65 protein-coding genes (1 of these 65 cut by a window edge) are annotated in these 54502 nt (G+C 47.5%); 17 read left to right on the top strand and 48 right to left on the bottom strand.

The window, feature by feature from the left end; all coding sequences use genetic code 11:
* The 15 genes from Q0393_RS01445 to Q0393_RS01375 all read right to left on the bottom strand — a co-directional run.
* Nucleotides 1-21, bottom strand: partial view of a hypothetical protein gene (locus tag Q0393_RS01445; protein ID WP_298977333.1) — the 5' portion only. 414 nt of this gene lie to the left of the window's left edge; 21 of the gene's 435 nt are visible here — the first part of the coding sequence; the start codon lies at nucleotides 19-21; its stop codon lies off the left edge, out of view.
* A complete protein-coding gene (gene lysA / locus Q0393_RS01440) occupies nucleotides 18-1331 on the bottom strand; it encodes a diaminopimelate decarboxylase (protein ID WP_298977331.1) in 1314 nt (437 codons plus the stop codon). The genes Q0393_RS01445 and lysA overlap by 4 nt, the downstream gene beginning before the upstream one ends.
* A 45-nt stretch (nucleotides 1332-1376) precedes the next feature.
* Nucleotides 1377-2423: an LptF/LptG family permease gene (locus Q0393_RS01435; protein WP_298977330.1), complete on the bottom strand. Its 1047-nt coding sequence runs from the start codon at nucleotides 2421-2423 to the stop codon at nucleotides 1377-1379.
* On the bottom strand, nucleotides 2420-2977 hold the full coding sequence (pth, locus tag Q0393_RS01430) for an aminoacyl-tRNA hydrolase (RefSeq protein WP_297903761.1): 558 nt from the start codon (nucleotides 2975-2977) through the stop codon (nucleotides 2420-2422). The genes Q0393_RS01435 and pth overlap by 4 nt, the downstream gene beginning before the upstream one ends.
* Nucleotides 2978-2985: 8 nt before the next feature.
* Nucleotides 2986-3522, bottom strand: coding sequence for a 50S ribosomal protein L25/general stress protein Ctc (locus Q0393_RS01425; protein ID WP_298977328.1), 537 nt, complete (start codon nucleotides 3520-3522; stop codon nucleotides 2986-2988).
* A 146-nt stretch (nucleotides 3523-3668) separates the two neighbouring features.
* Entirely contained in the window at nucleotides 3669-4226 is a 558-nt protein-coding gene (locus Q0393_RS01420) for a PD-(D/E)XK nuclease family protein (protein ID WP_298977326.1), read from the bottom strand.
* A 51-nt stretch (nucleotides 4227-4277) separates the two neighbouring features.
* Complete coding sequence (locus tag Q0393_RS01415; protein ID WP_298977325.1) at nucleotides 4278-4874, bottom strand: hypothetical protein; 597 nt, start codon at nucleotides 4872-4874, stop codon at nucleotides 4278-4280.
* Between the two features lies 1 nt (nucleotide 4875).
* Complete coding sequence (locus tag Q0393_RS01410) at nucleotides 4876-5457, bottom strand: hypothetical protein (RefSeq protein ID WP_298977323.1); 582 nt, start codon at nucleotides 5455-5457, stop codon at nucleotides 4876-4878.
* 531 nt (nucleotides 5458-5988) lie between these two features.
* Nucleotides 5989-7206 carry a type IV pilus twitching motility protein PilT gene (locus tag Q0393_RS01405; RefSeq protein ID WP_005869553.1) on the bottom strand — a complete coding sequence of 406 codons (1218 nt, stop codon included), beginning with the start codon at nucleotides 7204-7206 and terminating at the stop codon, nucleotides 5989-5991.
* A complete protein-coding gene (locus Q0393_RS01400; protein WP_298977322.1) occupies nucleotides 7206-8213 on the bottom strand; it encodes a transaldolase in 1008 nt (335 codons plus the stop codon). The genes Q0393_RS01405 and Q0393_RS01400 overlap by 1 nt, the downstream gene beginning before the upstream one ends.
* Entirely contained in the window at nucleotides 8206-8829 is a 624-nt protein-coding gene (serB, locus tag Q0393_RS01395; protein ID WP_298977320.1) for a phosphoserine phosphatase SerB, read from the bottom strand. The genes Q0393_RS01400 and serB overlap by 8 nt, the downstream gene beginning before the upstream one ends.
* 31 nt (nucleotides 8830-8860) lie before the next feature.
* Nucleotides 8861-9595 carry a metallophosphoesterase gene (locus Q0393_RS01390; RefSeq protein ID WP_298977318.1) on the bottom strand — a complete coding sequence of 245 codons (735 nt, stop codon included), beginning with the start codon at nucleotides 9593-9595 and terminating at the stop codon, nucleotides 8861-8863.
* 42 nt (nucleotides 9596-9637) lie between these two features.
* On the bottom strand, nucleotides 9638-10645 hold the full coding sequence (gene argC, locus Q0393_RS01385) for an N-acetyl-gamma-glutamyl-phosphate reductase (RefSeq protein ID WP_298977316.1): 1008 nt from the start codon (nucleotides 10643-10645) through the stop codon (nucleotides 9638-9640).
* Between the two features lies 1 nt (nucleotide 10646).
* Nucleotides 10647-11138, bottom strand: a complete 492-nt coding sequence (gene greA, locus Q0393_RS01380; RefSeq protein ID WP_298977314.1) for a transcription elongation factor GreA — start codon at nucleotides 11136-11138, stop codon at nucleotides 10647-10649.
* A 48-nt stretch (nucleotides 11139-11186) separates the two neighbouring features.
* Nucleotides 11187-12356, bottom strand: a complete 1170-nt coding sequence (locus Q0393_RS01375) for a lipid-A-disaccharide synthase (protein ID WP_298977312.1) — start codon at nucleotides 12354-12356, stop codon at nucleotides 11187-11189.
* A 68-nt stretch (nucleotides 12357-12424) separates the two neighbouring features.
* Here Q0393_RS01375 and Q0393_RS01370 point away from each other — a divergent pair, with 68 nt between their 5' ends.
* The 9 genes from Q0393_RS01370 to Q0393_RS01330 all read left to right on the top strand — a co-directional run bounded on the left by Q0393_RS01370 (nucleotide 12425) and on the right by Q0393_RS01330 (nucleotide 19771).
* Complete coding sequence (locus tag Q0393_RS01370) at nucleotides 12425-12925, top strand: hypothetical protein (RefSeq protein WP_298977310.1); 501 nt, start codon at nucleotides 12425-12427, stop codon at nucleotides 12923-12925.
* A gap of 358 nt (nucleotides 12926-13283) precedes the next feature.
* Nucleotides 13284-14063 carry a 5'/3'-nucleotidase SurE gene (gene surE, locus Q0393_RS01365; protein ID WP_298977309.1) on the top strand — a complete coding sequence of 260 codons (780 nt, stop codon included), beginning with the start codon at nucleotides 13284-13286 and terminating at the stop codon, nucleotides 14061-14063.
* The gene (locus Q0393_RS01360) at nucleotides 14056-14724 is read left to right on the top strand and encodes a ThiF family adenylyltransferase (protein ID WP_298977308.1); all 669 of its coding nucleotides are present in this window, start codon (nucleotides 14056-14058) and stop codon (nucleotides 14722-14724) included. Before surE ends, Q0393_RS01360 begins: the two co-directional genes overlap by 8 nt.
* Before the next feature lie 678 nt (nucleotides 14725-15402).
* Nucleotides 15403-15900 carry a nitroreductase family protein gene (locus Q0393_RS01355; protein WP_297950773.1) on the top strand — a complete coding sequence of 166 codons (498 nt, stop codon included), beginning with the start codon at nucleotides 15403-15405 and terminating at the stop codon, nucleotides 15898-15900.
* 2 nt (nucleotides 15901-15902) lie between these two features.
* A complete protein-coding gene (modD, locus tag Q0393_RS01350) occupies nucleotides 15903-16754 on the top strand; it encodes a ModD protein (protein ID WP_298977306.1) in 852 nt (283 codons plus the stop codon).
* Nucleotides 16755-16869: 115 nt separating this feature from the next.
* On the top strand, nucleotides 16870-17571 hold the full coding sequence (modA, locus tag Q0393_RS01345) for a molybdate ABC transporter substrate-binding protein (protein WP_298977304.1): 702 nt from the start codon (nucleotides 16870-16872) through the stop codon (nucleotides 17569-17571).
* Nucleotides 17568-18236 (top strand): molybdenum ABC transporter permease, encoded by a 669-nt coding sequence (locus Q0393_RS01340; protein ID WP_298977303.1) that lies wholly within the window; start codon nucleotides 17568-17570, stop codon nucleotides 18234-18236. The genes modA and Q0393_RS01340 overlap by 4 nt, the downstream gene beginning before the upstream one ends.
* 66 nt (nucleotides 18237-18302) lie before the next feature.
* Entirely contained in the window at nucleotides 18303-18848 is a 546-nt protein-coding gene (locus tag Q0393_RS01335) for a superoxide dismutase family protein (protein WP_297905600.1), read from the top strand.
* A 389-nt stretch (nucleotides 18849-19237) separates the two neighbouring features.
* Nucleotides 19238-19771 carry a DUF1104 domain-containing protein gene (locus Q0393_RS01330; protein ID WP_298977301.1) on the top strand — a complete coding sequence of 178 codons (534 nt, stop codon included), beginning with the start codon at nucleotides 19238-19240 and terminating at the stop codon, nucleotides 19769-19771.
* A gap of 15 nt (nucleotides 19772-19786) precedes the next feature.
* Here Q0393_RS01330 and Q0393_RS01325 read toward each other — a convergent pair whose 3' ends face one another.
* Entirely contained in the window at nucleotides 19787-19987 is a 201-nt protein-coding gene (locus tag Q0393_RS01325; protein WP_298977299.1) for a hypothetical protein, read from the bottom strand.
* Nucleotides 19988-20149: 162 nt separating this feature from the next.
* Here Q0393_RS01325 and Q0393_RS01320 point away from each other — a divergent pair, with 162 nt between their 5' ends.
* From Q0393_RS01320 to Q0393_RS01305, 4 genes are all read left to right on the top strand, one after another.
* Complete coding sequence (locus Q0393_RS01320; RefSeq protein WP_298977298.1) at nucleotides 20150-20812, top strand: response regulator transcription factor; 663 nt, start codon at nucleotides 20150-20152, stop codon at nucleotides 20810-20812.
* Nucleotides 20813-20830: 18 nt separating this feature from the next.
* Nucleotides 20831-21928, top strand: a complete 1098-nt coding sequence (locus tag Q0393_RS01315; RefSeq protein ID WP_298977382.1) for a HAMP domain-containing sensor histidine kinase — start codon at nucleotides 20831-20833, stop codon at nucleotides 21926-21928.
* 212 nt (nucleotides 21929-22140) lie between these two features.
* Nucleotides 22141-22305, top strand: coding sequence for a hypothetical protein (locus Q0393_RS01310; protein ID WP_298977297.1), 165 nt, complete (start codon nucleotides 22141-22143; stop codon nucleotides 22303-22305).
* Between the two features lie 23 nt (nucleotides 22306-22328).
* Nucleotides 22329-22481 carry a hypothetical protein gene (locus tag Q0393_RS01305; protein ID WP_298977295.1) on the top strand — a complete coding sequence of 51 codons (153 nt, stop codon included), beginning with the start codon at nucleotides 22329-22331 and terminating at the stop codon, nucleotides 22479-22481.
* A gap of 398 nt (nucleotides 22482-22879) precedes the next feature.
* Here Q0393_RS01305 and Q0393_RS01300 read toward each other — a convergent pair whose 3' ends face one another.
* The 7 genes from Q0393_RS01300 to Q0393_RS01270 all read right to left on the bottom strand — a co-directional run bounded on the left by Q0393_RS01300 (nucleotide 22880) and on the right by Q0393_RS01270 (nucleotide 30902).
* A complete protein-coding gene (locus Q0393_RS01300) occupies nucleotides 22880-23476 on the bottom strand; it encodes a metallophosphoesterase (protein WP_298977293.1) in 597 nt (198 codons plus the stop codon).
* An 83-nt stretch (nucleotides 23477-23559) separates the two neighbouring features.
* Nucleotides 23560-25053 (bottom strand): RNA ligase, encoded by a 1494-nt coding sequence (locus Q0393_RS01295; RefSeq protein ID WP_298977292.1) that lies wholly within the window; start codon nucleotides 25051-25053, stop codon nucleotides 23560-23562.
* Nucleotides 25054-25264: 211 nt separating this feature from the next.
* Nucleotides 25265-26305 (bottom strand): isoaspartyl peptidase/L-asparaginase family protein, encoded by a 1041-nt coding sequence (locus Q0393_RS01290; protein WP_298083271.1) that lies wholly within the window; start codon nucleotides 26303-26305, stop codon nucleotides 25265-25267.
* A gap of 412 nt (nucleotides 26306-26717) precedes the next feature.
* Nucleotides 26718-27155 (bottom strand): DUF417 family protein, encoded by a 438-nt coding sequence (locus tag Q0393_RS01285; protein ID WP_298977291.1) that lies wholly within the window; start codon nucleotides 27153-27155, stop codon nucleotides 26718-26720.
* A gap of 188 nt (nucleotides 27156-27343) precedes the next feature.
* Nucleotides 27344-28600: a thiamine-phosphate kinase gene (locus tag Q0393_RS01280; protein ID WP_298977288.1), complete on the bottom strand. Its 1257-nt coding sequence runs from the start codon at nucleotides 28598-28600 to the stop codon at nucleotides 27344-27346.
* Between the two features lie 661 nt (nucleotides 28601-29261).
* A complete protein-coding gene (locus Q0393_RS01275) occupies nucleotides 29262-30626 on the bottom strand; it encodes a hypothetical protein (protein WP_298977286.1) in 1365 nt (454 codons plus the stop codon).
* A gap of 105 nt (nucleotides 30627-30731) precedes the next feature.
* Entirely contained in the window at nucleotides 30732-30902 is a 171-nt protein-coding gene (locus tag Q0393_RS01270) for a hypothetical protein (protein WP_298977285.1), read from the bottom strand.
* Nucleotides 30903-31074: 172 nt separating this feature from the next.
* On the opposite strand from Q0393_RS01270, the gene Q0393_RS01265 reads away from it, so the two are divergent.
* Genes Q0393_RS01265 through Q0393_RS01255 form a run of 3 tightly spaced genes read left to right on the top strand, consistent with a single transcriptional unit; the run spans nucleotide 31075 to nucleotide 32362 of the window.
* Complete coding sequence (locus Q0393_RS01265) at nucleotides 31075-31545, top strand: hypothetical protein (RefSeq protein WP_298977283.1); 471 nt, start codon at nucleotides 31075-31077, stop codon at nucleotides 31543-31545.
* Nucleotides 31546-31554: 9 nt separating this feature from the next.
* A complete protein-coding gene (locus tag Q0393_RS01260; protein ID WP_298977281.1) occupies nucleotides 31555-31968 on the top strand; it encodes a hypothetical protein in 414 nt (137 codons plus the stop codon).
* Nucleotides 31969-31978: 10 nt separating this feature from the next.
* Nucleotides 31979-32362 (top strand): hypothetical protein, encoded by a 384-nt coding sequence (locus tag Q0393_RS01255; protein WP_298977279.1) that lies wholly within the window; start codon nucleotides 31979-31981, stop codon nucleotides 32360-32362.
* Between the two features lie 54 nt (nucleotides 32363-32416).
* Here Q0393_RS01255 and Q0393_RS01250 read toward each other — a convergent pair whose 3' ends face one another.
* The 22 genes from Q0393_RS01250 to Q0393_RS01145 all read right to left on the bottom strand — a co-directional run bounded on the left by Q0393_RS01250 (nucleotide 32417) and on the right by Q0393_RS01145 (nucleotide 50997).
* On the bottom strand, nucleotides 32417-33883 hold the full coding sequence (locus tag Q0393_RS01250) for an aldehyde dehydrogenase family protein (RefSeq protein ID WP_298977278.1): 1467 nt from the start codon (nucleotides 33881-33883) through the stop codon (nucleotides 32417-32419).
* Between the two features lie 945 nt (nucleotides 33884-34828).
* A complete protein-coding gene (locus tag Q0393_RS01245; protein ID WP_298977276.1) occupies nucleotides 34829-35578 on the bottom strand; it encodes an ATP-binding protein in 750 nt (249 codons plus the stop codon).
* Entirely contained in the window at nucleotides 35575-36273 is a 699-nt protein-coding gene (locus Q0393_RS01240) for a 5'-methylthioadenosine/adenosylhomocysteine nucleosidase (RefSeq protein WP_298977275.1), read from the bottom strand. Before Q0393_RS01240 ends, Q0393_RS01245 begins: the two co-directional genes overlap by 4 nt.
* Entirely contained in the window at nucleotides 36270-37214 is a 945-nt protein-coding gene (locus Q0393_RS01235; protein WP_298977274.1) for an ACP S-malonyltransferase, read from the bottom strand. Before Q0393_RS01235 ends, Q0393_RS01240 begins: the two co-directional genes overlap by 4 nt.
* A gap of 8 nt (nucleotides 37215-37222) precedes the next feature.
* Nucleotides 37223-37873 (bottom strand): peptidylprolyl isomerase, encoded by a 651-nt coding sequence (locus Q0393_RS01230; RefSeq protein ID WP_298977272.1) that lies wholly within the window; start codon nucleotides 37871-37873, stop codon nucleotides 37223-37225.
* 49 nt (nucleotides 37874-37922) lie between these two features.
* Nucleotides 37923-38741, bottom strand: coding sequence for a tetratricopeptide repeat protein (locus Q0393_RS01225; protein ID WP_298977271.1), 819 nt, complete (start codon nucleotides 38739-38741; stop codon nucleotides 37923-37925).
* 1 nt (nucleotide 38742) lies between these two features.
* Nucleotides 38743-39216: an OmpA family protein gene (locus Q0393_RS01220; protein ID WP_177389412.1), complete on the bottom strand. Its 474-nt coding sequence runs from the start codon at nucleotides 39214-39216 to the stop codon at nucleotides 38743-38745.
* 55 nt (nucleotides 39217-39271) lie between these two features.
* Nucleotides 39272-40519, bottom strand: a complete 1248-nt coding sequence (tolB, locus tag Q0393_RS01215) for a Tol-Pal system protein TolB (RefSeq protein ID WP_298977270.1) — start codon at nucleotides 40517-40519, stop codon at nucleotides 39272-39274.
* 15 nt (nucleotides 40520-40534) lie between these two features.
* Complete coding sequence (locus tag Q0393_RS01210; RefSeq protein ID WP_298977268.1) at nucleotides 40535-40930, bottom strand: TonB C-terminal domain-containing protein; 396 nt, start codon at nucleotides 40928-40930, stop codon at nucleotides 40535-40537.
* A 19-nt stretch (nucleotides 40931-40949) separates the two neighbouring features.
* Nucleotides 40950-41930 carry a TonB C-terminal domain-containing protein gene (locus Q0393_RS01205; protein WP_298977266.1) on the bottom strand — a complete coding sequence of 327 codons (981 nt, stop codon included), beginning with the start codon at nucleotides 41928-41930 and terminating at the stop codon, nucleotides 40950-40952.
* Nucleotides 41923-42321, bottom strand: coding sequence for a biopolymer transporter ExbD (locus Q0393_RS01200; RefSeq protein ID WP_005869629.1), 399 nt, complete (start codon nucleotides 42319-42321; stop codon nucleotides 41923-41925). The genes Q0393_RS01205 and Q0393_RS01200 overlap by 8 nt, the downstream gene beginning before the upstream one ends.
* Nucleotides 42321-42896, bottom strand: a complete 576-nt coding sequence (locus Q0393_RS01195; protein WP_291938301.1) for a MotA/TolQ/ExbB proton channel family protein — start codon at nucleotides 42894-42896, stop codon at nucleotides 42321-42323. Before Q0393_RS01195 ends, Q0393_RS01200 begins: the two co-directional genes overlap by 1 nt.
* A gap of 2 nt (nucleotides 42897-42898) precedes the next feature.
* The gene (gene atpC / locus Q0393_RS01190) at nucleotides 42899-43303 is read right to left on the bottom strand and encodes an ATP synthase F1 subunit epsilon (protein WP_291938303.1); all 405 of its coding nucleotides are present in this window, start codon (nucleotides 43301-43303) and stop codon (nucleotides 42899-42901) included.
* Nucleotides 43304-43313: 10 nt separating this feature from the next.
* Nucleotides 43314-44711 carry a F0F1 ATP synthase subunit beta gene (atpD, locus tag Q0393_RS01185; RefSeq protein WP_298957103.1) on the bottom strand — a complete coding sequence of 466 codons (1398 nt, stop codon included), beginning with the start codon at nucleotides 44709-44711 and terminating at the stop codon, nucleotides 43314-43316.
* Nucleotides 44712-44722: 11 nt separating this feature from the next.
* On the bottom strand, nucleotides 44723-45631 hold the full coding sequence (atpG, locus tag Q0393_RS01180) for an ATP synthase F1 subunit gamma (protein WP_298043744.1): 909 nt from the start codon (nucleotides 45629-45631) through the stop codon (nucleotides 44723-44725).
* Between the two features lie 12 nt (nucleotides 45632-45643).
* A complete protein-coding gene (gene atpA / locus Q0393_RS01175) occupies nucleotides 45644-47158 on the bottom strand; it encodes a F0F1 ATP synthase subunit alpha (protein WP_005869639.1) in 1515 nt (504 codons plus the stop codon).
* 11 nt (nucleotides 47159-47169) lie between these two features.
* Nucleotides 47170-47700 (bottom strand): F0F1 ATP synthase subunit delta, encoded by a 531-nt coding sequence (locus Q0393_RS01170; protein ID WP_298977264.1) that lies wholly within the window; start codon nucleotides 47698-47700, stop codon nucleotides 47170-47172.
* Complete coding sequence (locus Q0393_RS01165) at nucleotides 47700-48215, bottom strand: F0F1 ATP synthase subunit B (RefSeq protein WP_298977262.1); 516 nt, start codon at nucleotides 48213-48215, stop codon at nucleotides 47700-47702. Before Q0393_RS01165 ends, Q0393_RS01170 begins: the two co-directional genes overlap by 1 nt.
* Before the next feature lie 10 nt (nucleotides 48216-48225).
* Complete coding sequence (locus Q0393_RS01160; protein WP_298977261.1) at nucleotides 48226-48648, bottom strand: F0F1 ATP synthase subunit B'; 423 nt, start codon at nucleotides 48646-48648, stop codon at nucleotides 48226-48228.
* Between the two features lie 74 nt (nucleotides 48649-48722).
* Nucleotides 48723-49586, bottom strand: coding sequence for a ParB/RepB/Spo0J family partition protein (locus tag Q0393_RS01155; protein ID WP_298977259.1), 864 nt, complete (start codon nucleotides 49584-49586; stop codon nucleotides 48723-48725).
* Nucleotides 49574-50365, bottom strand: coding sequence for an AAA family ATPase (locus tag Q0393_RS01150; protein WP_177389424.1), 792 nt, complete (start codon nucleotides 50363-50365; stop codon nucleotides 49574-49576). The genes Q0393_RS01155 and Q0393_RS01150 overlap by 13 nt, the downstream gene beginning before the upstream one ends.
* Nucleotides 50362-50997 (bottom strand): biotin--[acetyl-CoA-carboxylase] ligase, encoded by a 636-nt coding sequence (locus Q0393_RS01145; protein ID WP_298977257.1) that lies wholly within the window; start codon nucleotides 50995-50997, stop codon nucleotides 50362-50364. The genes Q0393_RS01150 and Q0393_RS01145 overlap by 4 nt, the downstream gene beginning before the upstream one ends.
* A gap of 262 nt (nucleotides 50998-51259) precedes the next feature.
* On the opposite strand from Q0393_RS01145, the gene Q0393_RS01140 reads away from it, so the two are divergent.
* A complete protein-coding gene (locus Q0393_RS01140) occupies nucleotides 51260-51487 on the top strand; it encodes a hypothetical protein (protein WP_298977256.1) in 228 nt (75 codons plus the stop codon).
* Between the two features lie 42 nt (nucleotides 51488-51529).
* Here Q0393_RS01140 and fmt read toward each other — a convergent pair whose 3' ends face one another.
* The 3 genes from fmt to obgE form a co-directional block, all read right to left on the bottom strand.
* A complete protein-coding gene (gene fmt, locus Q0393_RS01135; RefSeq protein ID WP_298977255.1) occupies nucleotides 51530-52450 on the bottom strand; it encodes a methionyl-tRNA formyltransferase in 921 nt (306 codons plus the stop codon).
* Between the two features lie 116 nt (nucleotides 52451-52566).
* The gene (locus Q0393_RS01130; RefSeq protein ID WP_298977252.1) at nucleotides 52567-52908 is read right to left on the bottom strand and encodes a hypothetical protein; all 342 of its coding nucleotides are present in this window, start codon (nucleotides 52906-52908) and stop codon (nucleotides 52567-52569) included.
* Nucleotides 52909-53034: 126 nt separating this feature from the next.
* Entirely contained in the window at nucleotides 53035-54090 is a 1056-nt protein-coding gene (gene obgE, locus Q0393_RS01125; RefSeq protein ID WP_298977250.1) for a GTPase ObgE, read from the bottom strand.
* Nucleotides 54091-54502: the final 412 nt, after the last annotated feature.

Here is a 54502-nt window from a genome sequence, read left to right as displayed (position 1 = left end):
ACGGCTAGCCGCGCGGATCATACGAGATCCTTTTCGAGCGCGATTAGCTCATCAAAGCTCTCGCGCTTTCTAATCAGGCGGTCCTGTCCGTCGTAAACCGCGATCTCGGCGGCGCGGCAGCGGGTGTTGTAGTTGCTCGACATCGAAAACCCGTAGGCGCCGGCGCTTTTGATCGCGAGCAGATCGCCGCTTTGTAGGCTAGGCAGGCTAACGCCTTTGGCCAAAAAATCGCCGCTTTCGCATATCGGGCCCACGACATCGCAGAGGCCAGCTTCGGCTAAATTTGCGCCGCCTAAAATTTTTTCATCCGCACACGAGCCGCTTGTTTGATCCGAGCTCCTGCCGCCTAAATTTACTTCGCTCACGCCAGGTTCGTCTAAATTTATACTCTCCGAAGCGCTAACGATCTCGATGGCGTGGTGCGCGCCGTAGAGGCTCGGGCGTATGAGATCGTTCATCGCGCCGTCAACGATGACGAAGCGCTTGCCGCAGTTTTGTTTTTCGTAAAGCACGCGGGTAAGAAATACCCCCGCAGCTCCCGTGATGAAGCGCCCCGGCTCGCACACGATCGTGACATCTAGACCGCTTAGGCTCTTTAAAATTCCTTGCGCGTAGTCGTAGAGCACGATCTGTTTTTCATCCTCGTAGCGGATGCCGATGCCGCCACCCACGTCGAAAAATTTTATATCAATCTCAAGGGCTCGCAGTTCGCGCAGCAGATCGCTTACGATCTTTGCGGCGTCGCAGATCGGAGAGATGTCCGTGAGCTGGCTGCCGATGTGAAAGTGGATACCGACGGGATTTAAAAATTTGCTCTTTTTGGCGTAGATATACATCTTGCGGGCAGTCTCGATGCTAACGCCGAATTTATTCTCATTTAGCCCCGTGGAGATGTAGGGATGGGTCTTAGCATCGACATTCGGATTTACGCGGATGCTGATGCGAGCAGGCTTATTTAGATTTTGCGCGATTCGCTCCAGGCGCAGCATCTCGGCTTCGCTTTCTAAATTTATCAGTAAAATGTCCGATTGAAGCGCAAACTCGAGCTCGCTGTCTTGCTTGCCGACGCCAGAGAATATGATCTTATAGCTCTTCGCGCCGATATACAGAGCGCGGCGCAGCTCGCCGATGCTGACGCAGTCAAAGCCGCTGCCTAGATCTGACAAAAACTTCAAAACGCTAAGGTTAGAATTGGCTTTAATCGCGAAGCAAACGAGCGACTTGCGCGCTGTGAAGACTTCTTTGAGCGCTATGAAATTCTTTTGTATCTCGTTAAAATCATAAACGTATAAAGGGGTGCCGTATTTGCGGGCTAAGCTTGAATAATCCATAGAATTTCCATCGATAAATTTTGCGCCATTCTAACAAATCAAGGCTTAACGATGCTTAAAAACTAAAAATGCCGCAAAGCCTAATAGCGCTGTTATGGGCACGATAATGCCAAGTTCTGGGATGATAACGCCGTTGAGAGAAAACCTAATTAACACGAAAAGCACACCCCAAGCGCATAGCGTAGCGATAAAAAATCCAAAGCTTAGCAGCGCGAGATTAAAAAATCGCCCCGTAACGGGCAGATAATAATACAGAACCAATACCGCCAAAGGTGCAAACAACGGAAAAAATATCATATTATAAAGACTTGCTTTTATAGTGGAGATATTTACGCCTTGATGCGAAAAGGTGCGGATCGAACGCAGAGCATCCCTGATCGAATATACATTACTCGTATCATAAACGCTTGCAATTGAGCTTGGATCAAAGCCTTTAAGCGCCTCGCTCTGCGCGCTAAACTCACTTTTTAGTCCACTTCCTCCAAGCTTAAGCTGCGCTGGTAAAGTAGTGGTATTTACGTCGCGCAGATGCCAAATTTTGCCTGCGTATTCGCCAGAGCTTGCATGCGAGCGCGAAGCAACGGAGTTATCCCCTATATTAAATATCGTTATATCATTTGCGTTTTTGCCGTTTAGAGCTTTGATGTAGATATATTTACCCTCAAATTTTAAAAACATATCTCCTCCCGTAGGCAATAAATCGGTTAAATTCTTTTGAAATTTTAGCGCGTATGCGAACGGGGTGGAATTTAAAGCTATAAAGCTCGCAGTAATTGCAAGTGCAATCAAAAATGGAGGGATTATCAGAGCGTTTTTGCTAACTCCAAGCGCATAAAAGCTCACCAGCTCGTTGCTACGGATCATATTAAAGCCCATCAAAATAAGCGCAAAAATAAGACTTAGCGGCAGTGTGTAGCTAAGCGCGACCGCTGCGGTTAGAGCAATATACAAAAGAGCGGTATTCGCGCTTGAGGGAAAATCTTTGAGATTGGTAAGCACATCGATGCCTACGTAAAAGCACTCAAGGGCTATTAGAAGTATAAAAAAATACTTCAGATAGGAAAGAGCCGCGTATTTTACGTATAACTTCACACCCTAGCCTTTTTAATCGTAAATTTTTGCGCGATCTGCTCTATATCCGAGCAAATGAGCTCTTCTACCACGCGCGCGACGTAGGGTAAAATTTCACTCAGCTTCTCGCGCTCGCTTTCGTTAAAATTTCCGAGCACGAAATTTGCCGCATCCTGGTCCTGCTGTTTTTTGCCCACGCCGATACGCACGCGCTCGTAATCCGCGCCGATTAGCGCGTCGATCGATTTGATCCCGTTATGCCCGCCGCTACTGCCTCCTTTTTTAAATTTAACGGCGCCCAGATCCAAATCTATATCGTCGTGCACTACGATGATGCGCTCGGGCTTATAAAAATCATTTACGGCCTTTACAGAGTTGCCGCTTAAGTTCATAAAAGTTTGGGGTTTTAAAAGAAGCAGCGAGCCCTTTTTAAAAAGCTCGCCTTGGAATTTAGACGAACTAAGCTCGCTAAAACCGCCCGTCTTTAAAATTTCGTCGATTAGCATAAAACCGACGTTGTGTCTGGTGTCTGCGTATTTCTGAGCAGGATTCCCAAGTCCTGCGATCAGTATCATAGGCGCCCCTATTTAGCCGAAGTAACTCCGACTACCGCTACCGAGCCGTCTAGGATGATGCTGACGCCCTCTTTTACCGGAATGTCTCGGATCAAAAGCGAATCGCCTACGTCAAGATCGCTCACATCGAGCGTAAAATCGTTTGGTAGATCTTTGCCTGCGCATTTTACGGCTATACGGCGCTTGGATTGCACCAAAATACCTTTGTTTTTTAGCCCTTTAGCGACGCCAGTTACCTTAACCGGCACTAAATATTTGCTTACGATGTCATCCTGAACTACGCGCAAATCTACGTGAGTTAGGGTATTTGTGACGGGGTGTTTTTGGTATTCTTGCACGATGACGCGATATGTCTTACCGCCCACGCTAACCTCGAAAGGAAGATCTTCTTTTGCGCGCATAGCTTTGATAAAGTCGTTTACTTTAAACGCTGCGTTAATATTTTCAAATCCTTTCGCATAAATATTAGCGATTAGATAACCATCTCGTTTTAGGGACTTTGAAGCCCTTTTACCGATACTATCTCTAACGATACCTTCTAACATTAGGTTTCCTTTGTGAAAAAATGAAGCGTGATAATAGCTAAATGTTGCTTTAAATCTATTTAAGAAATATGGGACTTTATGCAGATCGATCAATAGTGGAATTTATTTATGCATGTTAGGATGTCTTTTGTGCATCGCAATATAAATTACGACGATAAGCCCTTATGCCGCAAAATTATCATAATTAGCCGCTCTCCCATGATTTCATAAAAATCTTTTTTGTATTCGCTCGCATGCTTTCGCAGCGCGTCTTTGAATTCGTCGTAGAATTTCAAGCTGCATTCGTGAGTTTCAAAAAATTTTAAAAGCGCGCTGTATCTTATGACCGAATAACGCTCATACTCATCAAATTTCGCTAACTCTCTATCCGCATAGCTATAATCAGGTAGAAGCAAAAAACACTTTGCCCTGCCGCCTGCATCTTGCTTATCGGCAATCTTTGAATATTTATCTAGCTGAGAGCGTATTGCGCCGCTTTGCAAATCGTGTCTTATCCCGTTGATACCGGATTTGATCTTATTTTCGATGACGATTGCGTGGTTTTGATCTTTTATGAAAATATCTATATTTTTGTATTCTCTTAAAATTTGCGCAGCCTCGCTTACGTTTAGCCGTAAAATTTCACTTGCAAATTTTAAAAATAGTTCCGCATCGTTTCGCAGATAATAGACTATCCAATTTGAAAAGCTTAACTCATCGTCCATCTTGCCGATTATCTCTAAGATATTTTGCTCTTTAGCTTTAAAATTTAAAATTTAATTTAGCCCGATCCGCTTCGTAGTATCGTTCTCTTGCCAAAGCTCGGGCGCGAAAATTTTATCCGGCACGCTTTCGTAGCGGACATATTGCTTCAAAGATTGCGAGGAAAATTTAAATGGCACTAAAAAATGCGTTTCGTCTATCAGTTTCTCATCATCAACGATGTAAAATTTAAATTTCGGTTTTTTAAAATTCGACGTCTCAAATGTTATATACGCCGCATTGGGGCTATCGTTTTCGCTTTCAAATAGCTCGTTTAGAGGCACACCACCGTAAGCGATATTTTGTGTTTCAATCATTTCAGATTGTCTTTTAAGCTCCTCTTTAGCGCCGCGCTTTCTGCCGCAGACAAAAAGCTCATCGCTCAAAAGCAGTTTTAACTCGCTAGCGCAAGCTAAAATTTCAAAACAATGTTTCGAGATGGCACGCACTAAAAGGACTTTGTGTGCGTCCTTCGCATCCTCATTTATCGTACCGTAAGGATTTACGTAGATGTAGTGCCTGCCGTTGTCTGCCTTAAAAAGATTAATGATTTCGTGCCCTAATCTTTCGTCCAAATAGCCGCCCGAAAACATTCGATTTATAATTATCATCTCAGAATAAATTCCTATCTATATTTTTGGCGCTAAATTTAAGCACGCATTCTCGTATGGCGCTACGTACCTCGTCGCGCTTTTGCTTGTCATAAAAGTATAGTCCCGTCGAGCCGAAGCTTCCAAAGACGTAGAGATAATATCTTGTTTGGATATCATTAATGCGCCGCCCCAATCTAGCTGTTTTGGCATTTTTGGAGCTCATCCTAAAAAATTTAATCACCGCTAGGAAAATTTTAAAAATATTTGCGCTTTTTACCTCTTTTTTCTCTAAGCGCATATCCTCGATTTGATCTGCCGTGACGGTTCTGCTGCGCATTAAATTCCAATACGGCGCGCAGAGCAAAACAGCTACAATGCTATTTTCAACGTCGCTTCTAGGGAAGGTGATTTTACCTGTTTGCATATCGATCAGGTATCTTTTGTTTTTGTTGTAGATCAAAATACTTTGAAACGGCAAAAGCACTAAAATCACGGCACCCACGCCTAATGGTAACAGCAAAATTCCAATGAGCAGCGCCCATTTAAAATTTTTAAAAACGATTTCTAGTGCAGTATGGACGTCGATTATCTCATATTTCATAAAATTCTCTTGCGATGAAATTTTAAAATTTTATCCATTTGGTTGTTTGCACGATTTAAAATTTATTAAAGCGCCGAGAGTTTCGGCTCGCAGCGCTTTAAATTTTAATCTTGCACCCAATTTCGACGCGAGATCACTACTTTTTACGACGCTTTTTATCTCCGGCTCTTTGAGCGGGAGTTCTATAACTTCCTGCTCTTCCTCTTTTATCGCCGTTTTTTCCTACTCTATTTTTTGGTGTCGCCATCTCCTGCTCCTTATAAAAGATATGTGTAATTATACCCCCCCCCCCCCCCCCCGCCCCTGAAATTTGGTTGAAATTTTATTTATTAAAGATTAAATGAATAGGAATTTTATAAGATTAATCGTACGTGAAATTTTAATCGAAATTATAGATATTTTAAAACGAAATTTAAGGTAGTATCTGCCCGCATAGCAGCGGGCAAACGAATTAAATTCCGCCCGCCTAGCGGCAGGCAGAATTCTTTAAAATTTTAAATTGCAAAAATTTAGAATTTTAAAATTTGCGACTTAGCGGATCTCTTTTAGCTGTACGACTTCGCCGGCGAGCATCTCCTCGGCGCTCTCTCCAGATTCTGCTGCCAAATCCCTTTTTTTGGCAAGATCGACGTTTTTTATCTGCAGATCGAGGTCGTTTCGCTTAGAGGCCTTATCCAGTGCCTCCTCACGGGTGATGACGCCGTCTCTATAAAGATCAAGCAGGTGCTGATCGAAGGTCTGCATGCCGTAGGTGTTGCGACCATCGGCGATCGCGTCAGGAATTTCGTCGTCGCGCGCATCAAGTATCATATCCTTAATACGGGTGTTTTTGCGTAGAATTTCAACGACGGCTACGCGCTTTCCCTCGATAGTACGGGCAAGGCGCTGAGAGATTACCGCCTCTAGGACGGATGCAAGCGTCATTCGGATACGCTCCTGTTCGGCCTGCTCAAACATCGCAATGATACGGTTTACCGTCTCTTTTGCGTCAATAGTGTGCACCGTCGAAAACACTAAGTGTCCCGTCTCTGCGGCGTGAAGTGCGGTCTCGATCGTCTCCAAATCGCGCATCTCGCCCACGAATATTACGTCCGGATCCTCTCGCAGCGCGGCGCGAAGCGAATCGGCGAAGTTATTGCAGTCCTCACCGATAGCGCGCTGATTGATGATGCATTTATCGTCTTTAAATACGAATTCCACGGGGTCTTCTATCGTAACGACGTGGCTGGTTCTTTGTCTATTTATGCGATTGATCATGCTTGCGATCGTTGTCGTCTTTCCGCTTCCCGTAGGTCCCGTAAGTAGCACGACGCCGCGCATAGCCGTATCGCAAATATCTTTGATCGAAGGCGGCAGACCTAGATCGTCGATCTCTGGAATTTTAACCGGTATCGTTCGGAAAACCGCGCTGATACCGTCGATTTGAAAGAAAATATTAACGCGGAAGCGATAATCTTCGTTTAGCTTATAGGTAAAATCCACGCTCTTTTTCTCGATAAGCTCAGGAAAACGCGTGATGAGAAGCTCCTTAGCTAGCGTCATCGCATCCTCTTTCAAAAATGGCGTCTTGCTAAATTTTACTAGCTCGCCGTGGATGCGCCCTCTGATAACCGCGCCCGACTTGATATGAAGGTCGCTACCGCCGTTTTGGATTAGAAATTCCAGATATTTATTTAGCCTATCTCGCTGCTTAAAATCCAGCGTAGAAGCGTCAACTTGATACTGCGAATAATCTATAGAACCCGCCATCATTTCTCCTTTTTAAGTGTTTTTATTATCTCTTTAAATGCCTCTTCAAAAGCCGCTAGTCCGTCATCCAGCAGCTTTTTATACGCCTTTTTCATATCGATCTTCGCATCCGTTACCTGGGCGAAAAATTCCTCTATCTGCGCGTCGCTCGGCGGCGTTTTGGGTTTTTGATCGCCGCTTACAAAAGCCTCTATGGTCTCAAGCGGCGCGGTGTTTACGCAGCTCGGATACATCAGCTCGCTTACGTAGTAATCCTTCGGCAGATCATCTCCTTTTACGCCTGTGCTCGCAAACAGCGGCTTTACGTAGTTTAAATTTTCTTTAGCGATGATATTGTAGCATTTTGAAGCGTTCATCGTGCCAATTTTGCCGGTAGGAAGGCCCGCCGCGGCCATTTTTTCATCCAGTAACCTATCGAAGCGGCTAACGAAGATGCTAATTACGGTTTTTGGTAGATTTGCCTTCGGGAAATAGCGGCGAAAGCCCGCAATACCCTCTTTTATCGCCTCGATGCATTTTACGGTCTGCTCCGGCGAGAAAACCAAAGTCGCGTTTACGCTGATCCCCTTTTTTAGCAGATCGCGCATCGCTTCGTAGCCCGCCTTCGTAGCGGGGATTTTTATCATTACGTTTGGCATGCCGATCGTGCTATATAAGTGCTTGCCCTCGCGGTACATCGCCTCGGCGTCGTCTGCGAAATATGGATCAACCTCGATACTTACAAAGCCGTCATCGCCGTTAATAAAATTTTTAAGAAGGCTCTCCGCCGCACTTCTGATGTCCGCAGTGGCTAAAATTTCATACAGCTTTTTAGGCTCTTTTTTTCTAAATTCCTCTTTAGCCGCATCGTATGCGGGGGAGCTTAGGATCGCGTTTTTAAAGATCGCAGGATTGGAAGTTGCGCCGTTAATTATGCCTTTTTTGATCAGCTCGTCGAAATCTTTATCGATAAAATCGCGCTCCAAAAAGTCGCACCAAATGCTGAAATTTAGGGCTTTATCATACATATTTCATAATCTCCTTCAAATCCTTTTTTTCAATGCAGACGCTCGCATGCTCTTTTAAAATCTCATTCGCGCAAAAGGCGATTTTAAATCCCGCCTCGCGAAACATCGAAACGTCGTTCGCGCCGTCTCCCACGCACATTACTTCGCTCGTCTTTAGACCCATCAGCGATTTAAGCTGCGCAAGCAGGACGCCTTTTGAGTAGCCAAACATCATCTCGCCGCCGAAAAGCCCGGTTAAAATTCCGTTTTTTTCGTGCAGATAGTTTGCAAAGCTCGCGTCAAAGCCTAGTTTTTTCTGCGCGGCGTCGGTAGCGAGATGAAATCCGCCGCTAAAGACGATCACCTTTATGCCTTTATTTTTCAGATACGCGACGATCTCGTTAGCACCGCAAACAAAAGGCAGGCTTTCTGCGATAGCTTTAGCATCGCTAAGCTTCATCCCCTTTATCAGCGCCACGCGCTCGCTAAGGCTCTCGAAAAAATCAAGCTCGCCCGCCATCGCGCGCTTCGTAATTTCGCTAACTTGTCGCTGCGTGCCCATTTTGGCGGCGAAAAAACCTATCGTCTCGCCGTCCATCAGCGTAGAATCAAAGTCGAAAACACAAAGCTTTATCATAAATATCCTCGCAAAAATTTAGGAATTATAGCTAATTTAAGTTTAAGTTTTTTGGAATTAGCATAAATTTTTCGCTTTTTGCGACCTCGTAAATTTTGCTCCTAACCCCGAAAGAGCACAAATTTATATATTTTTTCTCGCCGAAATATAAAATTTCATCTTGATGATAATGTCCCTCGATGATTAAATTTGCCGCGTAAAAATCGATCTTCGGCGCGATTATATCCTTAAAATTTGGCATTTTTTTGTATAGGTTTTTCCCCTTTTGCGATTTTAAGATCATCTTTGAAATTTTAAATTTTAAAGCGCGATCGAGCAGATCCATAAATTTCAGAAAAGCTCTGTTTCGTAGCGAAAGCAGAGTAAACTGCGTCAGGCGCGGCAAAAACAGATCGCCATGCGCGATCTGTACCGCCTCGCCGCTCTCGCAGATAAATTTCACGGGCTGCGCGGCGTTTGGATAAACTTTTGCGCGGGGAAAAATTTCGCGCAGATTAAAATCGTGGTTGCCCTCGAAGTAAAAAATTTCGCATTTTCGCGACAGCTCGTTTATTAGCGCGATCTCCTCTTCGTAGAAGCGCTGTACATAGGTCGTGTTTGCCAAAAAATCAAACATGTCGCCCATCATAAAAATTTGAGGCGGCGGCGCGGGTTCGGCCTTCAGCGCGCGCAGAAATTTCAAAAATTGCGGCCTGCTTGCGCCCGCGTGCGCATCGCCGATAAAGATCGCGCCCGGTTTTATCGTCTGAATTTGATCATTTTGCATCTAGGCTCCCGCGCGTGACGGCTTTTGCAAAAAGCACATCGCTTAAATTCCGTGTGCGATACGCGGCAGCGCCGTAGCCTCGGCGAAGCCGCACATTAAATTTGCGTTTGCGACCGCCTGCGACGATGCTCCGCGCAAAAGATTATCGATCGCCGAGTTGATCCAAATTTTATCGCCCGCAGTTTTTACAAAAATATCGCAAAAGTGCGTTCCTGCGACGTTTTTTATACTCACGGGCTCGCTTCGGACGCGCACGAAAGGCTCGTTTGCGTAAAACTCCCGCAGCACCGCCTCTGCATCCACGCTCTTTTGCAGTACGCCGAACGCGCTAACTAGCATTCCGCGCGTAATCGGCAGCAAATTCGGCACGAAAAGCGTGCTAAATTCGCCGCCTTTTAAAATTTGCAGCTGCTCTTTGATCTCGTCTGCGTGGCGATGCGAGATCGGCGAGTAGGCGCCCGCGTTTTCGTTTACGCTTACGAAATGGCTGCTTGTCTTAAGAGCCTTGCCCGCGCCGCTTACTCCGCTTTTTGCGTCGATGAATACGCCGATACTCGGATCGAGTAGCTGCACGAACGGCGCGAGCGCCAAAATAGAGCAGGTGGGATAGCAGCCCGGATTTGCCGTAAGGCGCGCAGCGCGGATCTTTTCGCGATTTAGCTCAGGCAGTCCGTAAACGGCGTGGGCTAAATTACGAGGGTCTAAATGCGTAGTGTAATTTTTCTCGTAAAGCTCGCGACTTAAGCGATAATCAGCCGATAGATCGACTACTTTGACACTTTTAAATTTTAAAATTTCGCGGGCAAATTCCATCGCTTTTTCATGTGGCAGCGCTAAAAACACAAGCTCGCATCTTTGCGCCGCAACGCGAGCGTCTGCGGCTTCTACGCGCATCTCAAACACGCCGCGCAGCTGAGGGAAAATTTCGCTTATCTCGCCCTGCGTAGAGGCGCCCAAATATGAAATTTCAAAGCTCGTATGGGAAAGTAGAATTTTAATCAGTTCAAGCCCCGTATAGCCGCTAACGCCGATGATGCCTACTTTTTTCACGCTAATTCTCAAATTTAATCGGCTTGTATTCGACGCTTAGAATTTCCACGTCGCGCGTGCCTGATGGTAGCTGAAGCACAACCTCATCGCCCTCTGCTTTGCCTAAAAGCTGGCGTGCAAGCGGCGTGTTAATATTGATGAGCTTACGCGAGATATCTGCCTCGCTAAGGCCTACGATCGTGTAAACCTCCTCCCGCTCGGTCTCCACGTCCATAAAGGTAACGGTGGAGCCGAATTTTACGCGGTCGTGCTCGTAGGTCGAGGGGTCGATGATCTTTGAGCGAGAGACGATGTCGCTAAGTTCGGCGATGCGCGATAGCAGAAACGCCTGCTCTTCGCGCGCCGCGTGGTACTCGGCGTTTTCTTTCAGATCGCCGTGTCCGCGTGCGATGTCGATCTGCTGCACAATGTGAGGCAGCTTCACGCCCTGAAGCTCTTTGAGCTCGGAGGTGATCTTTTCATATCCGTAAAGCGTCATTGGTTCTGTCGTCATAATCTTCCTTTCTTTTTATCAAATTATATAAGCTTTAGCCTTAAAATTTTAGCTCGCAGGCTGCGTTAAAATTTTTGCCACGTTTTCGCTGGAGCCGAACTTTAGATAATCTCGCAGCTTCTTGCTCGCAAGTTTAAATTTAGCGGCGTCGCAGCGCTCGTATGCAGAAAGTAGGTTTTGCGCGCTTACTTCGCCTTGCAAAAGCTCCTCATGTAGAGGCTCCTCGCCTAAAAAATCAAAAATAATATTCGCAAGCCCCACGTGCTTTAGCTTTACGAGCTTTCGCGCGAGCCAAACGTCAAATGCCTTTGCTTTGTAGCACAGCACAAACGGAGTGCCGATGAGCGCCGCCTCAAGCGTCGCCGTACCCGAGCAGATGAAGGCAAAATCGCAATCCTTAAGCGTGGCGGGAGTATCGTTTGCGATGCTAAATCCGTCCAGAGGCCCGTAAATTTCATCTCTTTGATCCATCAGATGCGGCGGGATTATTAAGACTCGCTCGCTATTTTCAAATTTAGGCACAAGGGCTCTAAAAATCGGCATCAGTCTTGAAATTTCAGCCCTGCGCGAGCCCGGCATAAAGGCGATCTTGCCCTGTTTTTCGTAGCTTGATTTTTGGAATTTTATCTCATCAAGCAGCGGATGTCCCACGAAAGAGTATTTTGCGGTTTTAGCGCTTTGCTCGCTCGGGCGCGCGGCATCTTTATCTTTTGCTTCTTGTAGTGCAGCGTCTTTGCTCTTCGCTTTTCGCGGAGTAGCGCCTTTATCTACCTCGTAGTCCGCGCTGAAAAATTTCGCCTCAAAAGGCCAGATGGAGAGCAGATTGTCGCAAAACGCCTTCAGCTTCTCCGCTCTGTGCGGCTTCCACGCCCAAACCTGCGGCAGGATATAATATGAAATTTCCGCGCGCGCGCCGCTTTCTTTGATCGCGCGAGCAAGCGGCAGATTAAACGCGGGTGAGTCAATCAAAAGCACGCGATCGGACTCCGCCGCAAGCCGCGTCATCTGCGCTATCGCGCGCTTGGCTTTTAAAATTAGCGGCAGAATTTCTATAAAGCCCATCGCCGAAAACTCGCTGCTTTTGTATATCGGCGAGCCAAGTTTTTCATCGAAAATTCCGCAAATCTCGCAAGCGGGATCGAGCTTTTTAAGACGCTCAAGAACCTCTTTAAAATGCAGATTCGCCGAGGGCTCTAAGCAGGAGATTAGGTATTTCAAATTTAGCCTTTTGAATTTTTGTCAATTATAGCAAAATGTGCTAAAATTAAGCCGACAAAGGATTTAAGATGAGAAATTTTAAAATTTTAGCGCTATGCGGCGCGTTCGTGATGTTGCTAGGCGGTTGCAGTGCGGCTAAATACCAAAAGCGTCAAGTCACCGAGGATCCCGCAGTAACGGCGCGTTTTGAGGCGCTTAGTAAGCTAGGCTCGCCCGCACTCGTCGCTAAAGCCGCAGCTAGCGAGATCGCAGCGGACGTAGGCGGTGAAAAGCCCCACGTTAAGGTCGCGCAGTTTGCCTTCCTCGAAGAAATTAGTGCACAAGGAAGCGATCTGATCTATGCCTACTCGCTAAGCCCTGGCTGGGCGAGCCTGAAAAACTCCGATCGGCAAAAATATCTCAAATTACTAACCAAGGATATTACCGAAAATGACTGCAACGCACCTAGTACGCGAGCTTTATTGCGAAGCGGAGTGCGCGAAGTGCACCGATTTTTCTACGATTATCCAAGCTCGCACCTACTTGATTCGCAGGTAAGCGAGGAGATATGCCGCAAAGCAGGGTTATAGATAAGTCTAGCGTAATTTTATGCCGCGGATTTGCATCGGCGCGAAAATTTAAAAGGCGAGATTTTGCGGCGAGTTGCGGAGTGCGGTCGCAAAATTTAAGGAATTTCGAAAACTAAATTTAGGCGATGAAATTGCATAGCAGGCTATAAAATTTGTAGCAAAAAGACGGAATTTTTCTATGAATTTTGTGATCTAAGTTTCGTGATGGAATTTTTGCGAAAAAATTTGGCACGATGAAATTTTACGCCGCGCAAGCTAAATAGCAATTTTTGCATAGTTAAAGAATTAAGCGCTAAAATTTTACAGACGGAATTCCGCTCCGATAGGTCTGTCATGAAATTTTAGCTAAAGAGAGAATATGAAAGAAATTTTAATCACTAACGACGACGGATTCGAAGCGCGCGGGCTTTTGGAACTCGCAAGCGCGCTAAGAGGGGTCGCAAACGTCACCATCGTAGCGCCAAGCTCCGATAAATCGGCCTGCTCGCACTCGCTCACGCTCACGCGTCCGCTTAGATTTATCAAGCTTGACGACGGATTTTTCAAACTCGATGACGCTACGCCCGCAGACTGCGTGTATTTGGCGCTCCACGCGCTGTATAACCGCAAGCCCGATCTTGTGATAAGCGGCATAAATCACGGCGCCAACGTCGCGGAGGACGTGACCTATTCGGGCACGTGCGGAGGCGCGATGGAGGGGGTCTTGCAAGGTATTCCTGCGCTTGCGGTGAGCCAGTTTTACGTCACGGATTCGCTGCAGCGATACGGATTTGATCTCGCGTGCGAGCTCGCGGTGGAACTGGTCGAGAAAATCTTTAAAAAAGGCTTTCCTCTGCCGCCGAAGCAGTTTTTAAATTTAAATGTCCCTGCCGTCTCAAAGCAAGATTTTAAGGGGCTAACGGTCGCTCCGTGCGGCGAGAAACTCTACGATACCGACGCGCAGCTAAACCGCAATCCGCGCGGAATCGAGTATTATTGGCTCGGTAAATCCACATTCGACTTTGATGCGAGTAGGAACGAAAACAGCGATATTTCGGCGCTTTTTGATGGGCGGGCGACGCTAAGTCCGATTAAGCTAAATTTAACCGCGCACGAGCAGATGAGCACGCTAGAAAGGTGGATGAAAAACGATGAGTGAGGTCGTAGTAGACCGTTTTTCGCGCTCGCGCCTGCTTTTCGGCGAGGATTTTGCAAGGCTTCAAAGCGCTAAAATTTTAATCTGCGGCTGCGGCGGCGTGGGCGGAGCGGCGATAGAGGCGCTGTACCGCAGCGGCGCGGTAAATCTAAGCGTGATCGATTGCGATCGCTTCGAGATCACCAACCAAAACCGCCAGTTCGGAAGCGAGCACGTAGGCGAGCTAAAATGCGAGGTTTTCGCGCGCAAATTTAAAGGCGTGACGCCGATCGCCGCTAGGATCGATGAGGAATTTTTGTCGGAATTTGATCTAGCAAAATTTGATTTCGTAATCGACGCGATCGATGACGTGAGCGCTAAGATCGCGCTTGCGCTGCGCTGCAGCGAGGCTGGCGCGGGCTTCATAAGCTCGATGGGCGGCGCAAAGAGGCTTGATCCCGCTAAAATCGAAATCCGCTCAATCTGGCAGACGCAGGGCGATCCACTCGCGCGCAAGATCAGATATGAGCTGCGAAAGCACGGCTTTGCGGGCGATTTTGACGTCGTCTGCTCGAGCGAGCCGCCGCGCGTCAAATCGATGGGTAGCTTCATGGGCGTGACCGCGAGCTTCGGGCTTTTCATCGCAAGCTACGTCGTGCGCAGGCTGATAAGCAAGCAGGCTTAGGCGGTTAAATTTTATAGCGCTTCGGCGTGCGGCTCCGTCTGGTCGGGTTTTGCGGTTAAATTTTATATATTTTGAGCTTTTGGTCCGAGCGCGCTTTGCATGCGGTACGGCCGGCCGGTATTTCGCAGTGCACGTGCGGTTGAAATTTAAAAGCGGCTAAAGCGAAATTTTACCAGACGACGAAGATAAAATTTACTCGGCACGAAGGTGAAATTTAATTTTCAACGAAGGATAAAATTTTATCCGCAAAGATCGGCGCAGACTCGGCACGAGATAAAATTTAAAGATCATGCGAGCTACACGCGCATGCCGATGTATACGGCGGGTTATTTTAGCGAGTGCCAGATAGCGGCCTAGGATTAAAAATTTAAATAGGTGGGTCGTAAGCTTGCTCGTGAGTGAAATTTAAGCAAGCTAAGTTTGAGCGGATGTTCTTTACGACGGATTTTCATAGCAGCGCGGTAAAATTTTATCGCAGTTTCGCGCGCTTTTTGATGCAAAAAGAGGCGCATCCGGGCAAATAAACCAAATCTGCGCGCATCAGCCGTCGCGTAGCGCCTAAATAAGCGTAAAGTGTAAGCAGAGCTCAAGCAAACGCAGCGGCAAGCCTACTTCTAAATTCCATTTTTTACCGCTCGCAAAAAGCGGAATTTAGAAATTTAATTTAAAGGAGCAGCGATGAATGAAATTTTTACACGCACGAGCGTGCGGAATTTTACCGAAAAAATGCCGAGCGACGATCAGATCGAGCTCGTGCTAAAAGCCGCGATGCAAGCCCCTAGCGCGGGCAACCAGCGCTCATGGGAATTTTACGTAGTGCGCGATCGCACCGCACTTGCACTACTTAGCAGCGTAGGCACCTATGGCGGCTGCACGAAGGATGCGCCGCTTGCGATCGTGGTCTGCACGCGCAAAAGTGGCTTAAAATTCCAGCCCTACGCTCGCTACGACTGCGCTTGTGCGGCAGAAAATCTCTGGCTGGCAGCGCATCATTTGGGGCTTGGCACCACGTGGCTGGGCGTAGCACCCGATATTTACGCGATGGAGCGCGTAAGAGAAATTTTGGATCTGCCTGGGCATTTGGAGGCGTTTTGCATTATGCCTTTGGGCTTTCCGTCTCGCGTTACAAAGGCGCACTCGCGCTTTGAGCCCGCTAAAATTCACTTCGTAGGCTAGATATGTTTATTTCGCAGAGTAAAATCGACGATCTTATCGCAAGCGACGGTGCGTTTTTGGATCTTACGACCGAGCTTTTACAGGACTTCGTGGATCTAAACGCACCCGCGCGGCTTTCGATCGTAACGAGGCAGGATCTGATCTTTAGCGGCGGGCAGATTGCGCGCGAGGTAGCGGCGCGCTTTGGTTGCAAGACGCAGCATCTAGCGCGTGAGGGAAGTGCATTTTGCGCGGGAGATGAAATTTTTAGCGCGCGAGGAAGCTTTGAGAGCTTGCATAAAGCTTGGAAGATCGTTCAGATCGTGTTTGAGTACTCATGCAAAATTTCTACCTACGCGCACGAGATGGTTGCGCTGATGCGAGAGGCTAATCCGCGCTGCGTGCTGGGTGCGACGCGCAAGAGCTTTCCTTTTGCGAAGGAGCTTTGCGTAAATGCGCTGATAGCGGGCGGCGGAACGATGCACCGCCTGGGGCTGCACGACAGCGTCCTATTTTTTTCAAACCATATCCGCGCGTTTGCGAGCTTTGGCGAGTTTTGCGCGCAGATCGCTAAATTTAAAGAGCGCGCGCCTGAGCGAAAGATCATGATCGAAGTGGCGAGCGAGGGCGAATTTAGTGAGCTCTTAAAATACGCGCCTGATGCGATAATGTGCGATAAGATGAACCCGAGCGAGCTTAGAGCCTGCGTTTTGAAGCGAGATGAGACGGCGTCGCAGATTAAAATTTGCGCTGCAGGAGGCATAAATAAAAATAACTGCGCCGAGTTTGCAGCTACCGGCGCGGACGTGCTCGTAAGCTCGGCGGTTTGGAATCAGGGCGTGTGCGATCTAGGCGGAAAGATAGAATTTATCTAAATATTAAATTTTAAATTTTAAGGCACAAAAGTCTAAAAAAGGGCATAAAAACGCGATTTATTAATAAATAAGAGTATATTTTGTAGAATTCTTAAAATTTCAAAAAAGGATTTTCATGAAAAAAATTGCTTTTATTTTAGCGCTTGCGGCAAGCGTCTCGTTTTGCGCGGATCAGCTGATCATCGCGGCCGGCGGCGGATACAAAAAGCCCGTCTCGGCCGTGATCGAAAATTTGAAAAAAGAGGGCATGGACGTGGCGGGATCGTTTGCCAACCTCGGCCAGCTCGTCATTCAATCGCGCAAGAATAAAATTTCATTCATCGTGGGCGACGAGGCGTTTTTGAAAAAAAGCGATCTAAATATCACTAAATTTGAACGCGTCGGGCGCGGCACGCTCGTTTTAGTAACGCCGAAAAATATCAAAATAAACGATGTCTCAGAGATCGCAAAATTCGATAAGATCGCAATGCCCGATCCTAAAAAGGCGATTTACGGTATCAGAACGAACGAGTTTTTACAAAACGCCAAGATGGATGCGGTAAAAGATAAAATTTTAGCCGTCGCGGGCGTGCCGCAGGTGGTCTCATACGTCATCAACGACGAGGTGCAAGCAGGCTTTATCAACAGCACCGAAGCGGTCGCCAAAAAAGATGAGTTCGGCTCGATCATCTACATCGACGAGAGCCTCTACAGCCCAGCATTTATCGGCATAGCAATGCTTAGCGCGTGCGGCGAGCAGGCGCTTTGCGAAAAGGTGATGGAGGAGTTTAAATCGGATCGCTCAAAAGAGATTTTTTCAAAATTCGGTCTTAAATGAGCGATATCGCTTGGATCACGCATCCTCTGATACTAAGCGCCAAGGCCCTATTTTGCAGCTTTTTGCTGCTTATTTCAATAGGGCTAGCAATTTCATATTTTTTAGCTTTTAGCCAAGCTAAATTTAAAAAAATCGTCGAAATTTTAGTGATTTTTCCGCTAATCTTCCCGCCGATCGCGACGGGATTTCTACTTCTTTACATCTTTGGAAAGAGCGGATTTATCGGCTCTGCGTTAAATTTAGACATCGTTTTTAACTTTTCTTCATTGGTAATCGCCGCATTTTTGGTCGGGCTACCGCTGTTTGTAAAGCCCGTATGCGCGAGCTTTGAGCTCTTTCCGAAGAGCCTAATCGAAGCCGCGCAAATTTTAGGCAAAAACAGAGCTCAAATTTTCCTCTTCGTAATCCTTCCCAGCTCGCTTAAAACGCTCGGCTCCGCGCTTATTTTAGCGCTTTCGCGCGGGCTTGGCGAAGTGGGCATCACGCTGATGCTGGGCGGAAATATCGTGGGTAAAACCGACACGTTAGGCCTTGCGATCTACAATGCCGTGTATGACGGAGAAAACGAGCGGGCGCTGATTTTAAGCCTTTTGCTCGTGATTTTCAGCTTGATTTTATTTTATGCGATAAATCTTTTGGATAAAAAGCGAAATTTCTCTAATTGAAAAAAATTATTTTTTAAGTATTTTTTTGATAGAATTGCAAACGCATTTTATTTTAAAGGATTTATCATGAAGAAATTTCTAATTTCATCAATTTTAGTCGCAAGCGCCTTAATCGCTCACGAGCACGGCGATATGCAAAATTTCGACCCTAAGACCGGCAAGCACCTCGTCATTGCGATGGAGCAACTAGGCGAGAAGGGCAACGTAACCGTCGGCGAGGTCGTAGCGGTCGAGACGAACTACGGCGTGGCGTTTTTCCCGAATTTAAAGGGTCTTACTAGCGGCGTGCACGGCTTTCACGTGCATCAAAACGCCGACTGCGGCGCGACCGAGAAGGGCTTAGGCATGAAAGCTGGCGGCCACTGGGATCCGAGCGATACCAAAAAGCACTCGTTTGCTTGGGACGATAGCGGCCACAAGGGCGATCTGCCTGCGCTTTTCGTTGATGCAGAGGGCAATGCGGTCTATCCGGTGTTAGCTCCGAAGATCAAGAGCCTAGATGAGCTAAAGGGTCACTCGCTAATGGTTCACGTAGGCGGCGATAACCACAGCGACCATCCAAAGCCTCTTGGCGGTGGCGGCGCTAGAATGGTCTGCGGCGTTATAAAATAAACTTCGTTGCGGATGAAATTAATCATCCGCAATCTCTAAATTTAGCAGCCCTGCGGTTAAATTTATGCGATTAAATTTCGCCGTCCGCAGCGCTGAGATGCGCCCGCTCTGCCGTTAAATTTACGCATGGCGGGCTTTTGATACAACCTATGCAGCGCGAAATTTTATGCTAAATTTACGCGCTGCGCCCCCCTCCCGCTTAAATTTTAAAATTTAACTCCGTTTGCGCTCATTACGCCCTGTTTTTGCCGCAGTGGCGTAAAATTTTCCAAATTTAAATCAAGACTCTAAATTTACGGCTCCGAGCTATTTTGGCGGCGTGAGCTTCATTTAACTTTTTCTTCACGACTTTTTCCTACAATCACGCTAACTTTCACAAAGGAGAGAGAATGAAAAAGATTGTTTTAGCAAGCGTTTTAGTCGCGGGCGTGCTGTTCGCCGCAGATTTTAGCTCGAGCACCCCCGAGCAGATCAATGCCTCGATCGCCGGCGCGGACGCCAAGAGCTTAAGCGAAGCTGCGTTTGAGATCGACAAGCGCGCGGGCGAGCTAAGAGCGCAGGCAAGGGATCTCAAGCGCGGATTTAAGACGGAGTTTAAAAAGAAACTGGACGCTATGAGCGTCGAGGATCGCGAGAAATTCCTAGACGAGTTTAGAAAAAACTATAACGTCCAGGCAGGCAAGCTAAGCGTCGAGCAGGCGGATAGGCTGGATATCGAGCTTAAAGACCGCGGCAATTTCGGCAAATTTAAAAGGCCCGCTCGCGGGTTCGGTCCGCACAGATCGCAGGCTGCTTCCGGCGAGTGCGGCCATATGCCGCATAAAGGGATGGGCGACGGCGCGGGTCCGGCAATGCCGCCAAGAGGCGAGATGCCGTGCAATCAAAACGCGGGCGCCGCTCCGTATCCTATGATGCAGCAATAGCCGCCCGCGCGCAAGCTACGTAGTTCCGCGCAGCACTTGTGCGGAATTTTGTTTTATCGAAATACGGCGCAGGAATTTTAAAATTTTAGAATTTCGTAGCGGCGGAATTTTAAAGCCCAGTGTTTTGCCTGTAAATTTTAAAATTCTGCGGCGCGAAAATTTTATATCGTAAAATTTTAGTTTCTTGCGCTGCTCGGCGTGCCTCGCGAACAACAATACTAGGCGAGCAATCTTATAAGCCTAAATTTAGTAAGCATACTTTTGAGCCAAGACGCGCCGTTTTCGCCACGATAAAATTTGCCACAAAATTTCGCAATTAAATTTTACGTGGAATTTCACAGGGTATAATTTCAAAAATTCTACGCAAGGAGGCAGGCTATGGCAAGAGTTTTGATCGTCGAGGACGAGGGGATGCTGCTAGATATGATGTGCACCTACATGCGCGGCGCGGGTCACGAGGTCAGCGGCAGCAAAAGCTACGACGAGGCGCTTTCATTAGCATACGAAAAGAGCTTCGATCTGTGGATCTTCGACGTCAAAATCATCGGCGGCAACGGCTTTGCGCTGCTTCGCGAGCTGCGCGAGGCCGGGCGCGGAGCACCGTGCATTTTCACGATGTCGCTAAATACTCTGCAAGACGTCGAAAGCGGCTTTGGAAGCGGCTGCGACGACTACCTCAAAAAGCCTTTCGAGTTAAAAGAGCTGGCTCTGCGCGCGGATAATCTACTAAAGCGCACCTTCGCCCACAACGCCGCCCTGTGCGAAAATATCGGCGGAGGTTTTAGCTTCGATATGGCTCAGCGCGTGCTCTATTGCGACGGAAGAGCCGTGCCGATGCCGCAGAAGCAGGCGCGGCTTCTTGCTCTGCTTCTGAAAAACCGCGATAAATTCCTTAGCAAAGATGAAATTTTCGCCGCGCTGTGGGACTACGACGAGAGCCCGAGCGAGCTTAGCCTGCGCGTTTATATTGCGGAGCTGCGAAAAATTTTGGGCAAGGATCGCATCATAAACGCTTCCAAGCTCGGCTATAAATATCTCTAGGAGCGCGCCGTGTCCAAAATGCGTCAAATTCTACCGATTTTTTTGCTCTACACGCTTACTAGTGTCCTGTTTTTGGCGCTGGTAAGCAGCGTATTTTACGAGCGGGAGAAGTTTTTTATCGCGGATCGCGATGCCTTTGCGATCAGAGATTTCAAACACGGCTTAGAGGCCAAGCTCGCGCGCGGCGGGCGCCTAAACGAGGGCGATTTCGACGCCATGCAGGCATACGCTGCGGATCTGAATAGCAGCGATGAGATCGCGCGGGATTTCGAGCCGAGGGACGACGCGCCGCGCGTGTATATGGAGGGAGCCAGCAGGATCGAGCAGTTTAATCTCACCGCCAAGGACGGCACGGAGTACTATGTAGCGATCAAAACTGAGGCGCTTGAGAGCAAGCTAGCGGCGCTGAAGCTTAAAATTTTAGCTGCGAGCGCGCTTGTTTTGGCGCTTATTTTGCTGATCGCATATTTTATCATCCGCCTTTCGCTGCGCCCGCTTTACGAAAAGATTGAGTTTTTAAACGGCTTCATCCGCGACACGACGCACGAGATAAAAACCCCGCTTAGCGTGATTTTGATGAGTATCGAGCTTTTCGATACCGATGCGAAAAAATATCTGGGCAATATCAAGGCGGGCGCAAATACGATAAACGCGCTATTTGAGGATCTAACCGCGCTAAGCTTAAACAAAAGCGGCAGCGGGCGGGAGGTAAATTTAGGCGAGCTGCTGCAAAGCCGCATAGAGTATTTCGGCGTCTCTGCGGAGCAAAAGTGCATAAACCTACGCGCCGATCTGCGTCCGGTAGCCTTTTGCGCGGATGAGTTTAAGCTGCGAAAGATCATCGATAATCTGCTTGGCAACGCGATAAAATATTGTAATGAGCTCGGCTGCGTCGAGGTGAGCCTGCGCGAGCGCTCGCTTCGCATCAAAAACGGCGGCGCGGGCATCGCACGGCAAAATTTGCCGCATATTTTCGAGCTTTACACCCGCTTTGATCAGCGCAACGGCGGCTTTGGCATCGGGCTTTTTATCGTGAAAAAATACTGCGACGAGCTCGGGCTTAAAATTTCGTGCAAAAGCGAGCCGGGAGAGACGGAGTTTCGGCTGGAATTTTAACTTTTCACAAATGAAATTCTGCGCGAACGAAATTTTAGCAAGCGGGCTTGCTGGGCTTAACCGCGTGAGTTTAAATTTAGCTAGCGATTCAGTCCGTAAAATTTGCGCCAGATTATAATTTGACGGCGGAATTTGCGCATGTAATTCGGTCGCGTCCGCAAAATTTCGCCCGCCGGTTTGCAGAATACATAGCGAAAATTCTACGGAATTTCGTGAAATTTTATTTGGACGCGGACAAGATCGCGGCAGCTAGGGATAAAATTTGCAGTAGCTTAGATAAAATCGCGCGCGATAATCGGCAAAATTTCGCGAAAATTTCGCGCCTTGCCGATTGGATCCCACCTTGCTCTGCTATCTCATACATGCCGTATTCATAGCCCGCACAAAAGGCGGCGTCGTTTTGGGTTTTGATATTCAAACGGAAGCTATTCCGTCTCCCATTCTTGCCATTCAGCGCGTTGGCATGGACTACGCGCGGGTAAATTTAAAATTTAGACAAGCTCTACTCTGGCGAAGCGAAGCTTTATTAAAACTGGCGGCGCAGCTATTTTAAGCGCATAGCCGCCCTTTAAACGCACGCCGATCCTTTTAAAACGTGCGGCAAATTTTAAAATTTACGCGGGGTCAAAGAGCAAACGAGACAAAAGAGGCTAAATTTGATCATTTCTAGCTGGGCGCTCTTACGACCTTCGCACTATCCGCTGCCTGCTTAAATTTTTGCCATTTCTCGCCAAGCGGCCAGTAAACGATCGGTTTGTCTCCGAGCCTTGCTTCGCCGTGATACATACCGAGCTTATCTTTCGTCCACGTAAAGCCCGTGCGTCAGCGCTTATCGATCGAGATGATGTCGCCGAGCGCTTTGTCTATCCCGGTACTATGCGGGTGCTTTTGTAAGATATTGCGGCAGGCTGCGCTTAAATTAATGCTGCGGCTGTCCGTGTTTAGCCCGGATCACGAGTATCTTGCCGCAATCTCCTTTTGCCCTAAAATTTGCACGATCTCGTCTAAGCTTAAAATTTTGCCGTGCGAGTCAAAGCCTACGTTTAGTATGCGACCTTCTAGGCTGGAAGCGCGGTCGTGCAAGTGTCCGTGAAGCATAAAAGAACCTTTCTGGGCGCGGTTGTGCTCCTCTACGGGATAGTGAAACATACAGATGCTCATACCCGTTTTGCCGTCCTTCATCACGCCCGCGCCGCCGTCAAAATTTAGCTCCTTGTAGTGCAGGATATCGCTAAAGATGGGATTTCCGTCCTCTTTTAGCTCGCGCAGCAGCGCTTCTTTGTTTTGGCTAATGAGCGTATCGTGGTTGCCTAAAATCAGCACATGCGAGCCGTTTAGCCTACGCGCGACGCTTTTTAGATCTTTTAATTTATTACAAAACGCAAAATCGCCCAGATCATAAACCGTATCCTCGGGCCCCACTACGGCATTCCAGAGCTCTATTAGCTTTTCGTTCATCTCGCTTACGTCGTTAAAAGCCCTAAATTTAGGGCAGTATTTCATAATATTGCCGTGATAAAAATGCAAATCGGAGGTAAAAAATATCATCATTTTCCTTTAAATTTTAATCGCCGCATCAAATTTGAGCTTTACGTAAATTTACGCGGTGCCAAATATTCGCACGGTAAACGTTAAACTTTTTCTAAAAATTCTTTTATAAAGCCTAGCTTGCCCTGCTCGTCAAGGGATCTAAATTCACGCTCGTTTGCTTTGATGTGATCGACTAATGGGTGAAATTCCTCATCAAGCTTGGTTTTATCCAGTTTGCCGGAAAGCGCTTCGTTTTTACTGCGAGCGAAAAATTTATTCACGAGATAATAAGGCGTTTTCATCTTAAAGCAAAAGTCATTCTGGCTCGGGATATATACCATAAAGCCCTCGAATTTCGCCTCTTTGACTATATTTTTAAGCTCCGCAAAGCTCGTTTTTAGATACTGCTCGCCCTCTTTATAAAAAGGTCTTTTTAGCACTCCGGCAGTGCTTGCGGCGATCTTATCCAGCTCAAATTCGCTCTCTTGCGCGCCGGTTTTAACGTCGATAAGTCCGATAAAAGTTTCTCCAAGCTCCTCTTCTACGATGTGCGGGTCGCTCTCGTCGGTGATCTCAAATAAAAAAGTTTTATTTGGATAGCGTTTGAAAATCTCTTCAAATTTGCAGCAGTGCTCGCGCGCCATCTGTGCAAATCTACTATCGGTCGATCCCGTCGTGGAGTAGATGACGCGGCGGTTAAAGCTCGCGCCGCTTTCGCCGATATCTACGTAGGTGCAACACCCCAAAAAGCCGTTTACCTTTCGCACGGCAAGCACGGGCGTATCGTCCGTGATGTCGATAGGATAAAGGCTTTTGTGCGAGGTAAATTCCGAATAGTTATAGACCTTTTTAAACGGGCGCACGATGATATTTAGATCATCGTCCATTATGAGCCCGCGCATCTCAAGTAGCGCCTTATCCCAATCGGCTTTGAAAAAGACGCGTTTTGAGTATTTGTAGGTGCGAAGCTCTGGGTAAAGCTCGCTTTGACGCGCACTCCAGAGCCTTTTATCCTGCGTAGCGGCGATATATTTTTTCGTTAGGTAGGTGTTTTGCGCCGCATCAAAGGGCAGATCGCGCCTGTTTAGAGCCGCCGCGTCTTTAATCTTTTGCGCTACGCTTTCGCTCATAGGATTAACGGGCGGGATCAAAATTTCGCCCTCTATTTTGTTGTTTGCGACCTTGATAAACATCGCTATTACCGTATTTTCATCGACGCCGTGCTCGGAGGCGAAGAAATTTTGCATTCTAAAGCACTCGAAAATAAATCCATTCTGGGCGGCTTGCTCTTTTAGGCTTAGCAGCTCTTTGGTGCGCGCACTCACGTTGCTAAGCACGATAAGAACGTCTTTAGCTTTGTTTTCCAGGGCAAATTTATACGCCTGCTTTATCTCGCGGGCGACCTTGCGCTTCGCGTCTTCCAAAAGCTTCGGCGACCAAGTATAAACCCCCGCCTCATCGGTTAGAAACATATCGTTTTCCAGATGATAAATTTGCGCCTGCGGATATTCGTTTTTAAATTCTTTAATTTTCTCTTTTGCGAAAGTCGTTTTACCCGAGCCCGCGTGTCCGCGAACGACTATAAATTTTCTCATTTTACCGCCTTGATTTTATGTGGCGATATTCTACCTGAAATTTGAGCGCTTTGGTATCAAGAAATATGGATTTTGGTAAAATTTAATCGAATTTAGCCTTGCCGAAGCGCTTGATCGACGAAGGCGCCAAATTTAATAGACATGCGAAAAAAGCGTATTTATCCTCGCTATTTGATTTAAATTTAGCCCCGCAAAGGGGCTAAATTTACGCTTATTTTTCGCCAAGCGGCCAGTAAACGATCGGTTTGGCTCCGAGTCTTGCTTCGCCGTGATACATGCCGAGCTTGTCTTTCGTCCATGCAAAGCCCGTGTGTCCGTGCTTGTCGATCGAGATGATGCCGCCGCTACCGCCTAGAGCTTTGACCTCTTTTACCGCTTCTTCGGCGGCCTTTTGCACGTCGGAGGTTTTGTATTTATATAGAGCTGAGACCTCGTGCGCGGCGTTTACGCGCATGTAGATGTCGCCCGTGCCGGTGCAAGAAACCGCCACCGAGTCGTTGTCGGCGTAGGTTCCCGAGCCGATTATCGGGCTATCGCCGATGCGGCCGGTCATTTTATTGGTCATGCCGCCGGTGCTGGTCGCTGCAGCTAGGTTGCCGTTTTTATCCAGCGCGATCGCGCCCACGGTGCCGAGATACGGGCGCTCGTGTAAATTTAGCGACGTCTTTTTCGCCTTTTCGCTATCAAGTAGCAGCTTTTGTTTTTCTTTAGCTTTTTGCAGCGCGTCGTATCTAAACTGCGTGAAAAAATACTTCTGATCGACCATCTCTAGGCCGTTTTCTTTAGCGAGCTTGTCGGCTCCCTCGCCTGCGACTAGCGTATGCCACGTCTTATCCATCACGAGCCTGGCGCCTAGGATAGGGTTTTTGATATGCCGCGCCATAGCGACCGCGCCTGCTTTTTTGGTCGAGCCGTCCATGATCGAGGCATCAAGCTCGTTAAATCCGTCGGCGGTAAATACCGCGCCCTTGCCCGCGTTGAAATTCGGATCGTCCTCAAGCACCATTATCGCCGCAGTTACCGCATCCATCGCGCTACCGCCTTTTTCAAGGACGGCTTGACCAGCCAAAAGCGCCTTTTTCATCGGCTCCTCGCGGATTTTAAATTCCTCCTTGGTTAGATCAAGCCCGCTGGTGCCGCCGTGAATGACGATGACGGGGGAAAATTTCTCCTGCGCATTCGCAGCCGTTAGCCCGAGCAGGGCCAGACTCGCCGCCATAAAAACGGCCTTTGAGAGTGAAAAGTGCTTCATATCTCATCCTTTCGAAAAAATTGCAGAATTTCTAAGGAATGATATAACTTTGCGCTTTTCGTTTCGCTTAATCAAATGCGAATTCAGCCGGATCTAAATCTAATGCTTTGAGCTTAGGATTAAGCTTCCGTTGTCAAATTTAACGCGACTCAATTTGTGGCACAATCTGATAGGTCGATTTAAATTTTATAATTTTGAGTTTGAGCGTTGGCAAAATTTAATTACCGCAGCTCGATAAATTTCAACCGCACGTCATAAAATTTTAGCGCGCGGCCGTATTTTAAAGGGTGCTATGCAAGCAGGCTCAAGCGCCAACCGGCTAGCAAAGCAGGCTTCAAATTAAACGCCTCAAACTCGCCGTGCGCGATCATTTAGTGTTGCGTCGGAACCGACGCCAATATGTTTTGATGGCTCAATCGCAGCTTTTTTCTCCGCGACAAAGGCGCGCCAGGTCGTATTTTAGCAGCACCAAGCCAAGGCCTAGCAAGAAAAGGTCTTTAAAGATAAAGCCGTCGATCTTGCCCAGCTGCGGCAGTAGGCTGAGCGTGCTCAGCGCCATGACGATCACGATGAGATCGCCCACGATGCCTGCCTTCGGCTTGAAAAAGCCCGCGATGAGCGAGAGATAGCCCACGGTCTCCACCACGCCCAAAAAATAGCTCGCGCCGGCGTCCCCGAGCGCTGACGGCAAAAACGAAAGCCACGTCTGCGAAAAGAGCGGCTTTAAAGCCTCTACCTCAAACTCAAACCACTTGTAGTTGCCCATCACGGCAAGCACGATGATAACGGAAAGTCTAGCGAATACAATATCCGCGTCGCCTGCGACAAATTTTTTTACGATCTCCCTCATACGGCTCCTTTGTAAATTTTGTAGCGGTATGATAGCGAGCTTGCGTGTAGGCTACGTGAAGGGGCGAAATTTCAAATTCCAAATTCCTCGGCTTCACGAAATTCTGTCCCTCCACAAAATTCAGTGGCTCCGCGAAATTTCAAATTCCATGCCGCGCGCCGTAAAATTTAAAGTGAGCTCAGCAAATTTCAAGGAGCGAAGTGGTGCGAGCTGCCGCGAAATTCCATAGAGCTTTGCGGCGTGCGCGGGCAAACCTCGGCGATAATATTGATCGCGACGCCCGCCTTAGCGGCAATCGCGTAGATTTTGGGCAAAAATTTCGGTGCGAAGCTGAACAAAATCTCATACTCCTCGCCGCTTTGCATCGCAGCCTCGCTAGGGCGGGCGATCCAGCGCGCACCCACGCCGCTAGCCTCCAGCAGGCGGGGCAAGTCCTGTGCGAGCCCATCGCTAATGTCCATCGCCGCGCTGATGAACTTCGCCGCCTTGTAAAAAAACTTATCGCGCAAAACGGGCCTAACGAAGCGCGAATTCTTTGAAATTTTTGCGCGCAGATCCTCGCGCAGATCAAACACGGAGCCTTCGTACGCGGGGCTTTGAGACACGGAATTTTCGCATGCGAGGCTTTGCGACGTAGAATTCTTGTGATCCTCTCCGCTTCGTGACACGGAATTTTGCGCCGAAGTTTCAGCGTCCAAGCTCTGCGGCTCGGCGCGCGCAGGCAAAATTTTATCGTCCAGACTTTGTGGCTCAAGATCCAAAATTTGCATTGCCGAAGTTTCAGCGTCCATGCTCTGTAACTTAGCATCCGCAGGTAAAATTTTATCGTCCGGGCTTCGCACCTCATCGCCAGGATTTTGTGCCGTCGAAGTATCGGCGTTTAGACCCTGCGGCGCGGTGCTTGGACCTTGCAGCGACGAAATTTTATCGTTTCGGTTTTGCGTCTGCGAGCTAGCGGGCGAAATTTCATCTCTTAAAAGCACCGCCAGATCGCGCCCGACGCTACCTAGCTCGCCCGTATGCGCGATAAGATCACCCACGCGCGCGCCGCTGCGAAACACGGGGCGCTTGCACTTGCCGATCAGGCTCACGCTAAGCGCGATGCGATCCGAGCCGATCGTGTCGCCGCCGATGATCCGTATGCCCCACTCCCGCGCCGTTTCGCTCACGCCCGCGCACAGCTCGTCGATCTCGCGCGCGCCGATCTCGCGCGGCAGCGCAAGCCCCAGCAGGGCGTATTTGGCGCGCGCATTCGTCGCGATCATGTCTGAGATGTTTACGAGCATCGCCTTTGCGCCGATTTCGCGCAGGCTCAGCCAGCCGCGGCGAAAGTGCACGCCCTCGACAAAAAGATCCTTGCAATACGCCCGCTCGCCGATTACGGCGCAATCATCGCCGTTAAACTTCGATTTAAATTTCTCAAAAATATACCGTTCTTTATCCATACGCCCTCCGTTAAATTTAGCGTTACGCCGCAGCCGCGTGAAAGCTAAGAAGCCCTAATTTGCGGGCTCTTGTTTAAATTTCGTCGCGCACGCGCAGCAGGAGTTTTACGTTCCGCTTTGCAAGATTATAGCGTAAATTTAGATTTTCGCCGCGCGAGTTTGGCTGGGGTTCGATGCGGCTCGATAGCAAAATTAGAAATCGTGTGAGTTTTGGGGCTTTGGTGCGGCTCGGTACGGACGGAAGCCGCGACAAAATTGCGCCCGACTGACGCACAAGCAGCCCCCAAAGCCAGCTATAACTCGCGCGCGACATCGAACCGCGTTCATAGCGCACTCAAAAGCGCCCGCAAAGCTTCATACGCTAGCAAAATTGCGGCTTTTAGTGGCCGCGATACAGAGACAATGCGCTGCGAAGATAAATCGCCGCGGCAGGCGCGGATGCCGCTTTAAATCTACGGCGCGGGTATAAATTTTACTTTCAAAATCGGGCTCCAAAAGCGCAAACTCCGCTATGCGGTCTTAACCCGCCGCAAGCCCGCACCGCCTTCAAACGGCATAAAATTTTGCCGCGCCCTAAGCGCTAAAACCGCGTAACGCCCGAGCCAAATTTCATCGCAGCGCAGCGACGAAATTTCACGAAACTCCGCCGCCCGGTAACCCGCTAGCCCTTCTTTAGCTTCCTAAGCTCGCGCAGAACCGCCTCCTTGCTCTTGCTATCCCTTAGCGCATCGTAGCACTGCGCGAGCAACTCTAGCGCGTGAGCCAGAGCCTGCTTGTAAGCCGGCAGCTGCTGATATGCCAAAAGTGCCGCCGCATCGTCTCTCATCGCCGCGAAATGTCTCAGCGCCGCAGACGGATCGCCGCGTATCATCGCGATCTCGCCTAAAATTTCGTGTCCGTCGTAGCCCGAGTGCTCGTAGGCGGTGCCGCGCATGCCCTCGTAGAGCTTTACCGATCTGTTCGCGTAATCCTGCGCCGCGGCTAAATTTTTCTGTGCATAGCTCGTAGAAATTTTACTCACGCTCGCCTCTTTGTAAATCGCCAAAAATTGTCGCGCGATCTGTAGATAAAGCTCGCCCGTATCGGGATCCGTCGCATCCGAAAGCTCCGCTGCGGCAAGCAGATGCTCCAGGGCGGCGGCACGCTCGCCCAGCCCCGCGTATAGCTGCGCATAATCCCGCGCGAGCGAAGCCCTACGCGCGCGCTCGTCCGATCCATCATCTATAAACGGGCGCAGATGCAAGCAGTGCGCTTCCCATACGGCCAAATCCCTCAGTGCGCGACGTTTGGGCTCGGGTGCGGGCTCATTCAAAGCGGAGCTAGCCTTGGCGCGCAGATACTCGCAAGCACCGCTAGCTCTGCCTTCAGCCTCATAGGGATCGGGCGTGAGCGTTTGCAGTCGGGCAAAAATTTCCTCCGCACGCGCCGGATCGCTCTGCAAAAACATAGTCCAAACAAACAGCGCCCGCCCATATTCGCGCACGGCGCCCTTACGATCGCCGCGAGCCTCGTAGATGCGCCCGAATGTATAAGCGCTCTCGTAATTTACGGCATCAGCATATATCTCCGCTACTCCGCTTCGCATGGAGCTCGCGTCCGTCGCCAGCGAGATTGCGGCGTCGGTATCGCCGCGCTGTAGGGCGATCCGCGCACGGACAAATCTGCTAAAAATCCGCCCTACTTCGATGCGCTTTAGCTCGCTAAGCTCCTGTGCCCGCACGGCAAGCTCTTCGGCGCGAGAGATCTCTTTGGCAAGCAGCGCCCGATCGGCATTTTCTAGCAATTTCCAAATTTCGCGCATAGAAGACGCGGTGGAATTTTTAGCGGTAGCATTCGCAGAAGCTGTGTTTTTTGGCGCGGAAATCTTGGACGGGGCGGAATTTTTGACGGCATTGCCTGCACCGGTAGAATTGGCGGCATCCTTTACGGCGGCGCCGCTTGCGGCACGGGTATTTTCGGCGGGCGGCGAAACCTGCGTGCAGGCGACAAGAAACAAGCTAAGTGCGACGTAGGGTAAAATTTTCATAGATGGCCTCCGCAATTTTAGCCCGATTATAGCAAAACAAAGTTTAAATTCCTCGGCAGCGGAGCCTGCGTCTGCGCAGAGTGGCGAGCTAGCCTAGATGAAATTTTAAAATTCTACCGAGCGATGTTCATAAGCCGCGCGAGTTTGGGTGCGGGCTTCGGTGCGGCTCGATAGCAAAATTAGCAATCGCGTGAGTTTTGAGACTTGGGCGCGGCTCGGTATGACTTGATGCGGACGAAGGCCCACGATAAAACAGCGCGAGTTTATTTCTTGCATACGCCGCCTGCGCGCACTCGCTCAGATGACGGCTCTTTAAACGGCGATTCGAAATTTTAAAATTTAGCCGTAGCTGTGGCGAGATTAAATTTAAACGCTGCGTAAGCGTAGCAAAGATAGAATTTAGCGCTAAATTTAAAGCTGTAATACAACATTCAAGCAAGGATATAAAATGAGCGATACGAAACCGGACGAGCTGCTGCTAATCGTAAAAAGGACAAGGCACTTTTACGGACCCTTTTATGCGATAGTTAAAATTTTGCAATTTTGCATAGCCGTTATTTTTATAATGCTTGACAAGCCTTATGCGCCTATCGTAGGCTGGATAACGCTAATCGGTCTTTTTTATACGACGGTTATTCCGAATTGCTTTAAATTTATTGCGTGCTACGATGATAAAGTGATAGTAAGATATATCTTTTGGCAAAGGATTCTAAAATATGATGAGATTAAATATATTGCTACATTTGCATATCTGCCGGGAGGCGAAACACTTTGCTTAAAACTAAAATTTAATTTGGCAAATATCGTACTTAATCTAAGCTCGATTATTTTGCCTTTAAGTTACATAACAAAAGAAGATTTTGAAAAATTAAAAATTTTAATGAGTAACAAAAATATCGAATACATGGATTTTATCTGAGGAGCGAAAATGGGTTGCTATCGTAGTTATCAAACTATAAAAACAGGCGGATTTTTTAATTTCGCCATGAAATTTCTTGTTACAATATTTTTTGCGATTGTTCTATTCGGCTGCGACGGTAATGAATGCCGCAACGAATACAATAATAAGGCGTTTTCTATTATAACTGATAATTTAAAGGATAAGGAAAATAGAGATTGGACGTGCGGGTCTATTGACAACCATGAATACTTCATAAATTTTTACGGACCTAGCAACGATGATTTAGAAACTTTATTAAAGAATGTAGCAGAAGCGGCACAAATTCCAAATGTCAAAATTACTATATCGGTTTATGAGAGATATTGGAAATGGGGCGGCAAAACTCCGCCACCATTTAGCAAGAATATATTAACCGTAAAATTAGGCACAAAATCAAATTAAGGAAAATGAAATGCTGAAATTTACAAAGTGTTTCTTTTTGATAGTCGCCGCATTTATATTATTCGGTTGCGACGGTAGGGAATGTCGGAATCAGTATAACGACAAAGCAGAAGAAATAATATTTGAAGGAATAAGAGATTTAAATCATCTAGGCGGTTCTTGGTCTTGTGGAAAAATTACCGATAGATATGAGAGCATAGTAAACATTTATGGCGCTAGAGATGATGATATAAAGTTGCTCTTAAATAATTTTTCAAAAGTTACCGACATACCAAATGTTAAAATCACAATAAATGTTTATAAAGGCATAAGGTTGGCAAATAAAAATTTACCGCCAAATGATGAGCCTATATTAATCTTAAAATTAAATACTCAATCGAGTCAAGCAGAATAAAATTTCGGGCGGCGCAAACCGCCCGAAACGTAGCCCGAAATACCGCGCTAAGCCTTACTGCTCGTAAAAGCCGCTCGGTTTGGAGATCGTGTCGATGTAGATGTTTTTGGTCTGGGTGTAGTGATCCAGGATCATCTTGTGCGTCTCGCGACCGATGCCCGATTCTTTGTAGCCGCCAAATGGCGCGCCGGCGTGGATCTGGTTGTAGGTATTGACCCACACACGACCCGTCTCAAGCAGGCGTGCGACCGTGAGCGCTTTTGCGATGTCGCGCGTAAATACGGCGCCGCCTAGTCCGTAGAGGCTGTCGTTTGCCATGCGGACGAGCTCGTCTTGATCTTTAAATTTAATCACGACGCCCACGGGACCGAAGATCTCCTCCTGCGCCACGCGCATATCGTTGCGTACGTCCACGAGTAGCGTAGGCTCGACGAAAGCCTCTCCTGCGCTATGTCGCTTGCCGCCCACGGCGATCTTAGCGCCCTCCTCTACGCCGATTTTTACGTACTCTAAAATTTTATCGGCTTGCTTTTTGTTGATCTGGCATCCCATCTGGGTGTTCGGATCGAGCGGATCGCCCACCTTGATGCGCTTAAATTTCTCCACGAGCGCCGGCACGAATTTATTGTAGATACCCTCCTGCACGAAGATCCTACTTCCCGCGCAGCAGACTTGGCCTTGGTTGAAAAGGATCCCCAGCTGCACGCCGTCGATCGCAACGTCGAAATCGCAATCGTCAAAGATGATATTTGCGCTCTTGCCGCCAAGCTCAAGCGTAGCAGGGATAATCTTTTGCGCTGCGGCTAGCGCGATGCCCCTGCCAACCTCGGTCGAGCCCGTAAACGCGAGCTTATCGAGCCCTTTGTGAGTGCGGACGAACTCGCCTGCCTTGCTTCCCTTGCCGGTTACGACGTTGATGACGCCCTTTGGAAGTAGCGGCGCGATTAGGCGGATAAACTCCAAAATGCTAAGGCTGGTTTCGGAGCTTGGCTTAAATACGCACGTATCGCCCGCGGCAAGTAACGGAGCGAGCTTCCATGCGCCCATCAAAAACGGGAAATTCCACGGCACGATCTGTCCTACTACGCCGATCGGCTCGCGCAAAACGACGGATAGATAGCGCTCTTTTAGCATATTCGCGCTGCCCTCCTCGCCCAAGATCACGCCAGCAAAATAGCGGAAATGCTCGATCGACCACGCTACGTCGACCGCGCGCGTCTCGCGGATCGGCTTGCCGTTGTCGATAGTCTCTACGGTGGCGATGAACTCGGCGTTTTGCTCTAGGACGTCGGCGATCTTATTTAGCAGCGCGCTGCGCTCATAAACGCTAGTGCGACGGAAGCTCTCAAACGCCTTGCGAGCCGCGGCAACCGCTCTATCGACGTCCGCCTTGCTAGCATCTGCGATCTTTGAAATTTTCTCGCCGGTAGCGGGATTAAAAACGTCTAGGCTCGCGCCGCCTTCGGCACCCACAAACTCGCCGTCGATGAAAAGCTTATAGCTTGGTTGGATTGTAGCCATGCTTACTCCTTTGTGAAATATGACATTCGCTATTATATATCCGCGGCGGTTAATGCGGCATAAATTTCGGAGCGAAAATCGGTTAAAATTTCGCGGTGTGTAAATTTGAGAAGCAATGCGGCGCGTGCGAAATTTTAAAATTTGATCTGCGCGCGCGACAGCGGAGGGTTTGAGGAGTTTTGAAGCGGCGTGAAATTTAGGTCGTCGCGAGCGGCGAAATTTCAAAATGTAACGTTTATGAAACGAGAGCGGAAATTCGGCTTCGTTAAAATTTTAAAATTTTGCGGGGTAAAATTTCTGAAACATTTTCCGGAATAAATTTCTAAAACTATCTTTGGCGGAGCGGGCGGTTTAAATTTACGACGTGCAGAGATCAGATCCGTGTCCGCAGCCCAAAAGGAAGCCTCCGATAAAATTTTAAAATTTTACGGGATTAAATTTCGAAAGCATTTTTTGAGATGGAATTTCTACAACTATCTTTCGCGCAAACTTTGCAAGCCACTAACGCTCGCCCATAAAGCTCGCTTAGACACGGGCGATATCCGAAGCAAGACGAAAGTGCGGCACCGAAAACAGCCGCGGCTGTTTTGTAAAAACAGATACAGCAACGCACAACCTACTATATCTCGTAGCTTATCGGGCGCAGAGGGAGCAACTACTCGCGCGCACGGCTTCTTAGGCGCAGGGGGATAGCTATTCGCCGCGGCTCGTGCACAACTCAGACTCAGAAGCGAATCGCCCGCGCCGCAATTTAAACGCAGTAAGCCAACCGCTCGCACCGCAGCTCGCGGCTCATTCGAGCACAGGGGAAGATAACCGCTCTGCGTGCGTCAGGCTCATTCAAGCCAAAAAAAATCGAACTAGGCGTACGAAATTCATGTTATCGCAAGAACTGCGCGCTTTGAATTCGTTTGGAAGGGGGGAGAACGCAAACCGCTTAAAATTTTAAAATTTGAGCTCGAAAAAGGTATCTTCGTGGATGTTTGCGAAGGCGGCTTGCAGGCTGATAAAAAACCTCGGATGGGCCTTTTCGTACTGCACCAAAAGCTCTTTCGTAGCGGCGCGTGCGGTAGGCTCCTTGCCGCCGTATTGCCTCGCGGGGCAGACATCCTCCTCGCGCATGATCGGAAGCTCGTTATCTCTGGCACAGGCGGCGATTTGGCGCTCGCGCGTGAGAATGAACGGGCGGATGATCACAAGCCCGTTTTCGGCGACATAGCGCGGAGCGAGGGTGCGCAGCGCGCCGTTGAAGGTGAAATTCATAAAAAAGCTCTCCGCGGCGTCGTCGAGGTGGTGGGCGATGGCGATCTTATTAAAGCCGTGTTCGAGCGCGTAGGAGTAGATGTATCCGCGCCTCATACGCGAGCAAAAGCTGCAAAACGTGGTATTCGCGCGGATTTTTTCCTTGCCGAATTCAAAAATTTTAGTATCGATTATCTCGTAGGAGATCTCGTGCTCTTTAAAATGGGCGCTTATCTCGCGCAGATCCTCGCCGATACCGTAGGTGACGGTGACGGCTCGAAACTCCCAATCTAGCGGGCTTACGCTTTGAAAGTGCTTCAGCACGTGCGCAAGACTCATGCTGTCCTTGCCGCCGCTAAGAGCTAGTAAAATTTTATCGCCGCGCTCGAACATCTTGTATTTGGCGTTGGTTTGTCCGACGCGGCGAAGTAGTTTTTTGGAGAGGTTTATCATAACCTTTCGATCATTTTTAGGACGAAATTTGCGCTCGTTTGCGCGCTTTTTACCATAAACTCGTCAAAATCGAACTCGGCTTTGTGTCCCGCCTCGTCGCTTATCGCGCGCAGCACGCAAAACGGCACGCCCAGCGCGTCGCACACCTGCGCTACGCTCGCTCCCTCCATCTCGACCGCGCTCGCATCAAACGTCCGCTCGATCCAGCTCTTGCGCTCCTCACCGCTTACGAACTGATCGCCGCTAGCGATGACGCCCGATTTTAGCGTGATGCCTAGCTGCTCGGCGACGCTTTGCGCGATAGAATTTAGCTTCGCGTCGGTTTGGACCGAAATTTTACTTCCGGGCACGAATCCATGCGGATGCCCAAACGCCGTGATATCCAGATCGTGCTGCACGAGCGCGGTGGCGTATAAAATTTCGCCGATCTTAATGCCGCGCTTCAGAGCTCCCGCGACGCCCGTAAAAATGAGCGCGCGCGCGCCGAATCTCTCGATCATGACCGTAGCGGCCAGGGCGGAATTTACCTTGCCGATCTTCGAATACGCGATCACGAGATCGTGGCCGTTAAGCTTAGCGGCGTAGAATTTATTATTCGCGTGCTCCATAGCTTCCACGCTCACGCCCCTTTCGCGCAGCGCAGATAGCAGCGGCTCGATCTCTTCGGGCATCGCGCCTAAGATCGCAACTTTCATCCATTCTCCTTTGCAAATTTTACAAACTCGTCTAGGCTCGCAAGATCCGTGATGCTAAAGGTCGGCTTCTGCGTGATCTTTTTGTTTATCCCTTTTAAAACCGTCGCGCCAAACTCTACGAAGCAGTCCGCCTCGCCCTCGTAATTTTTGATACTTTGCTTGTAAAGCACAGGGCCAATAAGCTGGGCCTTCAGCAGCTCTAGCGCTTCGGATTTTGTCCTGTATACTCGCGCCGTGGCGTTAGCGACTACGGGGGCGAAACTCTCTTTTAGCGCGGGGCGTAAAAATTTCAAAAGCTCGTTGCTAGCACTCCCTAGCATAGGGCAGTGGCTTGTGACACTCATATTTAGCAGCATCGCGCGCTTTGCGCCCGCGGCTTTAAACTCGCTCTCGAGTGCGGCCAGATCATCTTTTTTGCCAGCGACCACGATCTGTCCATCGCAGTTATAATTCGCCGCCCAAACCTGCTTGCCTGCGCTCGTCGCATCCGCGCAAATTTTTTCGACCGCCTCGTCGGCAAGAGCCAAGATCACCATCATTCCGGCGCCTTTGCCCTCGCAGGCGCTCTGCATTAGCCTGCCGCGAATATTTACTAGCTTTAGCATCTGCTTCGGCTCTATGCCTCCCGCAGCACTTAGCGCACTAAACTCGCCCAGCGAATGTCCGAGCAAAAACTGCGGAGCGATGCTAAGCTTTTCTTGATCCGCTCTTTCTTGCAGCGCCGCAAGCGCCATCATGGAATTTAATGCAATCGCAGGCTGCGTAAATTCCGAAACGTCGAGCTTGTCGTTAGGTTCAAACAGTAAATTTTTAAAATCGATGCCCGTAAAGTCTGAAGCCCCATCCAAAAGCGCGCGCGCAGAGGCGGAGTTTTCGTAAAACTCCCTGCCCATGCCTACGCTTTGGCAGCCCTGTCCTGGGAAGATAAAAGCAAATTTCATAAAAAATCCTAATGTTCTTGGTGGTGCCCGCCGCAGCATTCGTGATCTTTTCCGTGATCGTGACCCCCGCAGCATTCATGACCGTCTGCATGCCCATGACCTCCGCAACACTCGTGATCCTCTGCGTGATCGTGTCCGTGTCCGCCGCAGCACTCGTGCCCCTCGTGGTGATGGTTGTGTCCGCAGCCACAGCTGTGCGCGCCCTCCGGCTGTCCAGTAAGAATTTCATCTGCCGTCGCTTCGCGATTCTCGACGATCTTTATATTAAATTCCAGCTCCTTGCCCGCAAATGGGTGATTAAAGTCGATAGTGACGTCCTGCTCGCCGATAGCTTTGACGCTCACGCGGGTAGTCGCGCCATCCTCCGCCTGGCCGAAAAGCTCCATACCAACGACCAGGTCGATGCCCGCAAACTGCTCTTTAGGCAGGATCTGCACGGCGTCCTCTTTATACTCGCCGACTCCGTCGCTCGGGCTTATGCGAACCGTTTTGCTCTCGCCCGCTTGCAGATGTAAAATTTCATCTTCCAGCTTTTGGATGATTTGATCCTTACCACTAAGAAAGGCGATTGGGTCGGAGTTTAAATTTGACTCTAAAATTTCGCCGGTTTTGCCGTCTTTTAGCTCATAATGCATCTTTATAACTCGGTTGTTAGCCATAGTTTTCTCCTGTTTAGAATTTTATTTTGAGTTTGTATTTAAATTTAGGTTATCTAGTGGGCGCGGCTTTGGCTTCTTTGGAGTCCGGATATGAAGCCTTTAGCGCTTTGTAGAATTTATCTGCGCTGTCTTTATCGCCGATCTTATCGAAGCTGATCGCGGTGTGATAAAGAAGTTTTGGGGTATAGTCTTGGCTCTCGTTGTGCGAGATGCTCTTTTTGTAATAGTTTATCGCTTCTGCGTATGAGCCGGAAAAATATGAAATTTCGCCCAGCATATAGTTTGCCTTTGCCGGCTTATAATTTTTGGATACTAGATAGGTGTAGCGCTCTTTTGCGCCTGAATAGTCTTTTTTAGCATATAAGGCATCGGCCTCTTTCAACACCGAAGCCTGATCTTTTGATTTAAAATCGGATTCTGTTTTTGTGCTAGCAGGGGCTGAAGCAGTGCCTGCGTCTAATTCAGCGTTTTTTTTTACGCTACCGCCGCTGCCTAATTTTTTATTGATCTCCGCGATTTGAGCTTTTATAGTAGCAATGTCTCGTTTCATCTGATCTAGCTCGCTGCTGCCTTGGCTTTTGCCGGTAGCGCGAATTTCTAGATCCGCCACTCTGCTTTCAAGTTTTGAAATTTGGGAATTAGTGCCTTCAAGCACTGTACGCAAGCCTTCTACGCTCTCGCGTGTATTATCTACACTAGTTTGCATCTCGCTTATACGCTTGCGGTTATCGCGCAATACCTGCTCGTTTTCAGTTAGTCCGTAAGAGCTGCCTGAATCAATATTGCCAGCATCAAATGCAGAAGTTTCTGCATTTAAAAAAGTGGCAGCTCCCAAAAGAGCCGCCACCGTGAAATTTTTAAATTTCAAACTAGAATCCAACTTTGAATTCGTCGCGTCTGTTTTGAGCGTCGCACTCTTTAGAATGCTCTGTGCAAGCCATATTGCTCTCACCGTAGCTTACTACGGAAATTCTGCTCTCATTTACGCCTTGAGCAACCAACGCGTCTTTAGCTGCAGTAGCTCTCTTTAGACCAAGAGCATAGTTGTACTCATCAGAACCCCACTCATCGCAGTTACCCTCAACTTTAACAGTTAGAGACTCTGCGCCTGCTTGATTGAATAGAGCTGCGTTATTATTGATTGTGCCTTGCTGATCGGCTCTAATATTAAATTTATCAAAGTCGAAATAAACAGTGCCAACTTCACTTTGGATCTGAGATGCCAAAGCAGCTAGTCTATCTGCATCACTTGTGCTTGTAGTATCGGCCTCTGGGGTCTTTTTAGAACAACCGCTCAATAATAGAGCAGCAACTGCTATCGAAGATAAAACTAAATGTTTCATTTTCTATCCTTTCAAAAAAAATTGAAGTCATTATATCACGAGATTTTTTAATATTTTACCAATCAACCGATTGAATTTTACCCACTCTTAACGGAAATTGGAAACTTTTATTCTCGTTAACTCTAATAATACCTACCGAGCTTCCGCCGCCGTCTTGCTTGATAAACATAATGCTGCCGCCATCGCTAGAAAATCTAGGAAACATATTTTTGCCGCTAGCCGTTAACTGGCGAATCATATCGGTTTGAGTTGAGATTAAATATATATTAAATCCGCCCCCGCCGTCGCGACTAGAGTAAGTAACATAATTGCCATTTGTGCTGATGGAGTTGTTATTCTTGCCGTGATAGACGAGCTGCTGAACGTTGCCGCCATTTATGCTAGTGGCAAATACGTTCGGATAACCCAGACGATCGCTCACAAAAGCCACGCGCGAATCGCCGTCGATAAAATTTCCATTTACATCAATGCCAGCGTAATCGGTAATTTGCTTAGCGCTGCCCGAAGCTATATCATATAAAAAAATATCGGGTTGATCTTTAGGCGCATTGGTGATTAAAAGCTTTCTGCCGTCAGCGCTTACATCTGAAGCTATCGTCATGCCATGACCGGTAAAAATTTTACTTTTACTACCGTTGGATAGATTAAATTTATAGATAGCAGGGGTATTTTTATTGACGTAATAGGTGTAATAAAATTCGTTCTGCGCTGCGCTTGCCCATTTAGGGAAGATATTTAATCCGCCGCGAAGCACAACCTGCTGGTAGGTAAGCGTATAATCCGCCACCATGATCTCGCTCTCGCGCGTCGAAGTATAGCGAGAGAGCAAAATCATCTCCTTCATCCAATCGACGTTTGAGTACCCTAGCTGCTTGACGATCTCAGATACCGCCATATGGGCTAAAAACGGATATTTCTCGGCATTTGAAAGCGTAAAGCTCTTCTCGTACATCACCCTGCCGCTGTTTGCTTCGAGCACTTTGGCTTTTAGGCTCATCGGCGAACTTTTATCACTTACCGCGTAGCGCACGATAAGAGCGGCGCCGCTAGAGCCTAGATTGTCGGAAGCGCCCGCATCATAGCTGCTTTGTAGATACTCGTCGCTGACTTCAAAAGTCGCGCCGACCTTTAGATCGCCCACCATAAGTTTAAAGAATTTGTTGCCAAATTCTGAATTTGCAAGATTCGATGCATCTTGAACGACGATTTTAGGTAGATTTACCCCTTCGTTTACGATAGACATAGTCGCATCTGCCGCGAAAATGCTACTACAAAATACAAGAATCAAAAGTAGTTTCTTCATCTTTTCTCCTTAAATTTAATTTGCTACGTCGGATAATACCATTTCAAATGTGTGAGATTTATTATCCGGTGATTTTGGAAAGCTTCGCTTAGGAAGCTCATCTAAAAATTTCCTTAGCTTTTGGTTAAATTCTGTGCTACGCCCAAGCTCTAAAATTTGATAATTTAAAACTCGTCCATTGTTGCTAAATTCTATACGGACTCTAGCCTCATCGGAAATGTCCACTTGATACTCTGTCCATAGAGCTTGCAATTTCGACGCCATCTGCGAAAAATAAGCATCTAGCTCCTTTGAAATTTGAATTTTACCAGATTTTTGCGAAACGGAATTTCTTTCATAAATAAAATTCTGTTCCGAATCCGTCGCAAAAAGCATACAGCAAAAGGCAAAAATACAAAAAAGTCTCTTCACTTTTTTTCCTTACAGAATTCTAATTTGTCTTCATCACGTCGGACATCCTAGTATCAATCTCATGCGACGCTCCGTCGGGAGACTTCGGGAAAGTCTGAGTCGATAGATTATCCAAAAAATCTCGCAACTTCTGGTTAAATTCAGTCTCTCGCCCCAGCTCTATAATAGTATAATCCGCCACTCGCCCATCTGCGCCAAAGACTATCTTAATCCTTGCGTCGTCCTTCGCGGTCGCCACATATCTGCTCCATAGAACTTGAAGCTTCTTCTCGATAGCGCCGTAATAAGCGTTATACTCGCCCGTCCTTTGCGTCCTGCCGCCAAGCTTATCGGATTTGACCACAGCATTTTTAGATGCCGCTTTATCCTTAGCACTAGAGGTGGCAGTTTCTTTATCGGACTTTTTATTACTCTGAACGGCGTCGCTAGCTTTAGCGCTCTCCTCAAGCTTCTTATTGTCCTTAGTCGTATCCGAAAAAAGATCGCTCAAGCTCGGTTTTTCCTCTTTTTTTGGCTCCGACTTAGCTTCCTCTTTTTTCTCTACTACTTTTTCGGAAGGTTTATCTTCCAACTTAGGCTCAGGCTTGGGCTCCTCTTTTTTGGGCTCAGCTTTAGGCTCGTCCTTTTTAGGTTCCGGTTTTGGCTCTTCCTTCGGCTTTTCGGGCTCTTTCGGCTTTGCCTGCACCGGAGGCGGCGGAACTACTTGCGCCGTAGTCTTAATTTTATCCTCCGGCACATCCTTCACATTCTTATTGTCAAACTCGCCTTGCTTTGTTTCTTTAGCGATTTCAGGCGCGGACGGAAGTTTATCATCTATTTCGAAATCAAAAGTAACATCCATATAATCGTTGGGATTGTCAGTATATTTTTTAAATTTTTCCTGCGGCTTTGAAATTTGATATAAAAGAACAAAAATCACCAGCAGATAGGCAAAAAGGGCGATTAAAAACGATTTAAAATTATCGTATTTAACCCCCGTAAAATTTGAATAATTAGCCATTTGTTTGAAGCGCGACTTTAGTAAAACCCGCTTGCTTTAAGCTCTTTAAGACAAACATTACATCGTCATAAACGAGTCTCTTATCGGCTTGGATATAGACGGGTTTTTCCAAGCTATACTTGCCGGTGCCTTTAAGCAGCACGAGATTATCCGGGAATTCAGCTAGGCTCATCGAGCTTTTGTCGATATAAACCTTGCGATCTTCGCCGATACGCACAAGCAAGAATTCCGCGGTATTTTCCGAAACCTGTGCTTTTGAGCCACTAGGCAGTTCGATCTTTTCATCGTAGATAATCGCCGTTTGCGCGACCATTAAAATCGCTAGCAAAACAAGCATAATATCGACGAGCGGAGTGATATTTAACTCTGGATTTTCGTCGAAATTATACATTAAATAGCTTTTCCAGTGTTTGCTTTAAATAGCAAAATATCCGCTGTACGATTTATAATACTCATAACTTCGTATGCTTTGCGTTTTATAAGTAAGCTGAAGGTGTATGCGGGGATCGCTACAAAAATTCCACATCCTGTGGCAACTAGCGCCTCGCTGATCGCAGGAGCGATAGTATCGATGCCTGAATTTCCACCGCCGAGCTTAGAAAATGTGTGAAGTATGCTAACAACCGTACCGAATAGCCCAATAAACGGCGAAGTAGAGGCGACGATAGATAGCCAAGTAAGTCCGCTAGTGGAGTCGCGTTCGGCCTTGCCTTTATAAATTTCCAAGGCTTCTTTTGAAATTTTATCGGTATTTACTTTTTGAAAAATAGAGCCCGAAAGCGAAATCCTACCGCCCATCAGCAAGGATTCGAGTGCCTTTGCTTCGCGGTGTTGCCACGCACTAAGCCCTACAAATCTGGAAATCAAAATCGTAAAAGTGACGATAAAATAGACGGATAACCAAGAAAGCACGAATATCGTAATAAACGTGCTTCTAGTAAAATAACTTAAAATTAGATCTAGCATATTTAACTTTGCCTTGCAAATTCGTCGACTCTAGCCATGATCGCTGCGGAATTTGCCGCATCGGAGCTAATGGACGCAAGCATATCTTTGGCGCGCTGCAAAGACTTCGCTACAGCGCTTTCGCTATCACCTCCGATAGCTACGGCTTGAGTAGCTAGAATAGTAGTTTTTTCTTCGGTAACTTCCAAAAATCCGTCGTTTACCAAAACAAGCTGCTTTTTGCCGTCTTTATCTACGATCTCGACGACTCCGCCTTCGCTTTTATCTTTAAGCCCCGTTAGCAAGCTCGCATGCCCTGGCAAAATACCCATTTCACCAGTAATGCCAGGGAGTTGGACGGATTTGACCTCACCCGAAAAGACCATCCCTTCGGGCGTAACGATATCTAAAAGCAAAAATTCTTTCATCTTAAAATTCCTATGCTTTCATCTTTTCGGCTTTTGCTACTACCTCGTCGATATTTCCCACCATATAAAAGGCATTCTCCGGCAGATCATCGTATTTACCCTCTAAAATTCCCTTAAAGCCAGCGATAGTTTCCTCTAGCGAGATATATTTGCCCGGACTTCCGGTAAATACTTCGGCTACGAAAAACGGCTGAGATAGATAGCGCTCGATCTTTCTAGCACGCTCGACCACGAGCTTATCTTCTTCACTAAGCTCGTCCATACCTAAAATCGCGATGATGTCTTGCAAATCTTTATATTTCTGAAGCACCGCTTGGACGCCGCGAGCGACCTTGTAATGCTCCTCGCCGATGATTTGTGGATCAAGCATTCTTGAGGTCGAATCAAGCGGATCGACGGCAGGATAAATTCCTTTTTCGGCGATCGCTCTGTTTAAAACGGTCGTCGCATCAAGGTGCGCGAAAACGGTCGCCGGCGCAGGGTCAGTAAGGTCGTCCGCAGGCACGTAAACGGCCTGAACGGAGGTAATGGAGCCCTTTTTGGTAGAAGTAATGCGCTCCTGCAATTTACCCATTTCGCTAGCAAGCGTAGGCTGATAACCGACCGCGGACGGAATTCGTCCTAACAGCGCGGACATCTCCGAGCCCGACTGCGAGAAACGGAAGATATTGTCGATAAACATCAAAACATCAAGCCCTAGCTCGTCGCGGAAATACTCAGCCATCGTAAGACCGGTTAGCGCGATACGGTTTCTCGCACCCGGCGGCTCATTCATCTGACCATAGGTCAAGGCGACTTTATCCAGAACTCCGGATTCTTTCATCTCGTTATAAAGGTCATTTCCCTCTCTCGTTCGCTCGCCGACGCCCGCAAATACGGAGTAACCGCTGTGTTTGAAAGCGACGTTGTGGATTAGCTCCATGATGATGACGGTTTTGCCGACACCAGCACCGCCGAATAATCCTACCTTGCCGCCCTTTGCGTAAGGGGCTAGCAGATCGACTACCTTAATGCCGGTTTCAAAAATTTCGCTCTTCGTGCTTTGATTTTCAAAGCTAGGCGGATCTCTGTGGATCGACCAGCGGGTTTCAAATTTCTCATCCTCGCCCTCGTCGATCAGATCGCCTGTAACATTAAAAATTCTACCCAAGACCTTCTCGCCCACAGGCACCGTAATAGGCGTGCCCAAAGCGACGGCCTCAAGTCCTCGCCTCAGTCCGTCGCTCATATCCATAGCGATCGTGCGGACGCGATTGTCTCCAAGGTGCGCGGCTACCTCTAGGATCAGCCTGCGATGAGCGCCCTCGACGTCAAATTTAACCTCGATAGCTTCATTAATCTTCGGCAAGTAGTCCTTGAAATCGACATCGACCACAGGACCCATTACCTGAGAAATTATTCCTTTCATCCGTTTTCCTTTCATTTCATTGATTCGACGCCGCTTATGATCTCGATAAGCTCAGTCGTGATAGAGCCTTGTCTGGCTTTGTTGTATGCTAAATTTAACTGCGATACCCGCTCTTTGGCGTTATTTGTCGCATTCTCCATCGCATTCATTCTCGAGCAGTGCTCCGCGGCCAAAGAGTCGATCAGTGCGTAATACATACTGTAGCTAAGATAGCTCTGGATTAAATTTAACATCAATGTTTCTTCGTCCTCAGGGCTTTCAACCTCTACTTCCAATGTAGATGTTTTTAAAGCGTCCTCATTAATCGCAGGTTCACCGATCGGCACCAGCGTATTTACCCGCATCTCTTGGGTAATCATATTCAAATAGCCGTTGTGGACGAGTATGACCTCGTCGGTTTTGCCTTCGTTAAAATCCTTAACTGCGGCTTGCACGATTTCGTTAGCTTTCTCGGACGATGGAGATGAGCTCACGCCGATATATCGCTCCAAAAGCTCAATGCCTTGAAAATCAAAATACTCTATCCCCTTTTTGCCGACGGCGCGAAGGCGAACCTTGATCTTTTTAGCTTTAAGCTCCTCGATCAAAGCTTTGATCTTTTTGATGGTATTGATATTAAAACCGCCGCAAAGCCCTTTATCTGCGGTAATAAACAGCAAATCAACCACCTTTACCTCTCGAGTGGTATCAAAAATTCTAAGTTTTTCGTCGTTGCCTGAATTATTGCCTACGTAATTTTTAACGCGCGCAGAAATTTCACCCAAGACCTCGTTAATCTTCACCGCATAAGCTCGCGAGCGCATCGCCGCTTCTTTAGTGTTTTTAAGCTTGACGTTGGAGACCAGCTTCATAGCTTTGGTAGTCTTCTCCGTATTTCTGACGCTCTTGATCTGTAGCTTTATATCTTTTAAATTTGCCATAATTTAGCCCTTTTAAGCGGCAAACGTCGCTTTAAAGTCATTTAGAGCCTTGATTAAATTTTCTTCCAAATCCTTCTCGATGGTCTTTTTGCTTCTGATCTCTTCAAAAATTTCGGGATATTTTGCCTCGATATACGGATAGAGCTCAGCTTCAAATTTGCCAATAGAGCTCGTAGGCACATCGTCCAAAAATCCGCGGCTTCCCGCAAAGATGATGACCACTTGATTTTCGACCGGAAGCGGCGAATAAGGAGGTTGCTTTAAAATTTCGACCATCCTTTGTCCACGATCCAGCTGCTTGCGGCTACTCTCGTCCAGATCACTCGCAAACTGCGCAAACGCCTGAAGTTCGCGGTACTGGGCAAGATCTAGGCGCAAGGTTCCCGAGACCTTTTTGATCGCTTTAATCTGCGCGGAACCGCCGACGCGGCTAACTGAAAGACCCACGTTGATCGCAGGACGAATTCCTGAGTTAAATAGACCAGATTCTAGGAAAATTTGACCATCAGTGATAGAGATTACATTTGTAGGGATATATGCCGAAACGTCGCCTGCTTGTGTCTCGATAATAGGAAGCGCCGTTAGGCTGCCTGCACCGAGTGCATCGCTTAGTTTGCTAGCGCGCTCAAGCAGGCGGGAGTGCAGGTAAAATACATCGCCAGGATACGCCTCGCGTCCCGGCGGACGGCGCAAGATAAGCGACATCTCGCGATATGCGACCGCATGCTTGCTAAGATCATCGTAGATGATAAGCGCGTGGCGGGAGTTATCTCTGAAATACTCACCCATCGTGCAGCCTGAATACGGAGCCAAATACTGAAGCGCAGCCGCCTCGCTAGCACCTGCCGCAACTACGATCGTATAATCCATCGCACCGTATTCTTCAAGCTTTTTAACGACTTGCGCGACGGTAGATTGCTTCTGGCCGATTGCTACGTATATGCAGATGACATCCTGTCCCTTTTGATTAATGATGGTATCAACAGCAACGGTGGTTTTTCCTGTTTGGCGGTCGCCGATGATGAGCTCGCGCTGTCCGCGACCGATCGGCACTAGCGCGTCGATCGCCTTAAGGCCGGTTTGAAGTGGCTCATGGACGGATTTACGAGCCATGATGCCTTTAGCCTTTTCTTCGACAAATCTAGTATCGCTGGTCTCTATCGCGCCTTTGCCATCGATCGGCTCGCCTAGGGCATTTACTACGCGACCTATTAGAGCATCACCTACCGGAACGCGCAAAAGCTTACCCAGTCTTTTAACGCTACTACCTTCGTTAATACCGCTAGTATCGCCTAAAATAACGATGCCGACACTGCTCTCCTCTAAATTTAACGCGATACCACGAGCTCCGTTTTCGAATTCAACCATCTCGTTAGCCATTACGTTTTTTAAGCCGTAAACATTAGCAACACCGTCTGCGACCGAAACGACCTTACCAGTCTCTTCAATATCAACGCTAAGATCGAAATTTTCGATTCGTTCTTTGATTATGCTGCTGATTTCGTCTGCCTTAATTTTCGCACCCACGCTTTACTCCTTTAAATTGCTTTTAAAATATATTCGCTCATTTTTTGTTTCAATCTATCAACTGAAAAACTAATCTCAAATCCAAGATCCTCGACTTCGATCTTAATACCCTCAAGTTCACTTTTAACGGGTTGCAGAGTAATGTCTGCATTAAATTTCTTTGAAATTTTAGCCTCTAGCTCTTTTATTTTTGCGGCGTCTATTTCGGTAGCGGAATAAATTTTGCCCAAATATTTATTATCCAGCGCCGCAATATTCTTGCGCAGTTCCTCGACTATCTGCGGGATCAGCGCAATACGCCTATTTTTAGCTAGGAGTTTAATAAAATTTACGATTTTTTCGCTTGGATTTTTTATAAACGACGCAATAAGTTCCACTTTGGATTCCTCTTTTAGCGTCGGAGATTTTACAATATCTTGGAATTTTGGAATTCTAAATGCGCTCGCGACGCTCTCGAGCGTCTGCAAAACAAAGCCTAGTTCATCTTTTTTATAGCTCAGTATCAGGGCGTTTACATATCTTTTTGAGGTGTTATTTATCATCATCCGACCTTTTTCTCTACGATTTTAACCAGTTTGTCTTGACCGAATTTAATGTCGTCCGATGCAAAAACATCATCCAGAATCTCGCTTACGACCTCTTTTTTGATCTTGCGCGCCTCAAAGCTCTTCTGCTCGTCGAAAGATTTTTGCAAATTCGCAATCTCTTGCTCGGTTGCATTTTTTATCTTTTCGGCAGCGAACACGATCTCTTTTTTAGCGGTTTCGATTAAAGCTGCGCCTTGAACCTTAGCATCTTGCAGATCTTTTTTAGCTTGCTCCTTGCGAGCTGCGGACTCTTTTAAAATTTTTTGATTAGCCTCAAGTCTAGATACGATGCCGTTGATTCTACCTTGATATGCTGCTTTTGCGGGACCTTTTAAAAGATAAAACAAAATTCCGAAAAACAAAATGAAATTTATGCTTCGCCACAGCACGTCGTAGTCTTTGACTCCATCGTGCTCGCCACTTGCTAAAACAAGCGCCGGAATGATAAATAAAAATAGATATTTTTTCATACTGAAATCCTCATACTTTAGCCACGGCAGTGCTTAGAGCATTTTTAAATTCCGGAATTTTGGCTTGCAAATCATTTTTTAGGTTGCGCTTTTGCTCATCCAAACCGCCTAAAAATTGATCAAAATCTTCCTCCATTGCGGTTTTTTTCTCGGCTATTTCTCTGGCGGCAGCCTGCTTCGCACTATCCATCGCCTCTTGCTTTATTTTAACAGCCTGCAACTTCGCAGCATCCATGATCCTTACGATCTCTGCTTTATCGGCATCTGCATCCTGTGCGTTTTTCATCGCATTTGTCTCATCTTCTTTAATAATAGCCTCTCGCTTTTCCATATGCAAAAGTAACGGTCTATAAAGCTTGATATTTAAGAAGTAAATCAAAGCCAAAAATACGACGATGGTCGTTATCATGGCGGTCAAACTTACGTCTAGCATCGCACCTCCTCCAGGTTAGTTTTAAACAAAATGCGTATTTTACAATATGAAAAATTAAAATACACTATAAAAAATCATCCGATTTTCTTTAAAAACTCGGAAATTTGTAAAATTTCGCTAAATTCGATCGAAATTTTACGCTCTTTGATACTTATTTTACCAAATTGATCAAGCTTGGCCTTTAGCTTTAAAAGTTCAGGCTTGAAGCTTTGAAATTCCACGCCAGACTTTTTCTCTTTCGGAACGGTTTTATCTTTGAGCTTTTTTACTAAATTTTCGGTATCTCTTACGCTTAGGCGCTGTCCTAAAATCGTATTTAGAGCTAAAATTTGATCCTCTTTTTCAAGTCCAACCATTATCTTGGCGTGCCCTTGCGAAATTTTATCTGCGCTTATGGCGTCTTGCACTTCGGAGCATAAATTTAAAAGTCTTAGCGTGTTGGTAATCTGCGTGCGGGACTTTTTGATGATGTCGGCTAACTCCTCTTGCGTGATCCTGTATTCGCCGATGAGCTCCTTATAGGACTTAGCAAGCTCGATAGGATTTAGATCCTCGCGCTGGATATTTTCGATGAGGGCAAGCTCTCTTAAATTTTGAGATTTTATGTCTGCGACTACGGCTTTGATTGTACTCTCGCCCAAAAGCTTAGTCGCTCTTAGGCGTCGCTCACCAGCTATAAGGACGTAAGAGTCATCTTTTTGAATAACGATGATAGGCTGAATAAGCCCGTGGCGGGCAATACTCTCGCTTAGCTGCCTAAGTGCCTCCTCATCGAAGCTTTGACGCGGTTGATATGGATTTGGCTCGATTTTATCGACATCGATTTCGATAACTAAGCTATCGGCATTTCCGCTTTCTAGCTCCCTGTTATAGGAGCTTTCTACGTCATCTAAAATAGCACCGAGCCCACGCCCGAGCGCTCTTTTTACCTTGCCCATTTTTGCTCCATTATGGATTTAGCGAGGTCTTGATAGGCGATGGAGCCGGCGGATTTTATATCGTATAAAACCACCGGCTTGCCAAAGCTTGGGCTTTCGGCTAGCTTAATATTGCGCGGAATGATGACTAGATCATCACTCTTGCCGATACGAAAGAGCTTATCATCAAAATACTCGCGTAAATTCGCGACAGTTTCTTTGGCTAGATTGTTTTGCAGGCTATACATCGTAGGCAAAAATCCGCGAATTTTTAAATTTTTATTGAGCGTTTGCTTGACGACTTTTACGGTATTTAGGATCAGCGCGACGCCTTCAAGCGCATAGAATTCGCACTGAATCGGGATGATGACGCTATCGCTTGCGACCAAGGCATTTACCGTAATGCTACCGAGTGTCGGCGGCGAATCAATGATGATGAAATCGTATCTGTCCTTAACCTCGGAAATTTTATTTTTTAGCATTAGTTTGAAGTCTTTCTCTTCACTTACTTCGCGCTCGATGCCTACAAGTCCGATGTTTGACGGCACCAGATCCATAAACTCAAGTTCGGTCTTTTGGATCACTTCGGACATGCTCTTACGCCCCGTTAGGACGTGATAAATGTTAAATTCAAAGTCGCTGCGGTTAAAGCCAAGCCCGGTCGTAGCGTTCGCCTGAGGATCTACGTCGATCAGTAGGACCCGCTTTTTCTTTATCGCTAGCGACGCAGCGAGATTAACCGCCGTGGTCGTCTTTCCGACGCCGCCTTTTTGATTGGCAATCGTAATTACTTCACTCATCTTAAAGCATAAACCCTTTCTTCATTTATTATGATCGATCCGTCTTCGCAAAGTTTAGCCTGCGCGAGTGAAATTTTTTCGCCGCCTAGATGAACGCTAAATTTTTGCGATTTTTGGAATTGTAACGAAAAATTTCTAAAAATTTGCTTCCACGAGATTTTATTTTCATATAGCGCAAAAAAGCCCTCTATAGCGTCTTTTGCGCTGATTTTTATATCTAAAATTCCCGCATATTCGGGCGCGCCGAGTAGGTTCATGCCGATGCCGCAGATGAGGGTGTTTTTGATCTTATTCGTCATCGCCCCGCCGATTTTATGCTCGCCTAGATAAAAATCGTTAGGCCATTTAAGCCAAAGCTGCGAGCCGAGCGATGCTAGAAGCTCCTGCATAATCATCGCAAAATATATGCTCGCCGACTGAGGCGGCACATCTGCGGGCAGATCCGTTTGAGCGACACAGAACGAAAATGCGAGATTGCCGCTAGCGCCCTCCCAATCATTGCCGCGCGAGCCGATACCGGCGCTTTGGCGATTTGCGGCGATCGCAAAAGGCGGCGCTATCCTGCCTTCGCGCACGGCGTCTACTAAAAACTCCTGCGTAGAGGGCATTTGCTCTACAAATTCTACTTTCAAAACCTGCTCCTTGCGTAAGACGAAGGGCTCGCCTTGAAATATTGCAAACGTTTAAATTTCATGCTGCAATAGAATTTTGCGACAAGATAAAATTTAGCACGATAAAATTTTACGGCGTAGCGGAATTTTATGCAATGAAATTTTACGCTCTTGCTAAATTTTTCGGCAACGCGGATTTTCCCAGCAGCATTTCGATAAAATTTTAAAGCTTTGTCTCGCAAAAATTCTGCGGCACGATCATAGAATTTTAAATGGTGCGTGTTTGGTGCGACGCCGCAAGATCCGTAACCGCGGCGGCGAAATTTTAAGCTCCTGTGAGCGTAAAATTTTAGAGCATAGAAGCGAGGTTTTAAAATTTTATAAAGCCTTGATTTTGGAGCTTCGCTTCGAAATTCCGCGCGGTAAAATTTTACTTCACGATTGCGGCGATATCCAAGGCAGAATCTCGCCGCGACGCCAAAAGCGCGGCGCAAATAAAATTCCCGCGTAGCATCAAAAGCGCGGCATAAAACGCGAGCCTTCAAAACCCAACCTAGCATAGCAGATCGCCGATCTTTAGCCGCTTGCCGTTTAGATAGGCGCTAGCGTCCACCGGCTTTTTGCCCGGCTCTTGCACCTTCATGATCTTAACCGCGCCTTCGCCGCATGCGACGCAAAAACCAAGCTTATCGACGCTTAAAATTTCGCCAACGCGTTCAAATTTACGCCCGCAGGATTCGCGCATGATCTCTAAATCCAAAATTTTTAACCCGCTAGATAGATATATCCCGGGCCAGGGCGTCAGCGCACGAAATTTATTATAAATTTGCCGTGCGCTTTCCTCAAAGCCAAAAAGCCCGTCTGATTTGCTTATTTTTTTGCAGTGCGTAGCCTGCGCGTCATCTTGCTTAAGCGGCGTCAAATTTGTAAAATTTCGCAGCACTCGCACTATCAGCTCGCCAGCCAAATCCCCAAGCTCGTCAAACAGCTGCGCCGCCGTTTTATCCTCGCAAGGCGTGTAGGCAAAATCAAGCATATCGCCCGTATCAAGCCCCGCATCCATCAGCATCGCCGTCACGCCCGTCTGCTTTTCGCCCGCCAAGATCGCACTTTGGATCGGACTAGCGCCGCGGTATTTAGGCAGGATCGAAGCGTGCAGATTTATACAAGGTGCGATATCAAGCACGCTTTGCGGCAAAATTTTACCGTATGCGGCAACCACGATAAAATCAGGTTTTAGCTCTTTTATTTGCGCTGCAACCGCCTCGTCTTTGAGTGTCTCAGGCTGAAAGATCGGCACAGCGGGCAAATACTCCTGCGCATAAACTTTAACCTCGCTCGGAGTTAAAATTTGCTTCCTACCGATGGGCTTATCGGGCTGCGTAAAAACGGCCGCGATCTCAAATTTCGCCCCCGTAAGCGCGCGTAAAATTTTAGCCGCATACTCGGGCGTTCCCATAAAAACTATATTCATTCTTTTCCTTTAAATTTAGCCAAATCACGGCACGAGCGATCATGCAGGCGCTAATCATGCTCGAAATAAATTTTACGCAGATCGCGAAGCAAACCTGGTCCATACTCGCCCGCACGCTATTTGACGGCGGATTGATTTTTATCGTCAGATCCGTCCGGCCAAGGCCAAAAAGCGCACGGATCTTCGGACCAATAAATCCTTGCAGACGGTTTCGCTCCCAGCTCATCTAGGCTAATCTTGCCGTCACGATTAGCATCGAGCCTCTTAAATTCCGAGCCTGAGCGCAGATTTAGCTCTACTCTCAGCCCAGACGGCACCTCGCTCGCCATCCACTCCTGCAAGCTCAGCGCGCCGTCGTGATCCTTGTCGTTAAAGTCCATAAAATTCGGCACCGGATCGGCGGGATCGCAACCGTATGCGCCGAAGCATAAAAATACTAGAATAAAAATTTTATTCATTTCGCATCCTTAAATTTTATCTTTTTGCGGCGTTTGCGAGCGATAAACATAAAATTTACCCGCATATACGGGCGCGCCTAAGACCTGCATTCGCAAAAGCCCTCTGCGGCGCGGCTTTACCGCAGCCTACAGCTCCTTTTTAAGCAGCTCAAGCAGGTTAAATTTTAGCTCGTTTATATTTTGTCCCGTCGCCGAGGAGATCGGCATTACGAAAAACGGCTTAGCGGCGTCAAATTCATAAATATCTTGTTTAAATTTCATCTCGCCTGACGCGCTCGTAAGTCCCAAATGCGACAAAAACGCGTCAAATTTTTCCTGCAAATTTTCTGCCGCGTCCGCGCGAGTTAGAGCGATCGCGTAGTCTCTTTTTGCAAGCTCTCCTGAAAATTTCGCCGTCTCGGCCCTCAGCGCGTCAAACTGCTCCTCAAGGCTGCGGTAGTTCGCAAGATCGAGCATAAAAAGCAAAATTTTAGTGCGCTCGACGTGTTTTAAAAATTGCACGCCAAGCCCGCGCCCTTCGCTTGCGCCCTCGATGATGCCCGGGATATCGGCCATGACAAAGCCGCTATATTCGTCAACCTCGACGAGGCCGAGCTTTGGCGTGAGCGTGGTAAACTCGTAGTTTGCGATCTGGGGTTTGGCGTTTGAAATGGTCGAGATTAGCGTGCTTTTGCCCACGTTTGGAAAGCCTACGAGCCCAACGTCGGCGATGAGTTTTAGCTCCAATCGCACTTCGCGAGTTTCACCCTCTAGGCCTTTTTGTGCGTATTCAGGGGCTTGGTTGATCGAGCTTTTAAAATGCACGTTGCCAAGCCCGCCTTTGCCGCCTTTTAAAAACAGCTTCGTTTCGCCGTCGTTTAACATATCAAGCACCAGCTCGCCGCTATCCTCGTCGTAAACGCTGGTGCCGGGAGGGACGATGAGATAGAGATCCTCGCCGCTTTTGCCCGTCTTTTTGCGACCCTCGCCGGGCGCGCCGTTTTGCGCCTTAAACTCACGCTTGCCCTTGTAGGATGAGAGGGTGTGGGAGTTTTTATCGACCCTAAAATACACGTCGCCGCCGTCGCCGCCGTCGCCGCCGTCGGGACCGCCTGAGATGACGAATTTTTCGCGACGGAAGCTGACGCAGCCCGCGCCGCCGTCGCCTGATTTGACGCTAAATTTTACGCTGTCTATGAACATTTTTTACCTTAGTTTTTAAGGGCGATTATATCCAAAATTACTAAAACTACAGCAAGACCGCTTTTAAAGCCGTAGTTTAATCTTAAAAATTTAAGTATTTCTTTCATAAAAATCTTTTCAAGACGAAAGGGCCGTAATCAACAGGACTTACCTTACGTCCATTCCTTTGTAAAAATTTACTATTTTAGCGTTGCTAGTATAGCTGTCGTTGCCGCACTTTTATTTAAATGCTTGAATGATATCTACAAGATTACAAATTTTATCTGCTTAACGATCTAACAAAACAAAATTTAGATATGCGTCTTTTACCGATCGCTTGGTCTTTTTGTCCCCAAAACCTAAAGTTATTTTATCCAAATTTTCAAACTTTGCGACAAGCGGCGAAAAATCACAGTCCTCGGAATGGTACTCT

This window comes from uncultured Campylobacter sp. (assembly GCF_938015785.1).
Taxonomy (GTDB): Bacteria; Campylobacterota; Campylobacteria; order Campylobacterales; family Campylobacteraceae; genus Campylobacter_B.
This window is presented reverse-complemented; position numbering and strand designations above follow the sequence as displayed.

What these genes read in the sequence shown, in the direction of transcription:
- Q0393_RS01155 (WP_298977259.1), bottom strand. Translation starts at nt 49,586, where the DNA reads ATGGGCAAGGTAAAAAGAGCGCTCGGGCGTGGGCTCGGTGCTATTTTA.
- Q0393_RS01265 (WP_298977283.1), top strand. Translation starts at nt 31,075, where the DNA reads ATGAGCGATACGAAACCGGACGAGCTGCTGCTAATCGTAAAAAGGACA.
- Q0393_RS01235 (WP_298977274.1), bottom strand. Translation starts at nt 37,214, where the DNA reads ATGAAATTTGCTTTTATCTTCCCAGGACAGGGCTGCCAAAGCGTAGGC.
- Q0393_RS01230 (WP_298977272.1), bottom strand. Translation starts at nt 37,873, where the DNA reads ATGGCTAACAACCGAGTTATAAAGATGCATTATGAGCTAAAAGACGGC.
- Q0393_RS01340 (WP_298977303.1), top strand. Translation starts at nt 17,568, where the DNA reads ATGAGCGATATCGCTTGGATCACGCATCCTCTGATACTAAGCGCCAAG.
- atpD (WP_298957103.1), bottom strand. Translation starts at nt 44,711, where the DNA reads ATGAAAGGAATAATTTCTCAGGTAATGGGTCCTGTGGTCGATGTCGAT.
- Q0393_RS01160 (WP_298977261.1), bottom strand. Translation starts at nt 48,648, where the DNA reads ATGCTAGACGTAAGTTTGACCGCCATGATAACGACCATCGTCGTATTT.
- Q0393_RS01200 (WP_005869629.1), bottom strand. Translation starts at nt 42,321, where the DNA reads ATGTATAATTTCGACGAAAATCCAGAGTTAAATATCACTCCGCTCGTC.
- Q0393_RS01360 (WP_298977308.1), top strand. Translation starts at nt 14,056, where the DNA reads ATGAGTGAGGTCGTAGTAGACCGTTTTTCGCGCTCGCGCCTGCTTTTC.
- Q0393_RS01260 (WP_298977281.1), top strand. Translation starts at nt 31,555, where the DNA reads ATGGGTTGCTATCGTAGTTATCAAACTATAAAAACAGGCGGATTTTTT.
- Q0393_RS01255 (WP_298977279.1), top strand. Translation starts at nt 31,979, where the DNA reads ATGCTGAAATTTACAAAGTGTTTCTTTTTGATAGTCGCCGCATTTATA.
- lysA (WP_298977331.1), bottom strand. Translation starts at nt 1,331, where the DNA reads ATGGATTATTCAAGCTTAGCCCGCAAATACGGCACCCCTTTATACGTT.
- Q0393_RS01250 (WP_298977278.1), bottom strand. Translation starts at nt 33,883, where the DNA reads ATGGCTACAATCCAACCAAGCTATAAGCTTTTCATCGACGGCGAGTTT.
- Q0393_RS01295 (WP_298977292.1), bottom strand. Translation starts at nt 25,053, where the DNA reads ATGAGAAAATTTATAGTCGTTCGCGGACACGCGGGCTCGGGTAAAACG.
- Q0393_RS01355 (WP_297950773.1), top strand. Translation starts at nt 15,403, where the DNA reads ATGAATGAAATTTTTACACGCACGAGCGTGCGGAATTTTACCGAAAAA.
- Q0393_RS01130 (WP_298977252.1), bottom strand. Translation starts at nt 52,908, where the DNA reads ATGAATAAAATTTTTATTCTAGTATTTTTATGCTTCGGCGCATACGGT.
- Q0393_RS01315 (WP_298977382.1), top strand. Translation starts at nt 20,831, where the DNA reads ATGCGTCAAATTCTACCGATTTTTTTGCTCTACACGCTTACTAGTGTC.
- Q0393_RS01425 (WP_298977328.1), bottom strand. Translation starts at nt 3,522, where the DNA reads ATGTTAGAAGGTATCGTTAGAGATAGTATCGGTAAAAGGGCTTCAAAG.
- Q0393_RS01405 (WP_005869553.1), bottom strand. Translation starts at nt 7,206, where the DNA reads ATGGCGGGTTCTATAGATTATTCGCAGTATCAAGTTGACGCTTCTACG.
- Q0393_RS01240 (WP_298977275.1), bottom strand. Translation starts at nt 36,273, where the DNA reads ATGAAAGTTGCGATCTTAGGCGCGATGCCCGAAGAGATCGAGCCGCTG.
- Q0393_RS01285 (WP_298977291.1), bottom strand. Translation starts at nt 27,155, where the DNA reads ATGAGGGAGATCGTAAAAAAATTTGTCGCAGGCGACGCGGATATTGTA.
- Q0393_RS01245 (WP_298977276.1), bottom strand. Translation starts at nt 35,578, where the DNA reads ATGATAAACCTCTCCAAAAAACTACTTCGCCGCGTCGGACAAACCAAC.
- Q0393_RS01335 (WP_297905600.1), top strand. Translation starts at nt 18,303, where the DNA reads ATGAAGAAATTTCTAATTTCATCAATTTTAGTCGCAAGCGCCTTAATC.
- Q0393_RS01280 (WP_298977288.1), bottom strand. Translation starts at nt 28,600, where the DNA reads ATGGATAAAGAACGGTATATTTTTGAGAAATTTAAATCGAAGTTTAAC.
- pth (WP_297903761.1), bottom strand. Translation starts at nt 2,977, where the DNA reads ATGATACTGATCGCAGGACTTGGGAATCCTGCTCAGAAATACGCAGAC.
- Q0393_RS01275 (WP_298977286.1), bottom strand. Translation starts at nt 30,626, where the DNA reads ATGAAAATTTTACCCTACGTCGCACTTAGCTTGTTTCTTGTCGCCTGC.
- Q0393_RS01400 (WP_298977322.1), bottom strand. Translation starts at nt 8,213, where the DNA reads ATGTATGATAAAGCCCTAAATTTCAGCATTTGGTGCGACTTTTTGGAG.
- Q0393_RS01320 (WP_298977298.1), top strand. Translation starts at nt 20,150, where the DNA reads ATGGCAAGAGTTTTGATCGTCGAGGACGAGGGGATGCTGCTAGATATG.
- surE (WP_298977309.1), top strand. Translation starts at nt 13,284, where the DNA reads ATGAAAGAAATTTTAATCACTAACGACGACGGATTCGAAGCGCGCGGG.
- Q0393_RS01270 (WP_298977285.1), bottom strand. Translation starts at nt 30,902, where the DNA reads ATGCAAGAAATAAACTCGCGCTGTTTTATCGTGGGCCTTCGTCCGCAT.
- fmt (WP_298977255.1), bottom strand. Translation starts at nt 52,450, where the DNA reads ATGAATATAGTTTTTATGGGAACGCCCGAGTATGCGGCTAAAATTTTA.
- obgE (WP_298977250.1), bottom strand. Translation starts at nt 54,090, where the DNA reads ATGTTCATAGACAGCGTAAAATTTAGCGTCAAATCAGGCGACGGCGGC.
- Q0393_RS01300 (WP_298977293.1), bottom strand. Translation starts at nt 23,476, where the DNA reads ATGATATTTTTTACCTCCGATTTGCATTTTTATCACGGCAATATTATG.
- Q0393_RS01415 (WP_298977325.1), bottom strand. Translation starts at nt 4,874, where the DNA reads ATGATAATTATAAATCGAATGTTTTCGGGCGGCTATTTGGACGAAAGA.
- Q0393_RS01220 (WP_177389412.1), bottom strand. Translation starts at nt 39,216, where the DNA reads ATGAAACATTTAGTTTTATCTTCGATAGCAGTTGCTGCTCTATTATTG.
- Q0393_RS01165 (WP_298977262.1), bottom strand. Translation starts at nt 48,215, where the DNA reads ATGAAAAAATATCTATTTTTATTTATCATTCCGGCGCTTGTTTTAGCA.
- modA (WP_298977304.1), top strand. Translation starts at nt 16,870, where the DNA reads ATGAAAAAAATTGCTTTTATTTTAGCGCTTGCGGCAAGCGTCTCGTTT.
- atpC (WP_291938303.1), bottom strand. Translation starts at nt 43,303, where the DNA reads ATGAAAGAATTTTTGCTTTTAGATATCGTTACGCCCGAAGGGATGGTC.
- Q0393_RS01205 (WP_298977266.1), bottom strand. Translation starts at nt 41,930, where the DNA reads ATGGCTAATTATTCAAATTTTACGGGGGTTAAATACGATAATTTTAAA.
- Q0393_RS01370 (WP_298977310.1), top strand. Translation starts at nt 12,425, where the DNA reads ATGAGAAATTTTAAAATTTTAGCGCTATGCGGCGCGTTCGTGATGTTG.
- Q0393_RS01290 (WP_298083271.1), bottom strand. Translation starts at nt 26,305, where the DNA reads ATGAAGCACTTTTCACTCTCAAAGGCCGTTTTTATGGCGGCGAGTCTG.
- Q0393_RS01195 (WP_291938301.1), bottom strand. Translation starts at nt 42,896, where the DNA reads ATGCTAGATCTAATTTTAAGTTATTTTACTAGAAGCACGTTTATTACG.
- Q0393_RS01330 (WP_298977301.1), top strand. Translation starts at nt 19,238, where the DNA reads ATGAAAAAGATTGTTTTAGCAAGCGTTTTAGTCGCGGGCGTGCTGTTC.
- Q0393_RS01390 (WP_298977318.1), bottom strand. Translation starts at nt 9,595, where the DNA reads ATGCAAAATGATCAAATTCAGACGATAAAACCGGGCGCGATCTTTATC.
- Q0393_RS01170 (WP_298977264.1), bottom strand. Translation starts at nt 47,700, where the DNA reads ATGATAAATAACACCTCAAAAAGATATGTAAACGCCCTGATACTGAGC.
- Q0393_RS01410 (WP_298977323.1), bottom strand. Translation starts at nt 5,457, where the DNA reads ATGAAATATGAGATAATCGACGTCCATACTGCACTAGAAATCGTTTTT.
- Q0393_RS01150 (WP_177389424.1), bottom strand. Translation starts at nt 50,365, where the DNA reads ATGAGTGAAGTAATTACGATTGCCAATCAAAAAGGCGGCGTCGGAAAG.
- greA (WP_298977314.1), bottom strand. Translation starts at nt 11,138, where the DNA reads ATGACGACAGAACCAATGACGCTTTACGGATATGAAAAGATCACCTCC.
- tolB (WP_298977270.1), bottom strand. Translation starts at nt 40,519, where the DNA reads ATGAAGAAACTACTTTTGATTCTTGTATTTTGTAGTAGCATTTTCGCG.
- Q0393_RS01420 (WP_298977326.1), bottom strand. Translation starts at nt 4,226, where the DNA reads ATGGACGATGAGTTAAGCTTTTCAAATTGGATAGTCTATTATCTGCGA.
- modD (WP_298977306.1), top strand. Translation starts at nt 15,903, where the DNA reads ATGTTTATTTCGCAGAGTAAAATCGACGATCTTATCGCAAGCGACGGT.
- atpG (WP_298043744.1), bottom strand. Translation starts at nt 45,631, where the DNA reads ATGGCAAATTTAAAAGATATAAAGCTACAGATCAAGAGCGTCAGAAAT.
- serB (WP_298977320.1), bottom strand. Translation starts at nt 8,829, where the DNA reads ATGATAAAGCTTTGTGTTTTCGACTTTGATTCTACGCTGATGGACGGC.